This is a genomic window from Alteromonas lipotrueae (assembly GCF_019249255.1).
Taxonomy (GTDB): Bacteria; Pseudomonadota; Gammaproteobacteria; order Enterobacterales; family Alteromonadaceae; genus Alteromonas; species Alteromonas lipotrueae.
In genome coordinates, this window is record NZ_JAESDJ010000003.1 from 173015 (window position 1) to 230685 (window position 57671).

Below are 57671 nucleotides of genomic sequence, written 5' to 3' on the forward strand. Positions count from 1 at the left end.
GCGGTGCCTTTAACCCTGTGCTGATGCATCGCATAGCCAACTTACTGCCAAGCTATCAAGTGAGTGACAGCCACAGTATCAATATTCACCCCCAACACGTTGAAGGGGCCGCATTCGCGTGGCTCGCTTTTGCACATCGAAATAATATTCCAGGCAACGTCCCCGCTGTTACCGGTGCTTCGCGAGAGGCGGTATTGGGTGTTTTTTGCCCTTCACGCTAAGTCAACGTTTAACGAAACCTTTAGTCAACCACCCGTTTTCATTTCACACATAACGATTACTTTTTCTATAAAAAATGCCAGCAAAGGCTGACATTTTTTAAAATCATGATGAGCATCACTACAGCAAAGTAAGTATTACTTCGCCATGTTTGCCTTCAAATTATTGGTCTTCAAATCGTCAATGGATACTTTCTGAGGACTTTTAACTGCTTTAATGTCAAACAGTCCATAGCCAGCCACAAACATAAAGCATACTGCAGGAACAATATAAGAAATGACGATACCTGCTGAGTCGATAATTGCAGCTTGGAAGAGTGGCATAATTGCGCCACCTAAAATAGCCATTACCAAGCCGGCTGCGCCAAGTTTAGTATCTTTCCCTAGCCCTTCTAACGCGATGCCGTAGATAGTAGGAAACATTAGCGATAAACATGCAGATATTGAAACAAGTGCCACCACACCGATTATATTTGGCGCTTGTGTCATAACAATACATAAACCTACTGCCACCAGCGACATCACCATAAGCAGTCGTGCTGGGTAGAGGTACTGCATTACCCACGTCATCACAAAACGTGAAATAAGAAACACTATCATGCTGTATTGAAGTACATCGCCGCCTTGCACCTCATTACCCCCAATCGCTTTCATGACGTATTGGATAGTAAAAGTCCATACACAAGTTTGCGCGCCCACGTTGAAGAACTGAGCCATAACACCAAAACGATAATGCTTGTTCGCCACTAGGCGCTTCAATGATGCTGCAATGTCGATATCATCAGCTTTAGACTCAGTGGCTTCATCCACAGGGGTTTTAATCAAAGCTACAGCAACCCAAACCACAAGAAGTACACACGCCATAGCAACATAAGGGATCATCACCGCATCCAATTCAGCACCTATAACAGATTTTAGCTCAGTCATAGACATAGCACTTCGCTCTTCAGCTGAAGCCTGATTCAAATTAGGTAGTATGAGCGTAGCGGCTAAGAATACTCCAAAGTTTGTCCCTACAGGGTTGAATGCCTGTGCTAGGTTTAATCTTCTGGTGCCGCTTTGCTCGTTGCCCATCGCCATGACATAAGGGTTAGCGGACGTTTCCAGAATAGACAATCCACCGGCCATCACAAACAAGGCCAACAGGAAAAAGCCATAAGTCATTGTCTGACTTGCTGGGTAAAATAGAAAGGCACCGGCTGCAGCACATCCTAGCCCTACAAGCACACCCGTTTTATAAGAGTATCGTTTATTAATAAAGGCTGCGGGTATCGCTAAACAGAAATAAGCACCGTAGTAAGCGAACTGAACTAAGGCCGATTGTAGTGACGACATAGTAAATATTTTACTAAAGACTTTCACTAGCGGATCCGTCATGTTGGCGGCAACGCCCCATGCAGCAAAACACACCGTCAATAGAATAAACGGCAATAGCGTATCTCTGGAAACTATAGGCGCTTTAGTTTGCATCACCCCAACCTCATCTTGTAAACAATTTGTTGAGCAATTTAACCAACAAAAAATGTCCATGTCAATAAATCAACAAGACTTATTTAATTGGTGGCGCGACTAAAAATACCACACCACGTTAACATGAGCGCTATTGCTTCAACTATTCACTCCACTCCAAATTTCATGAATTCTTTATATTAAACAAGGCTTAAACCAGCTTGAACTTAAAAAAAAGCACTACAAAAGTCTAAAAAGAGGCCATCTCCCTCTAAAAAAATCCTATATCGCTCCACCCCATCTGTTAACACCTTTGTAAAATAAAAATAAATAAACAAGGTTGATTTATTAGTTTGACTGCATTAGATTGCATTTCCCATACGCAAGCTGTTAACACGATGTGACTTCAATTCACTTATCCCTAGGCATAAGAAACGAATGGAAGCATCGTGATGAGCACAAAAACAAGTGCAAATTATAAGCACGTTCAATTAACACTAAGGGTAAGATATGAAGCATACTTTTCGTTGGTTAAAGCAAAAAACTCTGACTTTAAAGTCACTTACACTTACTTTCTGCTATCTGTTAGTCAGTATTTCTTACCCTACCTTTTCTGCGCAAGATACATCGGAATATATAGAGTGGCAGGCAAGTTACACGGGGGAAGCCGCTGCTAACGTTGATGGCGGTAAGCGTGAAGGGAGTGCTTATGCTGGTCAATTATTTTTAGGCGCAGAAATAGACTTAGAAAAATTTGCAGGTTGGGAAAATACTAAAGTCCATGTGGCATTCACTAATCGTCACGGACAAAACTTAGCGGCTACGCATATTGGAAGTAGTACCTCTGTTCAGGAAATCTATGGCGGCCAAAATTCCCGTTTAGCTAGGTTTACCGTAGAGAAAAACTTTTTTGACGACCAGCTACAAATAGAAGTCGGCAGAACCGTGGCAAACATCAGCTTTCTTGGTTCAGAGCTATGTCAATATTTTCAAACGAATTCCGCTTGCGGAAACCCCACATTTGTTTTTAAAACCAGTAACTTTACATGGTGGCCTGTTTCAAGTTGGGGAGGTCACGCAAAATTCTGGCTATCGCCTGAAATCTATTTTCACACTGGTGTGTATGAAGAGAACACACCTCACCAAGACTTAAGTGATCATGGTTTTGATTGGTCAACGGATGAATCAACTGGCGTAGTCGTACCTGTGACATTGGGCTATCAAACTACCTGGGAAAATGACGACTACCCAAGACGCTATGAAATTGGCGGTTGGTATGATGGTGCGGACTACACAGACCCAGCTAAAGATGAGAATGGTGATTTTGCTGCTGTCACCGGTAACGACTATGCGACCCAAAATGGGCGCTCTGGTATTTTCGCCCGATTCGAGCAAACCATTTTACGTCCAGATCTACATTCTAAACGCAGCGTTACAATTTTTGGTGCGGTGTTAACAGGCACATCAGGTGAGCTTATAGAAGATGAGTATATTAAAGCGGGCTTTGTTAAACGCGGTACCTTCGTAGGAAGAGACGAAGACACCATAGGCTTTGTCGTCACTCAACAATTTTATAGTGAGGATGCCATTGAAGACCAACGCGTATTGCGCGAAGCAAATGGCGGTTCAGGCCGCCCTGCAAACAGCCAAACCATGATGGAGTTAAGCTACGGCGTCCATATTAACGACAATATTCGGATTCAGCCTAACGTGCATTATATTATTAATCCAGACCAGTTTAGCGAACGTGACCGGCTTCAATCGTTAGATGATGTATGGGTAGTGGGCGTACGGTTTGACGTTAACCTAGCAGGTCTGATACTGCACTAGTTAACATAAACTCCCCTTTCATTTTCACCGTCAGGGTCGTCATTATGACGGCCCTTTTTCTTTTTAGCTAAAGCACGTTTTCATTGGTTAAAATCTCAATTCTTATAGTGCTAGTAGCGTCAGCATTGCCAACTTCGCAGGATTTACCCTCGCCTCTTACACTCTTTTTGCTATTTATTAGTACCGAACGGCATATCCTTTCACCTTGAATCAATCCAAGTCGCGTCCATTTCTGTAATCACTTACACACCGTTTTAAAAGGAACAACAAATGTCAGAGTTATCTCTGTTTAAGCCTCTAGAATGGGCAGGCAATACGCTACAAAACCGCATGGTATTAGCACCTATGACACGTGGCCGTGCAGGTAGCGACCGCATACCTAACAAAATCATGGGTGATCAATACGCACAGCGCGCCGATGCAGGCCTTATTATCACCGAAGCGACGGCCATATCAGAAGAAGGTATTGGCTGGGTAGACACGCCCGGAATTTACACCGATGAAATGGTGGAAGGATGGCGCTCTATTAATGAAAGAGTGCATGAAGCTGGCGGCAAAATTATCCTCCAGTTATGGCATACCGGTCGTGCGTCTCATAGTGACTTCCATAACGGCGACTTGCCTTTTTCTGCGTCTGCTATTGCCATTGAAGGCGATGAAATTCACACGCCAAAAGGTAAAAAGCCTTACGAAGTGCCAAGAGCAATGACACAAGATGACATTCGTAGAACAGTTGCTGATTTTAAACATGCGGCTGTAAATGCGAAAGCTGCAGGTTTTGATGGTATAGAAGTGCATGCCGCTAACGGTTACCTGCTAAATCAGTTTTTAGACAGTCGCAGCAATCAACGTAGTGATGAATATGGCGGCAGCGTAGATAATCGATACCGCTTCCTTAGTGAGGTGATGGACGCCGTACTAGAGATTTGGCCTTCAGAGCAAGTTGGTGTGCGTTTATCGCCTAATGGCGTATTTAATGACATGGGTGCAGATGATTTTCGCGATACGTTTACTTATGTCGCCCAAGCACTTAATAAGCTTAACCTTGGCTATTTACATGTGATGGATGGCCTAGCGTTTGGTTTCCATGAACGCGGTGAGCCTATGACGCTTGCAGAGTTTCGCGCATTGTTTGACGGTATGTTAATGGGAAACTGTGGTTATACCCAGAAGGAGGCAGAGAAACGTATTAGCGACGGTGATGCCGACATGATTGCATTTGGGCGCCCTTGGATCACCAACCCAGATTTACCGACACGGTTCAAAAACAACTACCCGCTGGCAGCGTTTGACGACCCCTCAACGTGGTATGGCGGCGGCGAAGAAGGTTATACCGATTACAATACCTACCGTGAAGAAAGCGGAAAAGCAGCCATGGCGTCCTTAACCTAACAAATAAGGTTAACCTAGTAAGTAAGGTTGATTTAACTGCAGGTGCAAAAATGTTGCAGTAAGTTAATAAAAAAGCAGTCATTTTATGACTGCTTTTTTTATATCTTTAGCAACACTGCGCTATTAATATTTCGCTAGCATCGCAGCTTTAGTTAAACGCCACTTGTTTATCAGCTAATACCGCAAGCTTTTCTAGGCAAGACATCCACGCATATTGATGTTGATCGCATTCTTGTTGGTTGCTGAAACCACTATGAATTAGCGTTAACGCCACTTCCCCTTCGCTAGTTTCTTCAAAAGAAATATCCACTGAGCTCATGACGGTTTCTTCTACGCCATCTTCCCACGCCCAAGAGAACACAAGCTTCTCGTTTGCTAAGATAGTCACATATTCACCCGTTAGCGCTATTTCAACGCCGTTGGGTTCAATCATTTTTATACGGTATCTTCCGCCCTCTTTAAAGCTACTCATAATTTGCGATACCGTGCAATTACCCGGAGCAAACCATTCAGATAAATATTCAGGTTCATGAAACGCAGCAAACAAAAAGGAGATGGGCGCATGAAGGGATACATTCAGGGTAAATTGAAACATGTTAAGTCGCCTGTAAAAAAACTAGAGCCTTGGTAAGTTTAGGCGCTAGCAGAAAAGGATTCTAGGCTGTTATCGGCTATGTTCGACATTTTCTTTAGTTTGACCGATAGCGTTGCCTTATGTGAATGATTATCTTAGGGTATCCTAACTAGCAGTATCTATTCAGCGTAAACTATTTACGCTATGTATTCGGCTAATTGTAAAGGCCACCAATAAAATTTTACTAAGGCTCATTTATGTCAATTCAATCGCCTACACTCAACGTTTCTATACTCAGCAAAGATGCCAGCGCATTAGCAGAAGAAATAGCAAATGCATGGCCTGAGCCTCATGCTTTGAATATCTGCCAAGCCGTTACCACTTCTGAACAAATTAACCCAGACGAGGTTGAGGTATTACTTGCCGATCCTAATTTGGCGGCTAAGGTTATCGACCAGTGCACTGGCTTGAAGTGGTGCCAATCAACGTGGGCTGGCAATGCACCGCTTATTAACTTGGACAAAAGCGATTATATACTCACTGGCGTAAAAGGCGTGTTTGGAAACCTAATGCGCGAATATGTGTTTGCCTATCTCTTGCAATACGCACGCAATATTCCCGCATTCGCGCATAACCAGAATCATCAGCCCCCAATTTGGGAAGAAAGCCCCCGAGCGCCCCTTACGGGCAAAACCCTTGGTATTTTAGGCGCTGGCTCAATAGCTAAAGCACTTATTCCTGTGGCAAAAAGTTTTGAAATGAAGGTAATAGGCTTATCGAGAAGTGGTCAAGCGGTAGGCGGTTTCGATGACGTCTATTCAGCAACTGATCTACTCAAGTTTGCACAAGAGGCCGACCATGTGGTGAACTTGATGCCAGATACCCCCGCAACTACAGGTGTATTAAACCAGGCTTTCTTTGGCGCACTAAAGCCTCATAGCGTGTTTATCAACGCAGGACGTGGAAGTGCCGTTATAAATGACGCGCTTTTAAACGCGCTGAATAACGGCACACTACAAGCAGCAGTCCTTGACGTATTCACACAAGAACCACTACCAAAGGAACACCCATTTTGGACCCACCCCAAGGTGGTGGTTACTGCACATACTGCGGCTGTATCATCACCTGAGGATGTTGCGGGCGTATTTATAACGAATGCAATACGTTACATGGCTAACGAACCGCTTTATTATCAATTTAATTTCAATAAAGGCTACTGACGTGGGTCGGTAGCGGTTAGCTCTATACGGTCACGATGCTTTTCATGGAATTCCAGCAACAAAGGATAGTCTTTAAAGCTGTGCAATTCTCTGAATAGCACCCAATCTACCATTGAGTACAGACATATTTCAGGATACGTCCAGCCACTAAAACCACCCGCTTCCAGCTGCTTAGACAGTGTTGAAAAAACCGATTCGATACGCTCTTTTTGCAAACGAATGATGAGATTGTCTTGATTGATATCGATATCAGAGCGCTTTAATAGCATCAATTGCACGAATGAATCGTTAGCAGCATCTATCAGAGTAAGCAGATTTTCTTCCTCCCAAGATAAGGAGTCATGGTCGAGTTTACTCGCCAAATAGCTGTAAATTACTCTAGAATCGAAAATTAATTGCCCGTCGTCTTCTAGGCAAGGCACTTTTAAAGTGGGGTTTCGCGATGCAAGTAGCTCTCTGTCTTCCCCAGAGAATATTTGTAAATCGAGGAATTCATGGGGCGTGTTAGAAAGTACTACGCGAATTCTACGTACAAATGGAGATGTTACCGAACCATACAGTTTCATAGCTTCAACCTGAGTGAGTTTACTTACACACTCAGTTTAGCCATAAAATCAACGAGGAGAAAAGCACAAGACCGTAAAGGCGAGACAAGCATACACCAAGATGCGGTGTACGCCCGATAATCATTTAAACGCTGAAGCTAGCGCCGCATCCACAGGTAGTGGTTGCATTTGGGTTTTGCACTAAAAAGCGTGAGCCTTCTAAACCTTCAACATAGTCAACAATGCCGCCCACTAAATATTGTAAACTCATAGGGTCTACCACTAAGGTAACGTCATCTTTATCAATTGTCATATCGCCGTCGTTCACCTTCTCATCAAAAGTGAAACCATACTGAAAGCCAGAACAACCGCCTCCAGTAACATAAACCCGCAGTTTTAACGCAGGGTTTTCTTCTTCCGTGATGAGCGCTTTTACTTTTGTCGCCGCTGCATCAGAGAACTCAATTGGCAACGCCATTTCTACAGACATACTCACCTCTTCATTAACCATGTGCACTTGCACGCCTTCACGTACACGTATCGATAACCCAATTATCTAATACTTGAGTAACGCTATCAACTATTGGGGTGAAACTAACTGAAACAATAGCTAGCGACATTTCATTTAGCATGAAAATGATTGGCAAAATGGACACTCATGCCCGTAAGGCATACTCTAAAAAGAAACCGACGGGATTAACATGGCGCATTCAGTATCTTCTATTTCCCTTCAAAACCGTAGGCTTAGACTGCCAGAAGGCGCACAAGCTCCTGCTATTGATGGACGTGAACATTACAAACAAGCACTGAAAAGCTGGCAAAAAAAGTTACTACATGTTCAACAGGCATACTATCACCAAGGCAGGCGCGCAATCATTGTGTTTGAAGGATGGGATGCTTCAGGAAAAGGCGGCGCAATTAGAAGAGTGACCGAAAAACTCGATCCTCGCGGTTTTCGCGTTCACCCGTTCGCTAAACCTACGCCAGAAGAGCAAGGTCGCCACTACCTTTATCGGTTTCAAACACGACTGCCTACACCGGGTAGGCTTGCCATTTTTGATCGCTCTTACTACGGCCGTGTGATGGTAGAGCGCATTGAAGGTTTTACACCTAAGCCCGCATGGGAAAGAGCGTACCAAGAAATTAATGAGTTTGAGCGGCTATTAATTGATGATGGCGTGACGATGGTAAAACTCTTTATGCATATTTCAGCAGCAGAGCAGTTAGAACGCTTTGAAGAGCGCTTAAATAACCCTTACAAACGCTGGAAGCTAACCGAAGAAGATATACGAAATCGTGGCCGACGGGAGGGCTATATTAACGCCATAGAAGAGATGTTTGATAAAACCGATACTCAAATGGCACCCTGGCATGTGATACAGGCCGAGCATAAATGGTTTGCCCGTATTAGCGTACTAAAAACAATTGTTGAGGCACTGAGTGAAGGCGTAATTGTAGAACCACCGCCAATCGACTCTACCGTGGTGCATTTAGCGAAGCAGCAACTTGGTATTACTTTAGAGAAAAGTGAATAAAAGATAGCAGTTTACCCATGTCTTGTGACTAAGACATGGGTAGCACTATTTACGGCTAATTGTGGCCATAGGAGGCTTTGATTCGGTGTAATCCACCTATTCCTAGCCCTAACTCTAGCTTTCAGGCAAGGTAACGTTAAGCTCTAGCACGCTGCAATCGTCACTGCTTTCCAACTGTACCGATACTTGGTCATCTGCAATGCTCACATATTTGCGTATCACCTGAATGATTTCTTGCTGCATCATTGGCAGATAATCTGGCTCGGTACGTTTGCGTCTTTCATGCGCAACAATTATTTGTAGCCGCTCTTTGGCCATGGCCGCAGTGCGCGGCTTTTCCTTTTTCTTTAGGTAATCGAAAATACCCATTACTTGCCTCCTAGCAGGCGTTTAAAGAACCCTTTCTTCTCTGCTTCTAGAAATCTATGTTCAATGGTTTCGCCTAATAAACGGCGAACAGCGTCTGAATATGCCTGACCTGCGTTAGCTTCTAAGTCTAGAATAACTGGCTGACCTTGGTTAGAAGCCTTAAGTACGGCTTCCGATTCAGGAATAACACCCAATAATGGTATCGCTAATATTTCTTCAACATCAGCCACGCTAAGCATTTCTGCACTTTCTACTCGCAAAGGGTTATAGCGAGTTAGCAATAAATGTTCTTTTACTGGCTTACCTTGTTCAGCGCGCAAAGACTTACTTTGCAAAATACCTAAAATACGATCTGAGTCACGTACCGAAGAGACTTCTGGGTTAGTCACAACGATAGCTTCATCGGCAAAATACAATGCCATTTGAGCGCCTTGTTCAATACCGGCTGGTGAATCACAGATAATAAAATCGAAGTCTTCTTTTAACTCATTAAGTACGGCTTGAACCCCATCGATGGTAAGCGCGTCTTTATCACGTGTTTGTGATGCTGGCAGAATAAACAAGTTGTCGGTACGCTTATCTTTAATTAGCGCTTGTTTCAGCGTGGCTTCTTTATTTATTACGTTCACGAAGTCGTAAACCACGCGGCGTTCACAGCCCATGATCAAATCGAGGTTACGTAAGCCCACATCAAAATCGATGACTACGGTTTTATGACCCGCCAAGGCTAAACCTGTACTGATAGCGGCACTTGAAGTCGTTTTACCAACCCCACCTTTACCCGATGTTACTACAATAATCTTTGCCATTTTTAATTCCTTGTAGAATACGTTAACACTTAGGCGATAGGCTCAATGTGTAACGTGTCCTCTTCTAAATAGATTTGTGCGGGCTGTTTCCAGCATGATGCTTTTACGGTTTCATGCATAATGAATTGCCCAGCAATTGAAATAAGTTCTGCATCTAACGACTGACAAAAAACGCGGGCATGCACGTTACCTTTTACGCCCGCCAGAGCTCGGCCTCTAAGTGTGCCGTAAACATGAATATTTCCATCTGCTAATACTTCTGCCCCTTCGCTCACCGCAGCGGTAATCACCAAATCACCACCCTCAGCATAGACTTGCTGCCCTGAGCGTACTGGGCGGCTAATGACTTTTACTGGTTTAGTGGCAGCTGCTGGTGTCGGCACTGGTGAGGATGCTGCTGGCTCATTCGCGGCCTGCTCTTTTAACGCAGTGCTTTCTGGTTTTGTTGTTTTCAACGAGCTTTCTGTAAATTTACTTTGGCTAACATCTGCTAAGCCCAAATCGTTGATGACACTTCTAAGTGCCCCTACTTCACCGCGTACCGCCATAGGTTGAAGCTTAAAGCGTCGGCAAAGCGCAACGAGCAACTCGAACTCGGTAGCACTCAGTAATTTGACTAAATGCAATATTAGCGATGATCGAGTGAAAAACTGGGGTGCACTATTTATCTTTTCAGCAAGCTGAGATTCAAAGGTATCTGGATCAAAATCGATCACTTCTAACACGATACTGGTTAGTGTAGTGCCCTTCATGCGAAAGCATGTATCTGTCATTAATTATTCCTGAGTAATTTTTATTGCTCAACTGCCCAACCATGAGGGCTTAAAGCGAGTATGCACTCTATCAAATTCCGCTTCATCGGCAATAGGCAAGCGCTTAACAAGCGCACAACTGCTCACAAAACAACCACAATCTAACATTCCTTTGCACTAGGCATCTAGTATCGACCTAAAATTGCATTGAAAATCCGTAAAAAAAGCGTGGGGATCCACGCTTTGCATACCATTATTTTGTTCATAGCTCCTTTCAACCAGGAAATTAAAGCTCGGTTAACCGCCCTACTAAATGCCTTAGCGCTGAGTTTCAGTCAGTTTTTTAGGGTCTAATAACGATTCCAGCTCAGACCTTGGCAAGTCGGTCATCGCTTCTGCAACATCGATAACGGGCATTTTATCTTTGTAAGCTTTTTTCGCTATTTCTGCGGCTTTCGCATAACCAATGATAGGGTTAAGCGCAGTCACTAAAATAGGATTTTTCGCCAATGCTTTCTCAAGGTTCTCTTGGTTAACCGTAAACCCTTTAATGGCCTGCTCGCCCAAAAGCACACAGCTATTCGACATTAACTTGATGCTCGACAGCAAATTATCGGCAATCATAGGCAACATAACGTTAAGCTCGAAATTGCCCGACTGCCCGCCCACCGTTATGGCTGCATCGTTTCCCATCACCTGTGCAGATGCCATCGCTACCGCTTCGGGTATTACGGGGTTCACTTTGCCGGGCATAATAGATGATCCTGGTTGCAATGCCGGCAGCGATACTTCACCTAAACCAGCAAGGGGTCCTGAGTTCATCCAGCGTAAGTCATTTGAAATTTTCATTAAGGTAACGGCGAGGGATTTTATCGCGCCTGATAAAGTTACCGCCGTATCTTGCGAGCTAATTAATGCAAAGCAGTTGTCAGCAGGGGTAAATGCTATACCTGTAAGGTCAGATAGCTTACTGGCAAAGGTTTCAGCAAAGTCAGGATGTGCATTTACTCCTGTGCCTACTGCCGTTCCACCCTGCGCTAACGTTTGAATGGAGGGTTGAAGCGACTTTATTGTCTTACGTTGCTGACTAAGCTGCGCAGACCAAGCACGTAAACTTTGATCCATCCTAACTGGCATAGCATCCATTAAGTGTGTGCGGCCGGTTTTGCAATAATCAGACACTGAATTTGCTTTGGTATCGATGATATCGATTAGCTTCGTAATGGCCGGGATAAGCGATTCTGTCAGCTCAATGGCGGCACTTGCATGAATGGTAGTGGGAATAACATCGTTTGAGCTTTGTCCGTTGTTGACATGATCGTTAGGGTGGACCGCTTCCCCTTCATGTTTACCTTGTTGCTGATTCGCCAAGTTAGCGATGACCTCATTGGCATTCATATTGGTGCTAGTGCCTGAGCCTGTTTGAAATACATCTACCGGGAAGTGCTGCTGTAACTCGGGCTCATCAAGCAATGTGTCACAGGCCTGCTGTATAGCGTCGGCAGTTCCAGCATTAAGGGTTTCGAGTTTTTTGTTCGCAAGTGCAGCGGCTTTTTTAATTGTCACTAGGGTGCGAATAAAAGTAAGCGGCATTCGTTCGCCGCTTAATGGAAAATTATTAATTGCGCGTTGTGTCTGTGCGCCATATAACGCGTCGCTAGGAACTTCGAGCTCGCCCATGCTGTCACTTTCTGTTCGGGTATTTGTCATTACTGTCCCCTTAATCTGATGAAATAAACGTTACTCTACTCTTGCCTACTTCACCCTGCACGGTTTGGATCCTTATTTATCCCTTTCAACAACAGTGCATCCGTCAAGACATCGTTCAGTATCTATGATTTGTTACTACTAACGATGAGTATTGACAGGTTGCCATTAAATGATAATAATTACTATTATCATTTAATGTGATTATAGCATGATCTGATCACGTGAAAGTTCGTAGGAATTAGTACAGTGTATTAACAAAGCTCATTACGTGTGCCTTTGATAAAACCTGTTATTTTCACTGTACCGTGTGGCGCTGTACCTTATAGGACTGTACCTTTTAGTACTGAACCTTGAAGTACGACCACCTGTTGCTGCCGCCTGGAGTCGCGAGTGTCCTCCCTAACTTCAACTGAAAAAATCAGTAAATACAAAATTAGGCAAAAAACACTAATGTTAAACAAGCGCCTCTTCTTGCCGGCGTTTGTTGTCGTGCTTCTTGTTTACTCATTCACTCGGGAAGCAACCATCGCAGTTCTGTCCGATGCCTATTTCCAAGTATCAGCATTTGTTTATGCATCACTGTCTGTTTATTACATTGCCACGTTAAAGGTATCCGCTGAGGCCATCGGCGATTTTATGCGCAAGCATCCGTTTTATGAAGTAGGCTTGGCGTCCTTCCTTGGTGCCCTTCCCGGCTGTGGGGGCGCGATTATTGTGGTCACTCAATATACTCGAGGTGTCACAAGCTTCGGTGCTGTGGTTGCTGTGCTAACAAGTACCATGGGTGACGCCGCGTTCTTGCTACTGGCGCAAGCGCCGTTTGATGGCTTAACCGTAATGGGTGTTGGAATGGTGGTGGGTACCCTAACCGGCGTTGCTGTGAACCATTTCCACAATTACCAGCCACCGTCCTCAGCCAATACCCTTAATAGTACCGATCATAATGAGCAACCATCTACCACTGCCTCCTCTTTAATTGATAAACTTTCTACGTACTTTTGGCTGGTTGTGGCGTTACCGTCACTTGCCATTGCACTGGGCTTGTCGTTTCAATCGCCAGTGCATGAATATCTGGGTGTAACGGAACCTACGTTGCAACTTATTGGTGCCGTATTATGTCTGTCGGCAATTACACTATGGTCGTTAAACGGTGGAAGTACAGGTTATGCGTCGCTTACCAGAGAAGATGCTATTACGCCTCCCCCTCGCTGGCAGAGTAAAGCAGCGTTAGACACCCAATTTGTATTAGCTTGGGTTGTCGTTGCTTTTTTATTGTTTGAATTATCTATACTGTGGTTTGGACTCGATATAGGTGCCACACTAACCTCTATGGGCGCGAGCGTTGTAGGTTTAGCAATTGTGGTTGGTTTTTTGCCTGGGTGCGGCCCACAAATTTTAGTGACCAGTCTTTATTTAAACGGGGCAGTGCCATTTTCAGCTCAGCTTGGTAATGCAATTAGTAATGATGGCGATGCACTGTTTCCCGCCATAGCACTGTCACCAAAAGCTGCCATTCTAGCAACTGCCTATTCCGCTGCTCCTGCCGTAGCGGTAGGCTATGGGTATTATTTTTTATTTGAGAGATAGCGATGTCAGTGAGGCTGCTAGCAGCAAATCACTTTTGGCTAGACACTTTTGGGCAAGCACGTTCGCAAGCGCATCAAGTACAACGACAAGGCGCTATTGAGTATCGTCTAATATGCTGTCACTGTTCAATGCGTCTTCCCATGTGACCTTTTTAGCTAGATCTCCACGCCGAGAATTATACTGAAATACGGTAGTAGTAAGAGTAATTGATGTCGGTTGAAAACCATCGGGTAGCGTAAAGCTTGTATTAACGGCTTGAAAATACTTAAACCTGTACTCTATTTCTTGCGAAATAAACCCAGGGTCACCAATAGAAACCGTTAACTCCTTCCCTTCACGTTCACCTGATAAAGTGATAGCAAGTTTGCCCTTAACTAATGCTTTGTTTTGTCGCTGCTGCAGCACGACAAAACGCATTTGAAACTGATTAGGTTCTGCCAATGAGACAACTTCGACCCCTTCAATGACAAAACCATCCTGAGTGGTTTCAGGTGCCATAATTCGTTGATAAAAAGCGAGTTGCTCTTGAAGCTCAGTCTGTTCTTTTTGAAGGTTATTGAGTTGTTCCGAAATCGATTTTTTTTCTAATTCTGTTAAATGCAATGCGACTTCTAATTGATTAACCTGAGTCACATATTGATTGTTTTCACTTACCAGTAACGCAATGGTTTTATCTTGAGCGTCAACCTTCAAACTGTCGCCCTCCTCCGCTATCCGCGCTAGCTTGTAGCCAAACGCCATCATCAACAGAGATAAAGCAGCCACAAGCAATGACCACTTATAATTACCTAGGAGTTGTTTCAATTTATCGGTTGTCATGAATAGTTTTTGATTCTTAGTGAATGTGAGCCAGATACATTAAATTTCTTAACATTATGAATTTCAAGTGTTTGTGGTAAGCTGCTTATACCTACGATTTCTCTACTGTATCACAACATGCGTTTGCAGGCTTTACGACAAGAAGTGGCTCACCCGAGGACGTCTATACAACTTTGCCTCTTGGGTATTGTGGGCGGCGTAAGCGCAGCATCGTTGATCATCATGTTTCGACTTTGCGTGGAGTGGCTTCAAGCATCAGGTTTTGGCGCACTGCGGGAATGGTTCAATGATGAATGGCCCGTTTGGTTTCTCATGCCCTTGCTTAGCGTGCTGTGTATTTTGCTTATTGCCTATATCACGGGCTTTAAGCACTACCGAATGGGTATTCCCTTTGTCATACACCGCGTAAAATATTACTACGGCCATATTCCCTTTCGCACCACCATTAATCAGTTCTTCGGCGGCATGTTGGCACTAGCGGGTGGCTTCGTGGTAGGCCGCGAGGGTCCCTGCGTTCATTTAGGTGCATCGGCCAGCAGTTTCTTAGGTCAATGGCTAAGACTTCCCTATAACAGCATTCGTATTCTCGCCGGTTGTGGTATTGCGGCGGGTATATCCGCTTCATTTAATACTCCGTTTGCTGCGGTTATTTTTGTCATGGAAGTGGTATTACGAGAATATAAAATACATATATTTGTGCCCGTTATGCTTGCTGCTGCGTGTGGCTCGGTGTTAACCCGTATCGTATTTGGGCAAGTGAATGAGCTTTCATTTTTGTCTTTTACCGCATTTAGTCAGTGGATGTACTTATACCTTATTTTGCTGGGCGTTTTACTCGGTATGCTCGCTACATTATTTAATAACCAACTTATGCGGGTAATGACCTGGTTTAGACCTGTCCCCATGGTGTGGCGACTCATGCTGGCGGCGCTAATAACAGGCACAGTGGGTATGTTGTTGCCCGAGGCGTTAGGGGCGAACTTTATTGATGTTGAAACCTTATTTGCCAGTAACCCAGAAACGCTTTTACTGTGTGCCATTTTAGTGAGCAAAGTAGTACTGGCTGTTTTTGCTATTGGACTGGGTATTCCCGGCGGAATTATCGGTCCTGTGATGGTTATCGGTATGCTTGCAGGCGCGGTACTGCTAGTGCCATTGTCATACTTTATCGACGTGCCTGAGTTTACTAATAGCTTTGCCTTATTGGGCATTGCAGGCATGCTTACCGCTGTACTTCACGCGCCTCTCGCCGCCTTATCTGCGGTAATGGAGCTATCTTACAGCCCTGAAATCATCTTGCCCGCCATGTTGGTTATCGTGCCTGCTTATGTGACATCAACACAGTTTTTCGGCAATCGGTCGATTTTCATTCGCCAATTAGATTATCAAAACTTACCCTATGCCATCTCTTCTATTCGTGAAGCCCTTGAAAAGACTGGCGTGCTAGCTGCATTAAGCAAAGACTATAAGCTTTTTCATGATGCTCCAGATAAGGCACTTGAAGACTATTTATCGAAAAATCCAACGAAAATCGTAATTCAACAATCAAATTTTGAAATAGATGTGCAGTATCGTCTGGTCCAATATAATGTGAGCTTAGAGCACGATGCTAATGCGCTTAGTTATCACGAGATGGAAGGCTTAAATGCCCAAAGCACGCTCCATGAAGTATATGAGCATCTTAAAAATATGCGTTCTGGTGCGGTTTATATTTACGATCAGGAACTAAACGACATCATTGGCGTTATTACCTGGAATATTTTGCAAAGCTTTTTACAAAAGGCACAGTATTAACAATGTACATTTTATGGTTTAAAGCACTTCACATTTTTTTCATGTTGGCGTGGATGGCAGGAATTTTTTATCTTCCTCGGCTGTTTGTTTACCACGCTGAAGCCACGTCGCAAGAAGTGAAAGACCAGTTTAAAGTAATGGAAAGAAGGCTGTGGTTTTTTGTTACCCCGTTCGCTTTTTTAACCTTAGCGTTTGGCGTCGCACTTATTGTAAGCTATGGAAGTACGTGGTTTAAAATGTCGGGTTGGCTGCATATTAAATTTATGCTTTTACTTGCGCTTTACAGCTATCACTTCTATTTGTTTAAGCTAGTAAAGCAATTCTCCCGTGACGAAAACCGTCACAGCGCCAAATTTTACCGCATTATTAATGAAGCACCGGTACTGCTTATATTGGCTATTGTTTGTTTAGCAATACTAAAACCTTTATAAATTCGATAGGCCGTGTTACCACGTAATACAGTTATGGATTAACCATTAAATAACCTAAAGGAAACTACATGGATGATAGTAACCAACATTTAAAAGATTTGTTATCGCAAACTGATTTAGCGTTTAAAGCGTTGATGCGCCAGCCGGGCTCTAGTGAGTTAAGTAATGCTTACGACAACGCTAAAGCAGAGTTAGACGCCTATATGAAGTCATTGCGCAACACGCTTTCTCAGCGCAAACAGCTGCAACGCCAGAAAGCACGTTAAGGAAGTTTCATAAAGGTTTCAAACTGGTTGGGTAATGCTGCGCTCAGTTCACCAGCCAGAGCAATATAATCTTGAACCATCGCAGGGAGCTGCTTCCACAATAAAGGTAAGTTTTCTTTTAGCTGTTGTGCTTGGCTGGGATTACGATACTGCAATGCCAGTTTAACATTCGCCAGGGTAGTAAATAACTTTAAGCAACGAGACAGTCGTTTCTCTGGGGTATCTGAGCTACCACTGTCTTCACGATAGGCATCTTTCGCACTTAACTTTCCCCACGCCTGTTGCCAGACATCTTCCAGTTGCTGGTGCACGTAAAGCAATCCTTCAAGCCATTGAGCTAATTCAGCGGGTATTTCAGGAGCAGTATCAGCTTGCCCTTCTGAATACTCACAGCGCATTGGCATTAAGGGTTTCTCGTCCGTCATACACTGCAGGTGAGCCCTTAAGTTATCCATCAGCACATCCGCCAATGCATCTACATCTTCGTCTACCAGCGCACTTGACGAGCTTTGTATCATCCATGGCATCCACTGCTCTGGCATAGGGATTTCTGGTGACGCTGCAACTGCGAATATCATACCGTCGGCTTTATAAGCGCTAGGTAGCACATGCGTTAACTTGCCCTTTTCAAACACAGGCAAAAGAATATCGATGGGACGCGCCTTTTCTGACATTAAAAATTCCTACAAGCGGTTGAAATGACCTATTTATTACCTGTACCCTTCGCGCCCCTTTTTATGTTGTATTAAAAGCGCGATTAACGATTGCTTTCAATACACTGCAACATAGTAAGCCAGTAGCGATGGAGTTAGTCTGCGTGGTTGCGCAATGGCTAACCTATTGTCATGATAGCAAAACTAAACTAAGAGTGACTGCAATGGCAAAAGATAAATCAGGATATATTATCGCGGCCGCCTTCATTGGCCCAGGTACAGTAACAACGGCGAGTCTAGCAGGCGCTAACTTCGGTTTTCATTTGGTGTGGGCGTTATTGTTTTCAATTTTTGCCACCATTGTATTGCAAGATATGGCTGCTCGCTTGGGGGTGGCAACGGGCAAAGGCTTGGCATCAGCGATGAAAGACATGGTATCGACGCCGTGGCTAAAAATGCTATTCATCGCCTTAATTGTCAGCGCAATTGGTATTGGGAACGCCGCCTATGAATCAGGTAACCTTACCGGCGCCGCCATTGGTCTGGATGCTTTTTGGGAAATTGGCACGGGCACCTGGGCACTTATTCTTGGCGCACTTGCCATAGCTCTACTGTGGACAGGCAGCTACTCATGGATAGAAAACGTTCTGGTGTACCTCGTATTTATCATGGCTGGCGTATTTTTCGTTACCCTGATAGTCGCTAAACCCGATATACCTTTAATGTTTAGCCAGCTCCTTCAACCTCAGCTTAGCGCAGACTCTATTACTACCATTCTTGCGTTAATAGGCACCACCATTGTGCCTTACAATTTATTCCTCCATGCAAGTCTTGTGGCGAAGTCATCTAATAATGCAGACAAAGCTAATGCCATTAAGGGGTGCCGCAAGCAATCGGCAACCGCCATTAGCATGGGTGGCTTAATTACCCTTGTTGTAATGGCCACGGCCATGATGGCATTTTTTAACCAAGCGGCTACGATGGATGCGAGCAACATGGGTGAGCAATTAAAACCTGTGTTGGGCGATAAAGCCCAATGGTTCTTTGCACTAGGCTTATTTGCGGCAGGGCTAACCAGCGCGATAACTGCGCCACTTGCGGCTGCATATGCAGTTTGTGGAGCACTTGGGCTGTCTGATAACTTGAAAAGCAAAGGGTTTCGCACGGTGTGGCTGGCAATAATTGTGTGTGGCGTTGCCGTTGCTGCACTCGGTTTTAAACCCTTGCCTGCTATCTTATTTGCTCAAGCTACTAACGGATTATTGCTGCCTATTATTGCTATCTTTTTATTAGTGGTGATGAATAAAAGCAACGCACTTGGTGAATTCAAAAACACCCCATGGAGCAATTTTGCAGGCGTTCTAGTGGTATCTGTTGTGGTGGGATTGGGGCTTTACAAACTCACCAGCTTATTCATATAAGTTACACGGCATTCAGCCACAAAAAAGCCCGTTATGCGATAAGCAAACGGGCGTTTTTATATGCTATGTTTAGTGAGTGGCTAACTGGTCGGCTACATAGCTAGACGTTGTAGCACATCGTTGAGCATCAACTGGCTACAGCCGAAATTTATTCGAAAGTGATCGGCTTTGTGAAAATCTGCACCAGGAGAAGGGCCTACGCCTTTTTCTTCTGCCCACGTTTGTACATTTTCAACCCCTAAACCGCTTGCGTCTACCCATGCTAAAAACGTGGCTTCTTGCTTCAACATAGATAGCCCATCTATGCCGTTTATCGTTTCATACACGGCATCACGGTTAGCGCGCAAATACTCAAGCTGAGCACTATGCCAATCATCACACAGCGTGAAGGCTGCCTCGGTAGCCGCTAATCCCAACACATTGACCCAAGGTACAATACCCGCAGCAGCACCGGTAAATTGCTGCCGGAGTTTAGGGTCTGGAATAATCGCAAACGAGGTACCCAAACCAGCAATATTAAAGGTTTTGCTAGCGGCCATTAAGGTAACGCTGTTGTTGGCTAGGTTCGCTTCACGTCCAGCCGGAATATGCTTAATTCCAGGCTCTAAAATCAGGTCACAGTGGATTTCATCAGAACATAAACACACGTCATTGGCGTTACAAATATCAGCAACCCGATCTAGCTCTGCTTTGGTTAATACCGAGCCAACTGGGTTCATCGGATTACAAAGAATGAATAGCTTACATTTAGGGTCGGCAGCATGGGCTTCTAGCGCTTCAAAGTCTAATGTATAGCGGCTCTCTCCCGACTTAGTGTCAATCACTGTGCCTATATCGATGCGCTCTAGTTCATTTAATTTTGGTGCTGCTAGCAAAGGCGGGTAATTAGGTGTTTGAATAAGCACCTTATCGCCAGCTTCACAATAAGCTTTACAGGCAACGTTAAACGCAGGCACAACGCCTGGCGTCCACACAATCCACTCTGCTTTCACCTCCCAGTCGTGCTTGTCTTTCAACCAACGCTGGATTGCACTAATCGCACCTTGATGTTGACCAGGTAATACATAGCCCAAATTGCCATGCTCAACTTGTTCAGAAATTGCATCCAATATTGGCTGAGCGCATCGAAATTCAGTATCGGCAACCCAAGCAGGAATAATGTCCTTACCTATATACTTTTGCCACTTAAACGAATAGGTATCTTTACGAGGTGGGGTTTGGTCAAAATTAAACGTCACACTTACATCCTGTTGCCATTACATTATGAGCACCAGTGTAATAATTCGTAAGCATATAAACTAGCGCTGCTTAGACCATTTAGGACTTTTTTATTTGTTTGCTAACGCCCTTGAATGCTTTACTAAGGAGTAGCTAGTTATTCGCTTACGCGACTTTTAGCATTTGCTAGCGCTACGGACTTGGCTTTTGCGGCCAGGGAGTCCATTTGCAAGGGTTTTGCTAAAAAACCAGATACACCTAACTTGCGCGCTTCCATGACGAGTTCTTTATTGGGATCACCAGTGATCAGTAAAAACGGAACAGATAAGTTCGCCGACCGGCATGCCTTTAACAAACTTAATCCGTCATATTCTTTCATGACTTGGTCGCTAATAATCAATTGTAACGTGTCTGGCGTTTGTTGAAGCAAGAATTCACGGGCAATTTTACTTCGGCTAAACGGGTAAACCGTCGCCGATAAACGGGTTTCTAATGCATCGGTAATAAGATCGAGCGTAATAACATCGTCTTCAATAACTGCTACAGAGAACACGGGCTTTGCCTTTTTAATTTCATTAACTTGATGATAGAGGCCAAAGTCGATGTTGCCAACTCATCTTTCGTCGACATTTTGGCAAAAACGTGAGCATAAAAAAACGCCAGCTTGAAAGCTGGCGTTTTTGAATCATCTTAATGCATTTGAAAACTAATTAAGTCATCAAAGCGGAGGTGATTACTTTTTCTCGCGTGAAGAACGCTTACGTTCGTTTTCAGTAAGTAACTTCTTACGAATACGAATAGATACAGGCGTAACTTCAACTAATTCGTCTTCATCAATGAACTCAAGCGCTTGCTCAAGCGACATCTTGATAGGCGGAACCAAAGTTTGCGCTTCATCAGTACCAGAGGCACGAACGTTAGTTAACTGCTTACCTTTAAGGGCGTTAACAGTTAAATCGTTATCGCGGCTGTGAATACCGATAACCATACCTTCGTAAACTTCTACACCGTGACCGATAAACAAACGACCACGCTCTTGAAGGTTAAACAAGGCGTTAGTTAGGGCTTTACCGTTAGCGTTAGCAATAAGAACACCGTTCTTACGCTTACCAATGATACCGCCTTTGTATGGGCCATAGTGATCAAACGTATGATAAAGCAAACCTGAACCAGACGTCATCGTCATGAATTCTGTTTGGAAACCAATCAAACCACGGCTAGGAATAACGAAGTCGATACGTACACGGCCTTTACCATCTGGAGACATGTTGGTCATTTCAGCTTTACGCAGACCAAGTTGTTCCATGATAGAGCCCTGATGCGCTTCTTCACAGTCTACCGTTAGTGTTTCAAACGGTTCTTGTGTTTCGCCATTCTCTTCTTTAAGAATAACTTCTGGACGTGATACTGCTAGCTCGTAGCCTTCACGACGCATGTTTTCAATAAGGATACCCAAGTGAAGTTCACCACGGCCTGATACGCGGAATTTATCCGGATCTGGCGTTTCTTCAACACGAAGTGCAACGTTATGTACTAGTTCGTCGTTCAAACGCTCTAGAATGTTACGTGAAGTAACATACTTACCTTCTTTACCAGAAAACGGTGAAGTGTTTACCTGGAAGGTCATAGTAACTGTTGGTTCATCAACAGATAACGGCGTCATCGCTTCTACTTGGTTAACATCACAAATAGTGTCAGAGATTTTAAGCGAACCTAAACCTGTGATTGCGATAATATCGCCAGCGCTTGCACCTTCAACTTCATGACGTGCTAGACCAAGGTAACCATATACAAGGCCAACTTTACCGTTACGCTTCTCACCTTCAGCGGTAACAACAGTAACTTGTTGGTTTGGCTTAACAGTACCGCGTTTAATACGGCCAACACCAATTACACCTACATATGAGTTGTAATCAAGTTGAGAAATTTGCATTTGGAATGCACCAGTGGCATCTGCATCTGGAGGCGATACTTGGTCAACAATCGTTTGGAACAATGCGTTCATGTCTTCAGCTGGCTCGTCGGCGTCTAATGAAGCCCAACCATTTAGTGCTGATGCATATACAACTTGGAAATCTAACTGATCGTCAGTTGCGCCAAGGTTGTCGAACAAATCGAATACTTGATCCATAACCCAATCAGGACGTGCGCCAGGCTTGTCAATTTTGTTGATAACAACAATTGGCTTCAAGCCTTGAGCAAATGCTTTTTGTGTTACGAAACGCGTTTGAGGCATTGGACCTTCTTGCGCATCTACTAGAAGCAACACTGAATCGGCCATTGACATTACACGCTCTACTTCACCACCGAAATCGGCGTGTCCTGGAGTATCTACGATGTTGATACGGTAGTCATTCCAGTTAATAGCAGTGTTTTTCGCTAAGATTGTGATGCCGCGTTCTTTCTCGATGTCATTCGAGTCCATCACGCGCTCTTCTTGCTCACCGCGAGTTTCAAGAGTGCCTGACTGTTGTAACAGTTTATCAACCAAAGTTGTTTTACCGTGGTCAACGTGAGCAATAATAGCAATGTTACGTAATTTATTAATATCAGTGGTATTCATCTAGGGAGCCTGTGTAAATCATTACATGATGTTAAGCATGCATTAGATTTGTTGCAAAAAATGCAGATAGTAAATTTTGCGCGGATTGTACAGAAAAACCACGGCGTTTGCGCACCTTTTTTTTAAAGGGAGGCATGTTTTTCACTATTATAGTCTTTGATTAACGAATTTATTACTTTCGAGCCCTGTTTTCGGTGGTAAGTGAAGACAAGTTAATCTAGGCTAGCTTACGGCTACCTAAATTTAATTTGCACCAAAATATAGCGATTAAGCACCATTTGTGTGCAACACCATTAGTCATTCCGTTATCCTCTTGCTGCTAAGCCAGCAAAATTGGAATCACGATAGATGGCATGAAAATCGCTTTTAGTTTTTCCACTGTTGGGATGAAGCTGATCATTCCGCATTTTTACATTAAACCTGGAGGACACGATGTCAGTAGAAAAGGCATTAGAGCTGATTAAAGAAAGTGAAGCGAAATTTGTTGATTTGCGTTTTACTGATACTAAGGGCAAGGAACAACACGTATCGATTCCTGCCGCTACGGTAGACGAAGAGACATTTGAAGAAGGTAAAATGTTCGATGGTTCTTCAATTGCTGGCTGGAAAGGCATTAACGAATCAGACATGGTACTTATGCCTGATCCTACGAGTGCGGTAATCGACCCATTCGCAGAAGAGACTCAAGTAAATATTCGTTGTGACATCTTAGAGCCTTCTACTATGGAAGGTTACGAGCGTGATCCACGTTCAGTTGCGCGCCGTGCAGAAGAATACCTAAAATCTACCGGCATTGGCGACACTGTATTCTTCGGCCCAGAGCCAGAATTCTTCCTTTTTGACGATGTTAAATTCCACACAGACATGGCCGGCTCTTTCTACAAAATTGATGCTGCTGAAGCAAAATGGAACTCAGGCGCTGATTTTGAAGGCGGAAACATGGGTCACCGTCCTGGTGTTAAAGGCGGTTACTTCCCAGTTCCTCCAGTAGATTCAGCGCACGACATTCGTGCTGCAATGTGTTTAGTAATGGAAGAAATGGGCTTAGTTATTGAAGCACATCACCATGAAGTTGCTACTGCTGGTCAAAACGAAATTGCTTGCGAATTCAACACACTAGTAACGAAAGCAGATGAAATCCAAGTTTATAAGTATGTAGTACATAACGTAGCTCACGCTTATGGCCAAACTGCTACATTCATGCCTAAACCACTTGTAGGTGATAACGGTTCTGGTATGCACTGTCACCAATCAATCGCTAAAGATGGTGTAAACATCTTTGCGGGTGATAAGTATGCTGGTCTTTCTGAAGAAGCGCTTTTCTACATTGGCGGTATTATTAAACACGCTCGTGCAATCAACGCTTTTGCAAACGCATCAACAAACTCTTACAAGCGTTTGGTTCCAGGGTTTGAAGCACCGGTAATGCTTGCATACTCTGCGCGTAACCGTTCTGCATCTATCCGTATTCCATACGTAACGAGCGATAAAGCACGTCGTATCGAAGTACGCTTCCCTGACCCAACAGCTAACCCATACCTTGCTTTCTCAGCAATGCTTATGGCTGGCCTTGACGGTATTAAGAACAAGATCCACCCTGGCGATTCTATGGATAAAGACTTGTACGACTTACCACCAGAAGAAGCGGCAGAAATTCCAACCGTTGCTAGCTCGCTAGAAATGGCACTAGAAGCATTGGATAACGACCGTGAATTCCTTAAAGCTGGTGGCGTTATGACTGACGACATGATTGATGCGTACATCGATCTTAAGTCTGAAGAAGTAACTACGCTTGCCATGACAACTCACCCAGTTGAGTTCGATATGTACTACAGCGTTTAATTAACGCTTAAGTGCTTCAATATACAAAAGCCCGCTTATGCGGGCTTTTTTTTATGCTAAAGCTTTTCTACTATATAAGTAAGAAACTATGAGTGGGTCTCCCTATTGAATATTTATCCCTACATTGTGTTGCTTATGGTGATGGTGTTAACTCCCGGTAAAAGCCATGGGCAAAGCACATCAAATGATCCTGAGGTGTCTACCACCACAAGCTCTCCTGTGTACAAGGTTAAGCAGGCTGACGGCACTATCCTTTATACCGATAGCCCCTCACCGAAAAGCGACACCGTTGAGTTTGATGCTAAAACACAGAATGTAGTGTCCAGTCCCTCAACACCTAAACCCGTTCTGGCTCAAACAACTAAATCGAAGAAAGTAGCCTATAAAGTGGTTATAGCCTCTCCGGCCCCTAATGCCACCCTTCGAAACAATGCCGGAAACGTCACCATACGTGCGAACCAACCGACTTCAGTGAAAGCGCCTCGCTATCAATTAATCTTTGATGACGCCCTATTGCAGAGCAATACAACAGGCGTATTTACCTTAAATGGCATAAATCGGGGCGAACATCAGTATAAGGTTGAGCTCACAGACAATAAGGGCAAGACTCTTGCATCCTCCGCACTACAAACGCTGTTTCTGCATCAAGCTTCAGCGTTAATAAATAGCAACTAACGTTCGAAAGTAGCGCAAAGCCCGCACCATAGCGGGGAACAGAAAAAAAGTAACACCAATTCTGTGCCTACAATTTTTGCCGATACGTTACAATGCACCTATATAGTGCAAAGGAGATAAGCTCGGATGCAATCAACCGAGTTAGACACGCAACAATTTTTGAACAGCCTGAATACTGCGCTTGTAATGGTGGACGATAGATTAAATATTGTTTATGCCAACCACGCAGGGGAAGCGCTATTTGAAACAGGTAGAAAGCAACTATGCGGCCATCGTCTTGACGACTTTTTTCTGCCTGGAAATATCGATACCACTCGCTTACGCGCAGCGCTAAGACACGGAGAAGACTTTACCGAAAATGAAATTCGCCTGTGTTTTAGAGATAACCGCAACGTCATGGTTGATTTAACTGTCACGAACTTGCAATTAGAAGAAGGGGCTAGGCTGCTATTTGAAGTAAAAAAAATAGACCAGCAAAAAAGAATATCCCGTGAAAATTTACAAAACGCACAACATTATGCAGCTCGTGAACTTGTTCGTGGGTTAGCTCATGAAATTAAAAACCCATTAGGGGGCATTCGCGGGGCGGCGCAATTACTTGAGAAAGAATTGAGTGAAGGGCACAAAGAATTTACCCAAATGATCATTGAGCAATCTGATCGACTACGTAATTTGGTCGATCGCTTGCTGGGGCCAAATTCACTTCCCAGATTCAATTGGAGTAATGTACACCAAGCGTTAGAGCAAGTTAGAAGCCTAATGCGGGTTGACTCAGAAACCCCCATTACCATCATTCGTGATTACGACCCGAGTATTCCGCCGTTAATGATTGACGCTGATATGATTCAGCAAGCCGTATTGAATATTGTCAGAAACAGCATTCAGGCGCTAACCGAAAGTGAAACGCCCAATCCTCAGATTCGTTTAGTAACACGCATTGAAAGACAGATGACAATTCAGGGACACCGCCATGCGTTAATCGCTAAAATTAAGGTCATAGACAATGGCCCAGGCATTCCCTCAGAAATAAAGGACACGCTTTTTTACCCCATGGTGAGCAGTAAGCAAAATGGTTCCGGCTTAGGGTTATCGATATCGCAAACATTGATAAACCATCACGGCGGAAAAATAGATGTAGATAGCCACCCTGGGCACACCGAATTCGTAATTTATATTCCGATAGACCGCAAGGAGACAGGCAATGACGAATGAGTCAGTATGGATTGTCGATGACGACAGTTCTATTCGTTGGGTGCTTCAAAAGGCCTTACAAACAGCAAGCATCGGATGCTTGTGTTTTGAAAACCCACAAGATTTACTCCTTCAGTTACAAAGCGGTCAAGCGCCGGAAGTGATTATATCTGATATTAAAATGCCGCAGATGGACGGAATGACACTCCTAAACGAAGTGCATGCAACCCACCCTATGATGCCCGTAATTATTATGACGGCGCATTCAGATTTAGACAGTGCGGTAAATGCCTATCAAAAAGGGGCGTTTGAATATCTCCCCAAACCTTTTGATATTGATGAAGCGGTAACACTCACACAGCGTGCGTTAGCCCATGCAAGAGAGCAGTCGAAAACGCAGCAAGCCCCTCAGGACGATCCAGAAACAGAAATTATCGGTGAAGCACCCGCGATGCAGGAAGTTTTCCGTGCAATCGGCCGATTATCTCGTTCATCAATTAGTGTCTTAATTAACGGCCAGTCAGGTACCGGTAAAGAGCTTGTTGCCCACGCTTTGCATCGCCATAGCCCGCGCTCTAGCAAGCCTTTTATCGCACTTAACATGGCCGCTATTCCAGCTGATTTGGTAGAGTCGGAATTATTCGGTCATGAAAAAGGGGCGTTTACCGGTGCACAAAATGCTCGCCAAGGCCGCTTTGAGCAAGCTGATGGCGGTACCCTTTTTCTTGATGAAATAGGTGATATGCCGTTAGACGTACAAACTCGACTTCTTCGTGTTTTAGCCGACGGACAATTTTACCGAGTGGGCGGCCACCAATCTGTGGCAGTAGATGTGCGTATTATTGCTGCAACCCACCAAAACTTAGAAAAGCGTGTGGCTGACGGAAAATTTCGTGAGGATTTATTTCACCGTTTAAACGTTATTCGTGTGCACCTACCGTCTCTATCTGAGCGCCGTGAAGATATTCATTTATTAGCGCGTCACTTCTTACGCCGAGCAGCTAAAGAGCTAGATGTAGAAGCAAAAAGCTTAAGTAAAGATGCCGAAAAGCTGATGGCTCAGCTTCCTTGGCCAGGTAACGTGAGACAACTCGAAAACGTATGTCGATGGCTAACCGTAATGGCCAGTGGACAAGAAGTTCTGCCAAGTGACTTGCCGCCTGAAATCCACGGTGACAGCAGCATAGAAAAGCCCGCCGCCGAAGCGGGAGATTGGCCAGATTTACTCGCCCGCTGGACTGACAAGCAACTTCGCGATGGCAGATACAATATTCTGAATGACGCTATGCTTACGTTTGAAAAGATTATGTTAGAACGTGCCCTTCAGCATACTCACGGCCATAAGCAAGATGCCGCTAAGCGTTTAGGTTGGGGGCGTAATACCCTTACTCGCAAATTAAAAGAGCTAGGTATTACGTAATTCAAGGTAGGTTTTAAGCGCTACAAATACACAAAAGCCCGCTTTATTTATTGTTAAATTGCGGGCTTTTTTATGCTTGTTGAAAACAAAAAATATGTTCGTAGCTAATCGGAGGCTAGCCGCCCTTTTTCAACAGACTTGTCATAGCTTGGTTGAACAACCTAACCCACTTCATGCTAAATTGGCCTTTAGCGCTTCGGTTAATTTCAATAACCGCCTCTTTCTTGGATAGTTGCTTATCTTCATTATGAGCCCGGGAATGTGTCATTGCATCATAAGTATCAACAATAGCTAGTAACTTAGCGCCATCACAAATACCTTCCTCTTTCAGGCCTAATGGATAACCGGTTCCATCGGTACGCTCATGATGCTGCATCACTATTTTACGGGCCAAATCCCATTGATCTAAGTGCTCTAGCAAACGAGAGCTTTTATACACATGGGAGCGCATTAAGTTAAATTCTATATCAGTTAACGCTTCGCTTTTATGCAATAGCTTTAATGGCATGAAAGCCATACCAAAATCATGCACATAACTGGCTACGGCTAGCTGAGACTCATCAATAGGTTTACCCGCTGTGCTGTTAATGTATATCGCTAACTTAGCTACCCTATCCCCCCTACCAACCCAAAAATTCGAGCGTTTCTCAATGGTTTGCATGAGATCGCGAAAGAAAAGAACATCCAGTTTCTTTTCACTACTCATGTCTTTAGGTATACCCGACGTTGCCAAAGTAGGCGGTTTTATTTGAATATTTTCAGGGTTGTTGTCGTCGGTGATCACGTCTAGCGCTGGGTTGAGTAATAATACCGCTTCGGTGAGGCGTTTCTCATGTTCATCACCATTATCCGGCGTAATTCGACTTATCGCCATGACCAACTGTTGATGCAAGGTATCGTCATATTCGGCTTTTCCTTCAGCCATAACAGCTTCTACAAATGCCTTGACCCTATCCATGGTAAGTAATACCAAGTCACTCATGGTACTGGTATAAGATACTTGCCCTTTACGTAAATAGTCGAGTAAGTCTTCCACATGTTGAAGCAAGGGGATCATGGGTGAAAAATTCACTAACCCAAGGTCGCCTTTAATCGTATGGATTGAACGGAACAACGCACGTTGCAGTTCATTGTCCTCTGGACGAAGCTCTAATTCGATTAATGTCTGCTCACTCGATTCGTAAAGCTCATTAATTTCTTCCATTAAGTCACAAAGAATATCTTCTTCGAGGTCGTCAGGTACAAATGTCTGCATTATAGATACCGGGTTGGTGAGGATGAGGTTGCACTTTCTCTTATTGTAAGATGCTATCGACCAAGTTACCTCATACTAAAGTTAAGTATTTTATATTAACTTGCCCATTTTGAACGTATTTCTAGCTATTCCATGGCAACAGAACCGTTAAAGCATCTATAATAGCTCATCGGACAAGTGTACGCTGAAACTTACTTTATACTTCGCGCGTCATTTATATTCAGGAGCCACTTTGATAGCTTTACTACGCGTACCTACGCTTTTACTCACCTTCTTGCTAGTTAATATAGCCCTATTTGCAGTATGTATTTTTCGCCCGTTCCATAAAGATAATGTGCATACGGCGGGTAAACTTTATTCGTTAATGTCTTACGTAATGGGTTTAAAGGTGATTGTTCGAAAAGACCCGGCGGTAGACATAAAAGAACCCTACGTGTTTATTGCTAATCATCAAAATAGCTACGACGTGATGACGATTTGTAAAGCCGCATTACCCGGCGTTGTCACCATTGGCAAGAAAAGCCTTAAGTGGATCCCGATTTTCGGTCAAATTTATTGGCTATCAGGTAATATCCTCATCGACCGGAAAAATTCCGGCAAAGCCCGAAACACATTAGATATTGCAGCCAACCGTATAGCTAAAAAGCGTACCTCTGTATGGTTCTTCCCTGAAGGAACACGAAGCTACGGACGCGGTTTATTGCCTTTTAAACAAGGCGCATTCCGACTGGCGAAAACCACCAATGAACCCATCGTCATGGTTACTGCGAGTAACCTACACAACAAAGTAAAGTGGAATCGGTGGGACAATGGCGTAGTACTTATCGATATTAGTGCGCCTGAAGCCCTCACCGACGAAAAACCAATTAAAGCATGGATGCAGTATTTCAACGACCAGATGAAAAACAAGATGGCCCAGTTGGATGCTGAAGTCGCTGAAATGGAAAAAAGCAGGTAAACTTGCGAAAAATGATTGAGGTTTTGCTTTATGAGTCAGTTTGATGAAAGAGAAGAATGGTATTCCTTCAATGAGGAAACCATAGAAGCGCTACTAGAAGACGGTAGCCAAGCCGATGCTGAATACACCATTGAGCATCACTTTGCGAGTAACGACTTCGACAAGCTAGAAAAAGCGGCGGTTGATACGTTCAAAGCGGGTTTTGAAGTCACTGACGCAGAAGAGTTAATGCTTGATGATGGCGGCACAATTTTTTGTTTCGATGCTATCATTGAGCGAGCGTTAGACCTTGAAAAACTCAATGCTGATTCCGATACCTTACTTAAAATTGCTGACAAGCAAGACGTTCAATACGACGGCTGGGGTACGTATTTCATGCCCCGCGGCGATGATGAAGATGAGTACGAAGACGACTACCTAGAAGATTGATTCTGACAGACTCATCCCTTTACTCAACAGAACATTAAGGGTGGCTTCAGTTTTTGTTCATCTTATTTAATCAACAATGGCACCTGTCACTATTGATTAGAAAGGATGTAAACAATGAAATCACCCATTCAACCCTTTGCTAAGTTCTGCCTATTAGCGCTATTGCCTTGCTCGTTGATCACTACTTCATACGCGGATCCAGTGTCATCCAATGACCCTGTTTCTGTAGAATCAACAGAATATCGCTACGGCGCCGTTTACTCCCCAGCTGAAGCGTCCACTAAGGCTGCAATTAACGCGACCACCAAGAATGCCTCTACCAGTGCCATTAACGATACAAAAACTGGCGTATTGGAATCACCTTCGTTGGCTGAGAAAAAAGCGAAACGTGAAAGCCTTTTTAGCGGCACGAGTAAATCCTATGCCGAAGCACAATCTACCACACTATTGCCCGATTACTGGATTTATGACAGTTGGGTATCTTTAGATACTGATATCGATTATGACGGATATTATTCTGAATTTACCGTTGAGTTCGATGCAGATACCGCTTACGACAGTGCCCTTGTATATGGGGTTATTTACTTAGGCAGAAACGATCGCTATGAGGCCATTCATGTCACCTCTGAATTTGTGCTGTATGGTGAAGATTCCTCAGATGCATTTGTGGTAGAAAGCCGCCTGCTTTCAGGCTTTCCCGCTGCAGATTATGATGTGCTCATCGAACTATATGATGCCTATTCCGAGCAACTGGTCGCTTTTTCTGACGGCTATGATGATGCCGACCTTGCTTATCTAAGTTTAGAAAGTGATAACCATGAGTATATCTACGAAGATACGGTCATAGTGGTTGAGGAACACGGCGGCAGCACGACTATCTTCGGTTTACTATTCATCGCCTTTACTCTAGTGGCGCGCAGGTTGGCTCGGCACTAGCAATTTACTGTTTACCAAAAAGACTTTCATTGAAAGGCGGCGCTTTATCCTTTTATCACTATACTAAAGTAGTAGAACAAAAAATAAGCATTATGCAATATGATTTGGCCGCATAATGACTTACGAAAGTGGCTACCGGTTGGCAGCTACATCGATATGTTAAGTCTAGATGGTATACGTGCGATGAAAATTGAAAATGTAAACCTGATCAACCTTTTGGAACATGCGCATATTGGCGTAGTGATACATTCTTGGGATTCGCAGATTGTTTACGTGAACCCTGCAGCTATGAAGCTATTTAAAACGTCACTTGAACGTTTACAAAGCCGGCATCTGCTAGAAGATGGGTGGGAGTTGGTAGACAGGCAAAATCGCCGTCTTCACCCCGACGAATATCCGGTAAACAAAGTGACGTCGCTAAATGTCTCGATTACTGATGAAATTATTGGCTTAGTCAATGATAACAGCGGAGAGATCTGTTGGTTAAATGTCAGTGCTTATCCGGAAAAATCCGAGGGTGCAGGTTTTGTGGTGGTTTACTTTACCGAAATCACCGAAAAAATTGCAGCGTTTTCATTCCTCGATATTGTGCAAAGCGCACAAGATATGATTATTGTTACCGAGGCGAAATCAATCGAGGGACCTTTATCACCCAAAATCATTTACGTGAACGATGCCATTTGTAAGCTTACGGGATATTCTAGAGAAGAGCTAATGGGTGAAACGCCACGGATTTTTCAAGGTACACTGACAGACAAAGAAGCTACCTCTCGCATTCACTGTGCACTTGCAGAGAACAAGCCAATAACGGAAACACTACTTAATTATACTAAAACCGGCACCCCCTACTGGGTTGAAATGAGTATTTTTCCACTCAAAAATCAGCTGGGAGAAGTCACCCACTTCGCTTCGGTCGAGCGAGACGTAAGTGCCGTTAAGTTTCACGCCGAGCAACTGAATAACCGTAATTTTGAGCTAAAGAGTATTCGAGAAAATTTAGAAGACTTGGTAACTCAACGTACCAGAGAGCTTCGTAACGTTAACGTGAAACTTGAAAAACTCGCTTATTTTGACCCTCTCACCGACATTCCGAATAGGCGTGCCTTTGAAGAGGCACTAGATAAATCTACGCACTTTGCTCATCGCCACGGCCATTCTCTATTAATCGGCATTGCCGATGTTGACCACTTTAAGAAAATCAATGATACCTTCGGTCATGCGTTTGGTGATGATGTATTAGTGGCTGTTGCGAAGTCAATGAAACAATTTTTCCGCCAAGAAGATGGTGTAGGAAGAGTAGGCGGAGAAGAGTTTGCTTTTTGTATGATATTACCAGGCTCCCATGATCCTAAGAATATTCTTGATAGACTCAGAAAGCGGGTTGAATCAATTTCAAGCACGCTTCCTGCGCTAAAGGGTTATGAGGTAACTATCAGTATTGGTGCTTATTATGTCAGCGAGGTAAACCCCACTGAAACAAAAGAGATGATGAGCAAGGCTGATGAGGCGCTGTACCGCGCTAAACGGGAAGGGAGAAATCGGGTTAGCTTGGTAAGACAATATAAAACGGAATCCAATTCACTCAATTAGTGGCACAACCTAAACGAGTATGATGAATTCATTTTTATCGTTCTTTGGTCTAAAGCTTCGCTGGCTTTGGCAAATAACTTGGTAAATATCTAAAATCGATGCCAGAATAAAAATATTATAAAGAACAACTGGAACCGTTCTAATGCCACCCAGCCAACGTTTATCTTCTCGCCCTCGGCGTAGTTTTATCAAAGGAGCGGCTGCGCTGGGAGTATCTGCCGGAGTAGCGCCTTTTGCAATAGGAAAGCCAACACCAACGTTAAGAGTCATGGGTACCCATGTCACGCTGCAAGAAGAAATCCGTCAACACGCCATGGCTGATTTAGGCATTAATATTCAATTTCAGCCTGGTGGAAGCGCCACCGTACTTCAAAGAGCATCAATGGACCCTAGTGCCTTTGATTTATATGAACAGTGGTCAAACAGCATTAATGTTTTGTGGCGTTCAAAAGCTATTCAGCCGATCGAAAAGAAAAAACTTACTTATTGGGATGAAATAAACGATTTAACCAAAACAGGTAAAGTAACAGAAGCAGCACGACTAGGCGCTGGTGATGCTCCCCATAAAATTATTAACGTACAAGCTGATGGTAGTTTGGGTGTTGAACATACAGACACCATTAGCTTCCTTCCCTATGTGCACAACGTAGATTCTTTTGGCTACAATACGTCGCAATTTCCTGAGCAACTTAAAAACCAAGAGGAAAGTTGGGGGTGGCTGCTTGATAGCCGGTTGTCTGGCAAAGTGGGGATCGTGAATGACCCCACCATTGGACTTTTCGACTTAGCCTTAGCTGCACAAGCAAAAGGCTATATATCGTTTGAAAATATAGGGGCAATGACCACACAAGAGCTAGATAACTTATTCAGTATTCTTATTGAGTTATCCCAATTAAATCACTTCAGTGGCTTTTGGACGTCGGTGCCTGAATCAGTTCAATTTATGAAAAGCCAACGTGTCTCTATAGAAAGCATGTTCTCTCCTGCGGTATCAGCCTTAAACAGCCAAAATATTCCAGTTAAATTTGCCGCTCCCAAAGAAGGTTACCGAGGCTGGCATGGTGTAATGTGTTTATCCTCCGCCGCACAAAGCAGGAGCAAAGATGTTGCTTATGAATATATGAATTGGTGGTTGTCCGGCTGGCCAGGCGCATTTATTGCTCGCCAGGGCTATTACATCTCTAACCCAGAGCGCTCCGCAAAGTATTTGTCGCAAGCCGAGTGGAATTATTGGTACAAAGGCTTACCTGCAAGCGAAAGCCTAAAAGGTCCTGCAGGAAAGGTTAGTGTTCAAAAAGGTGAACAGCGCTCAGGTGGAAGCTATGAAGATAGGTTTAGTAATATTGCGGTATGGAATACGGTCATGCCTACCTACGAATATAGCCTCCAAAAATGGTATGAATTTATTACGTCTTAGCCAAATTGGCTAAGTCAAAGGCACAATAGTAGCTATGCTGACCTCGATTCGAACGCAACTTATTCTCGTATTAATTGCTTTAGTCGCCCTGCTCTTAGTACAAGGGTATATTGCTAGGGAGAACCAATCTGTTTTAAGCCGCGGTATGGCGGCCTCAAGTCGTGCTGTGGTTGATGTGGGCATAGTGAAAGAGCTCGAAAGAGACGTTATCGACCTACAGCGTAATGTACTTATCTACAAAGAAAATGCGAGTCAATCTGCGGTAACGCGATTCGAAAGGTTGATGCTCTCTATCAACAAAAGGTTAGAAGAGCTCGCCGATCCTGTTACTCAAAGCGGTGAAATTGACGATACCTATGTGCTGTCTCGAATGCATAAACATCTTAGTGCCTACCAAGAAAATTTCCGACAGGTTATTGATGCTCGTTCAAGAAAAGACGATTTAATCATTGATGGGTCATTGTCAGATTTGCTGGCAGTTAAGCGCTTATTTGATACTGCAAACGAGAACTTCACGCTTCCTCAAGGTACCATCGATAAACTTAACTTCCATATTGCTATGGCGGAAAACGCAATCCTTCGCTATCTGATGAAGCCTGATATGGCGTTAATTACTCAATTCAATGAAGCTATTACTGCAATCAAAGCTATCACAATAGACAACCAGACACTTCATAGCCAAGTTAATGATTTACTAGAAAAGGCAGAAGCAGACTTATTCAAGCTGACACAAATCACCCAAGGGAATTTGTTTTTGGTTAATGTCGTTATGGCAGGTTCAGCGAATGAATTTTTATATTTAAGTGGCGAACTTGCCAACCAAGTAACGTCGAAAACCGAATCTATTGCTCATAACACCTATTTGGTAGCGCAAGAAACACGACGTAATGGTGAGATATTTTCTCTGGTCTCCATTCTACTTACCCTCACCGCTGCCATATTTACGGCCTACCGTATCTTAGGCCCTATTCGCACCATTACCGAAGTTTTCAATCGGCTTTCTGAAGGCCAGAATATTTCGAGTATTCCAGGCAATAGCCGTAACGACGAAATTGGGAATCTTGCTCGCGCTGCCCATGTATTTAGTGACAAAAACAAGCAAACGGAAAGCTTACTATCGGAAGCCCGTGAACTAAATGGCAGGTTGGCATCTTTAAACTCAGAACTCACTGAAAGTAAGATAAAAGCAGAGCGAGCAACCGCCTCAAAGAGTATTTTCTTAGCCAATATGAGCCATGAAATTCGCACGCCCATGAATGGTATTATTGGTTTAATAGAACTTGCTCAGCAACATCCAGTGCCTGATATTGTAAGTGGTTATCTTGATAAAGCCGCCTATTCAAGCCAAATTTTAATGAGTGTTATAAATGATATTTTAGATTTCTCAAAAATTGAAGCCGGCAAACTTAAAATTGAAGAAGTCAGCTTTTCCCTTCATTCGCTATTCGATAACCTCATTGCTGTTATTGCCCTTAAAGCCAAAGAAAAGAACTTAGCCGTTCGCTTCATTGTGTCACCTTCCATTGTGCCGCAAGTTATTGGCGACCCGCTACGTATTGCTCAAATCATAATGAATATTGGAAGTAATGCGGTGAAATTTACCGAGCAAGGAGAAATCTGCATTCGGTTTAATGGCAGTATTAACGATAAAGGTAACTTACTCTCCCTAACAATGATCATTGAAGATTCAGGTATTGGTATGAGTGAGCGACAACTTGCTCGTATTTTTAACCCCTTTACTCAGGCGGATGACGCGACCAATCGCAAGTATGGGGGAACCGGCCTGGGTTTAACCATTGTAAAACAACTCACCGACTTGATGGGTGGCTCATTATCAGCCACTTCAGTGGAAGGAAAAGGCAGTACCTTTACTATATCGTTGCCTCTTCGTGTATTTAAGAATCAGCCTGGTATTTTTGACCTTACACCTCAGTTGCCCACGTCCAGTATGTACTTAACTTCTTCGCCTCTGCTACCAGATATCTATCAGTCGATAATACAAATTAGCCAATCCAATATCATGGACATTAGCGCCGCCCAATCGCTCGATGCTCTGCCTAAACACCTTATTGTTGATATTCCTAGCTTTAGTGTGTTTAAGGAAAATGTCCGCTGGTTACACGAGTTAGCAGCGCAAGGAACTCATGTTGGCTTGATCATGGATACCGTAGGGAGTGCGCTACAAGATAAGTACAATAGCCTGTGGAAAGGCCCGCTTATTATGCACCCCTTTACGCCTGCACAATTTGAACATTTCATGTCTATGGTAGTCAGTAATGAAACACGACAAGCCACAACCAACAGTGCGGATGTTATTGAAGATGTTAGTTTAGAAGGACATATCTTGTTGGTTGAAGATAACAATATAAATCAGATTGTTACCGGTGAAATGCTTAAAATGTTAGGGATTACGTTTGATATAGCGGAAGATGGCAATCAAGCGGTGCGTAAAATAGAAAACGCCCCCCATTATGATTTAGTATTGATGGATGTCCAAATGCCCGTAATGGATGGCTATGAGGCTACAAAAGCCCTAAGAAAAGCGGGCTTTACTACCCTTCCCATCATTGGGCTCTCGGCCAATGCCATGAAAGAAGATAAACAAAGCGCTATCGATGTGGGCATGAACGACTATCTCACGAAGCCAATTAAACGCAAAGCTTTGGTTGATATGTTAAAGCTGCACATGAAACATTAAAAACGCAGAGATTCTTACACTTTGCACCGTTTCCTGATTGACGGCCAAACAAAAAGGGTTGTCTTTCGACAACCCTTTATCAATTGGCTTGCTAGCCCTGGCTTATTAAGCCGCTCCTTAAATAGCGCACCTATAAAGCAGCAATAGTCTCGTATTGCGCTTTTAGCTTTTCGAGTTGCTTCTCACCTTCTTCCAGCTTACCGCGCTCTTTCTCAATCACGGCGTCTGGGGCGTTACTTACAAACTTCTCGTTACCCAGCTTTCCGCGTGTACGTGAAACGTCTTTATCCACTTTATCCATGGCTTTCGTGATACGCGCGAGCTCGGCATCTTTGTCGATAAGACCCGCCATTGGAATTAGTATTTCCATTTCACCCACTAGCGCCGTTGCGCTCGCTGGTGCTTCTTCACCGTCTTTTAGTATCGTAACAGTCTCGAGCTTAGACAACTTGTCTAGGAAGGCTTTAGCAGCCTCTAAACGGCGGCTATCTTCAGCACTTACGTTTTTAAGTAAGGCATTAAGCGGTTTGTTTGGAGATATATCCATTTCGCCGCGAATATTACGAATACCCACGATGAACTTCTTCACCCACTCAATATCAGCAAGTACTTGCTCATCTTGTTTAGCGGCATCTTGTACTGGGAATGCTTGCACCATAATGCTTGCATTCTCTTCAACCTGAAGCGCGCTTAATGGCACAACACGCTGCCAAATAGTATCGGTAATAAATGGCATTAACGGGTGCAACAAACGTAGCAAGTTTTCCAATACGTTAATTAACGTATGGCGTGTACCACGTTTTTCAGCTTCACTGCTGGCTTCGTTGCTAAGTACTGGCTTTGTAAGTTCTAAGTACCAATCGCAGAACTGGTTCCAAGTAAACTCATACACAATATGCGCAGCAATGTCGAAACGGTAGTCTTCTAATGCTTTTTCAAACTCGACGAGGGTTTGTTGGAACTTAGCCCAAATCCAGCGATCAGCAATGCTTAATACCATTTCGCCGCCATCACGGCCTGTGTCATGCTCTTCGGCATTCATCAGTACGAAGCGTGATGCATTCCAAATTTTGTTACAGAAGTTACGATAGCCTTCAACCCGCGCCATATCAAAGTTGATATCACGGCTGGTGGACGCCATTGCAGCAAAGGTAAAGCGAAGTGCATCTGTACCATAGGCATGAATACCATCAGGGAATTGCTTACGCGTACGCTTCTCAATCTTTTCAGCTAGTTTTGGCTGCATCATGCCTGAGGTGCGTTTCTTCACTAGCGTTTCTAGGTCAATACCGTCAATAAGGTCGATAGGGTCAAGTACGTTCCCTTTCGATTTTGACATTTTATCGCCGTTCTCATCGCGGATAAGACCGGTAATATAAATATCTTTAAACGGAATTTGGCCGGTGAACTTCTTCGTCATCATGATCATTCTAGCCACCCAGAAGAAAATAATATCGAAGCCAGTTACCAATACCGATGAAGGCAAGAAGGTTTCTAGTTCAGGCGTTTTTTCAGGCCAGCCCATGGTCGCGAACGGCCATAGTGCAGATGAGAACCAGGTATCGAGTACATCATCATCTTGGCGAAGCGCAATGTCGTCGCTCAAGCTGTTTTTAGCACGCACTTCTGCTTCAGTACGACCCACGTAAATGTTGCCGTTGTCGTCATACCATGCAGGAATGCGGTGTCCCCACCACAACTGCCGTGAAATACACCAATCTTGAATGTTGTGCATCCACTGGTAATAGGTTTTGTTCCAGTTTTCTGGTACAAAACGAATCTCGCCGCTTTCAACCGCTTCAATAGCAGGCTTGGCAAGTGATTCAACCGCAACATACCATTGGTCGGTAAGGTAAGGTTCAATAACCGCGCCGGTTCTGTCGCCGCGAGGCACTTTAAGCTTATGTGGTTCAATTTTAACGAGTGCGCCCTGGGCGTCCAAGTCGGCCACAATTTGCTTACGTGCGTCGAAACGGTCTAAGCCGCGATAAGCCTCTGGCGACTCATCATTAATTTTCGCATCATCAGTTAATATATTGATCATCGGTAGGCTATGACGCTTACCCATGTCGTAATCGTTAAAGTCGTGGGCTGGGGTTATTTTAACGCAGCCAGTACCGAACTCTTGATCCACATAATCATCGGCAATCACTGGAATTAAACGGCCAGTAATAGGCAGCTTAATATCTTTACCAATATAAGCTTGATATCGTTCGTCATCAGGGTGTACCGCAACAGCGGTATCACCTAACATGGTTTCTGGACGAGTAGTAGCAACCACTAACTCACCACTGCCATCAGCAAGTGGGTAGCGCATGTGCCACATGTGGCCATCTTCTTCTTCGTTTAGTACTTCTAAATCTGACACTGCGGTGTGCAGTACAGGATCCCAGTTAACCAAACGCTTACCGCGATAAATTAAGCCTTCTTCGTGAAGCTTCACGAAAGTTTCGGTTACCGCATCAGACAACTTGTCATCCATGGTGAACACTTCACGAGACCAATCAGGTGATGTGCCTAAACGGCGCATTTGCCCTGTAATAGTGCCGCCACTGTGCTCTTTCCATTCCCAGACTTTTTTGATGAAGTCTTCACGACCTAAGTCATGACGAGTCTTGCCTTCTGCATTTAATTGGCGTTCTACTACCATTTGGGTAGCAATACCCGCGTGGTCGGTGCCCACTTGCCATAGGGTGTTGTCACCCTTCATGCGGCGATAGCGGGTTAAGGCATCCATTATAGTTTGTTGAAAACCGTGCCCCATGTGAAGGCTACCGGTAACATTTGGCGGTGGAAGCAAAATACAATACGGATCGCCGCTGCCCGATGCTTTAAAAAGGCCCGAATTTTCCCATTTTTCATAGCATTGCTGCTCAATGGACTGTGGTTCGAAGGTTTTATCCATTACTTACTCTCGTTGTGAAGCCCGATTTTGATGTGATCACTACGCAGTTTTCTTAAACTGCATATTACATCCGGCTTGCTGGTAGTTCTTATATCGCACCCGCGCAGCCTGTTTGGCTTCGTCGTCTACGGGAACAAAATCGATAATTTGGCGATGTTGATTTGGCGAAGGCACCATGCCCGAACCAACATTAACCACCATTTGACGGCGGGCAACCTGCTCGGGTTGCCAACAAATTTCCACCGGTGTGCCGCTTTGTGGCCCTTCGCCATATAGGTTGTGGGGAACAAAGCGATTGGCTGGCAATTGCCATAAAAATTCATCAACTTCTTCGGCTTGCTTTTGCGTATCGCATAACACGCTTATCTTTTGCTTGTTGGCAAAAGCATCTGCAATAAGTTCGCTCGCGCGAGACGCCACACTGGTGTCGCCTGCGCTCAGTTGATAAAACACGACTTGAGGCATCGTGCGTTAGTCCTCTAACTTAGTGCCAGCGCGGTTCATTAAGAACTGCGATAACATAGGAACAGGTCGCCCTGTTGCACCTTTGTTCTTGCCACTGCGCCATGCAGTACCAGCAATATCTAAGTGCGCCCAATTATATTTCTTGGTGAAACGAGACAAGAAACACGCTGCCGTTATACTGCCTGCCGGACGACCACCTAAGTTAGTCATATCAGCAAACGGGCTTTCAAGCTGTTCTTGGTAATCATCCCACACTGGCAAACGCCATGCGCGATCTGAACTTTGCTCAGACGCATTTAGCAGTTCATGGGCAAGCGGGTTATGTGTGCTCATTACACCGGTAGCATGGTGGCCAAGCGCAATAATGACGGCACCGGTTAAGGTAGCCACGTCAATCACCAGCTCAGGCTCGTAGCGCTCAACGTAGGTTAACGCATCACACAGTACCAAGCGTCCTTCTGCATCCGTATTTAATACTTCAACCGTTTGCCCTGACATGGTGGTTAAGATATCGCCTGGGCGATAAGCCGTACCATCTGGCATGTTTTCACAGCCAGCTAGCACACCAATAATGTTTATAGGCAGGTTTAGCGCTGCAATGGTGTGCATGGTTCCTAGCACACCAGCTGCACCGCCCATGTCGTATTTCATCTCATCCATGGCTTCGCCAGGCTTAATTGAAATACCACCTGAGTCAAACGTAAGACCTTTACCCACCAGCACAATAGGTGCTTGATCGGCTGGACCACCACGATGGTGCATAATACTCATCATGCTTTCGTTCGCAGAACCACGACCCACGGCTAAATAGGCTTGCATACCCAGTTCAGCCATTTGTGTTTCATCTACTACTTCAGCGCTAACGCTGTCGTACTGGCTGGCTAAAGACTGGGCTTGTTCCCACAAATAGGCAGGGTTACAAATGTTTGGCGGCATGTTAGCCACATCTTTGGTTACTTTGGCACCGCGTGAAATGGCTAATCCGTGCTCTACTGCACGCTCACCCACGGTGAGTTCGCGACGTGTAGGTACGTTAAATACGATTTTACGCAACGGACGACGTGGCTCACCTTTCTTGGTTTTAAGTTGCAAAAAGGTATACAAAGAATCTTCGGTAGCTTCTACGGCTTGACGCACTTTCCAATAAGTGTCGCGACCTTTAACGTGTAATTCCGTTAAGAAACACACCGCTTCCATCGAGCCCGTTTCGTTTAGGGTAGTAATGGTTTTGGCAATAATTTGCTTGTATTGGCGCTCATCAAGTTCGCGCTCTTTTCCGCAACCAACTAGTAATACGCGCTCACTCAGTACATTCGGTACATGGTGCAGCAATAGCATTTGCCCGGCTTTACCTTCTAGGTCGCCGCGGCGTAATAAGTTGCTAATATAGCCTTCACTGATTTCGTCTAGTTGTTCAGCCACCGCGGTAAGGCGGCGCGGCTCGAAGACCCCGACAACAATACAGGCACTGCGTTGTTTTTCCGGACTGCCACTTTTTACACTAAACTCCACGATATCACCTCGTTTTTCGTCGTTTAAGATTTGCATGCTGACTAAATTCACATAACGTTTCGCGCTGCTTTATGTTTTAATACGCAGCCATACTTGCATGCTAGCTGCGAATGACGCAATGTTGACGTAAATTATGTCAATTTTGCTTCGCCACACCATGCAATTAATTTTATGATTGCAGGCAAAACTTGTAAAAACGGTAAGTTTACTCAAAATTGTGGTTTCTTTCACTAAAATTCCAAAGTTTCCGGTAGGACTGAGATGTTGATATTCCGCTATTTGCTTAAGGAAACCCTTAAGTCTCAGTTAGCCATATTTTTCATTCTAATGGCGATATTTGTCACCCTTAGATTTGTACGTGTACTCGGTGATGCCTCAGACGGCGATATACCAGCAGGACTAGTACTTGGCTTTCTTGGGCTATACGCCCCTATTCTCGCATCACTCGTGCTGCCCATAAGTGCTTATTTAGGCATTATGCTGGCCCATGGGCGACTGTATGTAGACAGCGAAATGACTGTCATGCGTGCATGCGGTATCAGTGAGTGGTACATCACCCGCGTGATGTTGTTCTTATCGGTACTCATTATGATAGTAACGGGGGCGATTACCCTCTATTTTGCCCCTATGGCGGCTGAAAACGAATACCAACTGAGGGAAAAAGCCCGAAACGAGGCAGGTCTTTCTGCCATTATTCCTGGTCGATTCCAACAAACCGGTAATGCCAAAGCAGTTATTTTTGTTCACGACATTGATACGGAAGACCAATTGCGCCGCGTGTTTTTATCGCAAAATAAAACTGAAAATGGTGAAAATCAGGTTCAAGTGGTTTACGCGCAAACAGGGCAAGTAGCCAGTAACCCTGATGGCACCCGAAACTTGGTGTTAAAACAAGGGGTGCAGTACGAAGGTCAGCAGTCGCAAAAAAGCTACCGCAAGGTAGAATTCGATGAATACCAAATTCAAATAGCCGATAAGCCTGCAGAGGAAGCAAGACGCAAGGTTAGCGTTTTACCTACTACCGAATTATGGGGTGACGAATCAATAGAAGCCCGCGCAGAGTTGCAATGGCGTATCGCTATTCCTCTTTCGTTGCCCTTCTTGATACTTATTGCGGTGCCCTTGAGCGCCGTTGACCCCCGCCAAGGCCGATTTGGAAAAATGTTCCCGGCTATACTGCTCTATCTTGGCTACTTCTTATTGTTATTAGCCAGCAGACGGGTACTAGAAGACGGCAAAATCCCCCCTCAACTTGGATTGTGGTGGGTGCATACCATCATGCTGATAATTGGTGTTGCCTTGATTGTGCGAGACAGAAAAACAGGCACCCAATTTAGGGCCTGGATATTGGGGAAAAAGTAGATGTTTAAAATCCTCGATTTATATATTGCTCGCACGCTGTTAGGCACGGTAACCGTTACCTTATCGGTCCTCATTGGGTTAAGCGCACTTATTAAATTCGTAGAGCAACTGCGTAAAGTGGGTGAAGGCGACTACGACATGATGGTGGCGTTCCTTTACGTAGTCCTAAGTTTACCAAGAGATTTAGAACAGTTTTTCCCCATGGCAACCCTGCTCGGAGGATTAATTGGTATGGGTGTACTTGCCAGCAACAGTGAGCTTGTTGTTATGCAAGCCGCGGGCATGAGTAGATGGAATATTATTGTCTCTACCATGAAGTCTGCCACCATCATGATTTTACTGGTGATGGCGGTGGGTGAATGGGTAACCCCGTTCAGTGAATCAAAAGCAAAAGAAATTCGCACCGAGGCCATTTCAGGCGGAAGTTTGTTCTCTTCAGAGCAATTGGTTTGGGCCAAAGACGGCGAGCACTTCGTGAGTATTGGTGAAGTATTAAGCCGCGATTCACTAAAAGATATCAACATTTTTGATTTTAACGACGACCTTTCACTTGAAAGTATTACCTATGCTAAATCGGGTAATTTCGATGGTAGTGAGTGGCGCTTAAGCGATGTGGACGTTACTCGTTTTAGTGAAACCGCGGTAACGTTAGATAACGAAAAAAGTATGCAATGGAACTCGACATTAACGCCAGATAAGTTGAGTATTGTTGCGGTAAAGCCTGAGGCCCTATCTATTTCTGGACTATTGGATTACGTGGGCTATTTAGCCAATAATGGGCAAGATCCATCACGTTATGAATTGGCATTGTGGCGCAAAATATTACAACCTGTTTCGGTAGGGGTAATGCTATTAATGGCCTTGTCGTTCATCTTTGGGCCACTGCGCAGTGTTACTATGGGTGCCAGGGTGATCATGGGCGTACTGACCGGCTTTGGCTTCTTTATTTTAAATGAAGTGTTTGGGCCGCTTAGTTTGGTATATCAAATTCCACCGTTCTTAGGCGCTTTGCTACCTAGCCTATTGTTTGCGGCCATCGCCGCCATCATGCTGAGAAAGTAGCGTATTTTGAGTCGTCTAATTTTAATCGCTTGAATTAAGCGTTTGGTTGAATCATCAGACGCAATAGGCTCCGCCGTTTCAACACTGGATACAAAAAAGGGAAGCCTAGCTTCCCTTTCTTATTTGTATTAGCGCTTTTGCTTACCAGCTTTTGTGATCGTTACTTTCTTTAGTCAATTTAAGCACTTGAGTTTGCGCCAATCTATCTTGCAAAGACTGCTTATGCTTAAAATCAAACAATACCAACAACGTGCCTAAGCCCCCTAATGAAGCCACTAAACGAATGAGCAAACGCGGCCATGTCATAGGCGCATCTACGGTGCTGAAGATACGAAGTCGCCATGCACGCATACCCAAGGTTTGCCCACCTCGCTTCCAAAACCATAAAAAGAAACCAACCACCCACAAGCCAACCCATATTTGAATCAGTAACTTGTACCCAGTAGATGCCTGAATTAATTCAGCGGGTTGCTCGTAGCCTTGCAAATCCAATATACCATTTGAAAGCAGTACAATAAGCGTCACTATTACCACCATCGCCGCACACATACCTACCGCAACGGCCACTAGCGTATCGTATATCATGGCAGCTAAACGACGAATAAATCCTGCGCGCTCCGAGGAAGGGGTTAATTCGACAGCTTCATTTTCGGTGAGTTTTTCACGCTTATTCGCTTTTTTTGCATTGCGTGCAGCACGTGACGCTTTGTTGTGACTTTTGTTCAAAATACTTCCGATACAGTTCTATACCGCGCTAGTGTGCCACAACCCAGACAATGCATAAATAACCGATAGTGAAACAGGGCTAGTTTTAATACTTAGTATTGTGAATCGCTAAGCCATTACCGGTTAGAAATAGCGTGTAGGGTGAAGAGCACAAAGAATATTTATACTTTTTGCATCTAATTAAAGACGGCAAACGTTTAATAACATGTAAACACAAACAATCGATCGAAAAATTCTTGTGTCTATGCCCTGATCAGAGTTCCGAAGCTTAAGGCCATTTAATTTCTAAATGCCATTTATGGCTCGGTAAAGAAGGATACTTTATGGAACATGAAACCTTGTTTCCCCTACTGTGTGAAACAGCGAATGGCAATAAAGCCGCTTTTGCTGAGCTATATAAATTAACTAGCCCTCAGCTATATGCTGTGGTGTTAAAGCTTTTGAAGCGGCCGGAACTAGCCGACGAAGCTACCCAAGATGCGTTTATCAAAATATGGCATAACGCTGGCAGTTACCAACGAGGTAAAGGTACTGTGTTGACGTGGATGGTCAGTATTGCTCGCTACCGTGCATTAGATTTAATACGCTATCACAATCTGAGAAATGAAGTATCACTAGATAACGAAGCGCCTCAATTGGATGAGTCTTCTAACACCGTTCGGATGAATACCGAGCAAAATAAATTAGCGGAATGTTTGGATGAATTGGATCAATCCCAACGCCAAGCAATCCAATTGGCTTATGTAAATGGACTATCCCATCAAGAAGTTGTGAACCATTTGTCGTCGCCTCTGGGCACTATAAAAAGCTGGATTAGACGTGGCCTTCAAAGCTTACAAAGGTGTTTGTCATTATGAATTATTTGAAAGAAGAACGGTTAAACGCACTCGCGGCCGAATATGTGGTGGGCACCTTACGTGGCAAAGCACGTCTGCGCTATCAAAAACTATTGATGCAGTACCAAATTGTAGGTGAAACCACCGCCAAATGGGAAGAATACTTGGTAGGCTTCTCAGACGGCATAACCCCTGTAGAGCCACCTCACGGTGTGTGGGAACAAATTCAGCACCGTCTTAATCACGGCAATTCAACAAAACCAGTGTCGAACGTTGTTGAATTTGAACAAGCAAAGCAGGCTAGATGGCGTTATCTCTCCTTTCTGTCTACCGCTGCTGCAATGATATTTGCGGTACTTCTTGTAGTGATGATACCGGTAGCCGATGAAGAGATTTCTCATGTTGCTGTTGTAAATAACGCAGACAATACGCCGCTGTGGGTAATAGAAATATCTGAATCTACCATGGATGTAAAAGTGACCAGCGCATTTGCTGCTATTACCGATAAAGATTATGAGTTATGGATGGTGCCTGAAAACGGCGAAGCCCCTATTTCCTTAGGCTTATTACCCGAATCTGGACTTGAGCATCTTGCAACCAATGCCATATTACTCAACGGTAGAATCGCGGCACTAGCCGTAAGCTTAGAAGCGCCAGGCGGCTCAAAAACCGGTGCACCTACTGAAGTGTTATACATAGCGCCGCTAGTTTCTGTGTAATAGAGAAGACATTTCTAAAAAAGTACTTTTGAAAGCCGGCATTCAAGCCGGCTTTTTTGTGTATGAAAAAAGTATTTTAAATAAAAGTAAAATAGTTGCATCCAACTGTGCATCCGAATCGTTTGGCTTTATGAACTCACTCACTAAGAGACATAATATGATTTCGATTAAACGTTCAGTAGTTGCAGTTTCTTGCGCACTTATTGCCGCAGGCGCAGTGGCTTCAAGCCACCGTGAAGCGCCTAATATTACTCGTCACCCTGCTTTAGATAGTACCGACTTTTATGCATTTAACAGCTACGAAGAAGGGCGTGAGGGCTACGTTACTTTCATCGCAAATTACATTCCACTGCAAGATGCCTACGGCGGCCCTAATTATTTCGCCATGGATCCTAACGCGCAATACACCATTCATATCGACAGCGATGGCGATGCAGTAGAAGACGTTAGTTTTGTTTTTGAGTTTCAGTCTATGCTTGCAGCCGAAAACGAAGGTATAGCGTTACCTATCGGCGCAGCAGGCGAAGAAAAAATGGTGAAGGTGCCATTAAAGAACATTGGCCCTGTTAGCGCAGACGACCAAAGCGCCGCTAACTTCTCAGAAATGTATAGCTTAACTATGGTTTCTGGCGATATGCAAAGTGGTGAGCGCACTACACTAACGCCAAGTGCTGGCGATACGTTTACCAAGCCTCTTGATTATATCGGGAATAAAACCTTCACGAGCGAAGCCGAATATGCTCGGTATGCAGAAAGCTTTATCTATTCATTCTCGATACCGGGCTGTAATGACATGGCAAGGGTATTTGTGGGCCAGCGCAAAGACCCTTTTGTGGTAAACCTAGGTAAAACCTTTGATTTGGTTAACTACGTACCGGTTGAAGGCGACAGCGCCCCGGGCGCAGGTGATGGCGGTGGCTTTCCAGGCGGGATTACCCAAAGCGATGATAACGATGACTTAGCCGATAAAAATGTGACCTCAATTTCTGTTGAAGTACCTTCAGCGTGTGTTACGGGCGACGGTAATGGCGTAGTTGGCACTTGGACAACAGCCAGTCTTCCACAAGCACGTATCCTAAACCCTGATGCTACCTTTGCATCGCCAGAAGTTAATGGCGGCGCGATGACACAAGTATCTCGCTTAGGTAGCCCATTAGTTAACGAGCTTGTTATTGGTATAGGCGATAAAGATACGTTCTCTAGTGCACACCCAAGTGATGATGGTCAGTTCGCTGATTATGTCACCCACCCTGCCCTACCAGAGTTGCTGAATATCTTATTCAAAGATGCGGTTAACACTACGTTAGGCACATCAATAGAAACGTTAGCGCCAACTAATTTCCCAAGAAATGATTTAGTTGCCGCCTTTTTAACTGGTTTTCCCGGAGTTAATCAACAGGCCTCAGTAACCGCGTCGGAAATGCTTCGCTTGAATACGGGTATTCCAGCAACCCCCGCGGCTGAACAGTCTGCCTTTGGTGTGGCAGGTGACGATTTAGCCGGCTTCCCTAACGGAAGGAGACCTGGCGATGATGTGGTAGATATTGCCCTTCGTGTTGTGATGGGTCGATTATGTTACCCCATCCCGGTGAACGGTGAAGACACTAACCTTGGCTTGTGCGCAGAAGAAGACGCCAGCGTAGGTAATGTTCCTTTTACTGATGGTGCTCCTGTGGATGCAAGCATGACTGATGCCTCATTCCCTTACCTTAAAACACCTATTGCGGGTTCTGAATAAGGAGTGAAGATTATGAACAACGCTCTATTGAAAGGTATCGCTTTAGTAGGTGCACTCAGTGCGCTTACTGGGTGCTTTGACAGTGACGACGGTGATAACACGCCAGAAGTAAACGAGGGGCCGGTAGCGGAAGATGCCATGTTTACCACGCAAGCAGATATCGCATTTACTGAGATGCTAAGCGCAAACGATGCTGACGGCGACATGTTAACCTATTCGCTAGCCGACGACAGCGCAAACGGAACCACAACGGTCACCGCAGATGGCGATTTTACCTATACACCTAATGCGCAATTTACGGGAACTGATTCCTTTGTTTTCAGTGTATCTGACGGTGTGAATGATGCTGACATGGGCGAAGTGACTATCACCATCGAAGCGCAACAAGTCTCGTTTTCAAGTTATACCAGAGATGCTTTTAACCAAGAAGCGACTGATACCCCCCTTCCCGTCAATGGAAGAGCGTTCACGCTGGATGCTGAGCAAAGCAGTTTTGATGATTTGCTGCCTCAGCAGTAAATAGCCGTAGCGCCAGGGAAGGCGCTGCTTTTTCTTAAGATTGTTGACTTTACGTTTATCTACCCTAGGAGTTTATACTATGAAGTTAATGACTCGGCTTATCGCACTTAGCGCTTTGTCTACATTATGCTCATCGGCGCTGGCATTTGATGATACAGCGTCTCTTAGCGGCACATCAGGCGACATTCCTAGCAATAAAGTTATTGCCACATGGAGTGCACAACCTCACGCAAAAATGACCATAGCACAAGCGCAAACAGCGCTTAATCAAAGCCGTTATCCCGATGCTACAGGCAATGAAAGACAACAGGTGATTCGCTTCATTCATTATCAAAAGCAGCAAAAAGCCCCCCTTTCTGCTAGCGCGCAAACACAGCTAATGGTATTAGAGGCCAAAGTGCTACAAGGCACACATCAATTTAGCGAAGCTGAGGCTATTTTAAACGAAATAAATACACCGCTTTATGCACCGGCTTTATTGCTATTAGCTGATATTAACATTCAACAAGGTAACCCCGCTGCGGCCAAGAACTTTTGCCAACAATTAATTGGAAAAACCAGTTATTTATTGGCCATCACATGTATTTTGAATGCCGAATTCACACTTAATACTAATAGTGCTAGCTACGAAAAACTATTAAATATTGAGACATTTGCTGAAAAAAACCATGCCGTGGAAAACCATGCTAATAACACTCGCGCCGAGCAAGCGAGTGCGAGCGAACGCCTTTGGTACTACGAAACTTTGGCTGCAATGGCCTATACCCTCGATAAACCCGAAGCTACGCTTTCACATCTGAACAAATTAGACGCACAAAAACTGCCATTAAGCGCATTGCTGCTATGGTCTGATGCTAAGCTCAAACTTTCAAAGCCCAAAGATGTCATTAATAGGCTTACAGCAATTCAGGCTACTAATCGCATTCCCAACAGCACGAACAACGACATAGACGATGGCTTATTGCTTCGCTGGGCGAAAGCTGAAAGGCAAATAAGTCTTCATGACACTGAAATTCAAAAGCAATTAGCTGATAGAATGGCCTTACGTACTTGGCGGGAAGATGTGTCTCATGCAGCGCAAGTGGCTAGTTATTTTTTAGATATTGATTATAAACCTGCTATAGCCCTGAAATTCGCCAGACTGAACTGGCAAGCGGCACAAACACGAAGTGACGCTAGGTTACTTGCACGGGCCGAAAGCGCTGTTGCCACATCATCTGCATTGAATTAAAGAACATATATGAAAACACTTGTAGTTAGTCTTTTATTGTCCCTTTTAGTTATCAACGTAAGCGTAGTAAACGCCCACGAACTTAGTAGCGGGTATTTAACGCTAAACGCAGGTAAAGAAAATACCTATAGCGGTGAATTGTTATTAAAGCCGGATGATATTGGGCAGGTAGCTGGACTAGATACTAATGGCAATGGCGCATTGACGTGGGGTGAGATTCACCAAAACCAGCCCTTATTAGAGAGTTATATAACGAAAGTGCTAAGTATTAGAGTAAACGACTCACCCTGTAAAATTAGCCTTAGCATGCCAAATATTAGAAGTGTTTCCGGTGACTCTTATCTAGTTTCACCTATTCAGATTGTGTGCGGATCAGCTGGCACATTGGGCATTCACTACGACGGCATTTTTGAACATAGCCCTACCCATAAGCTTCTTGTGAACGTAAACCTTGCTGGTCAATCAGGAAGTCGTTCACAAGGCAGTTCACAAGGCAGTTCACAAAGCATTTCAGAAAACACATCTGTTACCAGCGTACTTGATACAGATAACCGCAGCGTTACATTCGATGCTAGCACTACGTCACTAACCGCATTGTTCATTTCGCTAGTGTACGAAGGTGTATGGCATATCTTCATTGGTATCGATCATATCCTGTTTTTAGTGGCTACCTTGCTTACCGTTAACCTGGTAAGAGAGCAAAAACAGTGGCAAAAAGAGCCTTCAACCTCTCGAATACTAAAGCACACTGTAATATTAGTCAGTGCGTTCACGCTAGCGCACTCTATAACCCTGACCGCTACCGCCCTGAATTTTATTGCGTTGGATAGCCGTTTAGTCGAGCTTGGTATCGCTATTTCAGTGCTGCTGACTGCTCTTAATAATATCTATCCGCTAATTGTTCGTTTAGGCATTATTACGTTTGCCTTTGGCTTATTACACGGAATGGGGTTCGCCAGCGTGTTTGCCGATTTAAATGCGCAGTCAAATAACTTGGTACTTAGTGTGGCTGCTTTCAATATTGGTGTGGAAGTGGGTCAGTTAGCTATTGTGGCAGTATTACTACCCTTGCTTCTGTGGCTGCGTCATTTTGCATTTTATGCCAAAACCTTGATGCCACTCCTATCATCAGTCATTGCGATTATCGCTATTAACTGGACGATTCAGCGCTGGTAACGATCATAGCAGTAAACCTTGTTCAGACCGCTTAACACTGGTGTTAAGCGGGGCTTTTGAATGTCAACCGAATGTCACGCCAAATGTCACAAATGTAACCTTGATTGCACCTCACGTTTCTGCCGCATAACCTTTGCCCCTACACGCTGGTCATCAATGAGGTTTCTAGCACAGGGTTAATTATTTACAGACGAGCAAGCAATGAGTAGTCGCGAGCAAAATCGGGTTCTGGCAGGCCCCACCATTCCCACATTTTTCTATTACGTTATTCCCTCAATGATAGGCTTACTATCACTTACCACCGCTAGCCTTGTAGACGGCATTTTTGTGGGAAATATTGTCGGCTCAGATGCGCTAGCCGCCGTTAGTTTGCTATTACCGTATTTAACCTTTCTTATTGCTATATCACTGATGCTCGCCATTGGCGGCGCGGTAACTGCAGGCAAGTATTTAGGCGAAGGGAACACTACCGCCGCCTCTGACATTATGAGTAAAACTCTGATAACCACTGTGCTAGTTAACTTTTGTTTCGCACTGCTAAGTTTTGCTCTTGAGCCTACGTTATACGTAATTTTAAACATACCTGCACATATTCAACCGCTAGTAACCGAGTATTTTGCCATTATTCGTTGGGTGTTCATTCTGCAACTAAGCACCATGGTGCTTTATTATTTTGTGCGCACCGATGGTCATCCTGTGCTGGGAACAAAAGCCTTAGTCATAGGGGCGCTTACTAATGTTGTTCTTGATTGGGTATTCATATTGCACCTTGATATGGGAATAGCGGGCGCCGCCTATGCTACTGCCATCGCGCAGTTTATACAGTGCGTGGTGCTTATGACCTACTTTTTCAGCCAAAAACGTACCCTACGCTTTTCCTTTAAGCAGAAAAATTGGCGCGCTATTGTTTCCACTGCCTATAACGGCGTTTCAGAATTCGTCAATGAAGTATCAGTTGGCGCCCTTTTCTTACTCCTAAACTGGCTGCTGATTGCACAGTTAGGGGCAAATGGTGTTGCTGCGTTTAGCGTAGTGAACTATTTTATTTTTCTTAGCGTGATGGTGTCTTATGGGGTGGCGGATGCTCTTCATTTACTGGTTAGCCAGAATTACGGCGCAAAGAATACCCCTCGAGTTTACGCATTTCTAAAAATTTCACTTTCAAGTGTGTTACTCACTGGCTTGCTGCTGGCGGGTGCACTGATTTTTGCACAAGCACCTCTTACCACCTTATTTTTAAATGAACGGGACAGCGAGGTAACCGAGCTTGTTGGTCACGTTATAGGCCTGATGTGGCCGGTGTTCATTGTAAATGGCATTAATATTCTTCTAGGGTGCTACCTAACGGCCATTCATAAACCCGCGCCATCGGCATTGTTGGCGCTATGCCGTAGTATTTTATTTCCCGCAACTATGCTGGTGTTCCTCTACGTTATTTTTTATCACAGCACACTGTTGTCACTGTCACCTTCACCACTATTATTTCTTATCGCACTGCCCATTGCCGAATGGCTAACCTTTAGTTTTGCTCTCATATATAGCTATCGATTTCGCCCCACTACGCTTTTGGAATAAGTAACAAATGTAAACCAACTTGAGTATGATAATCATTCTCATTACGATGACGGGGAATTTTAATGTCTGAGTAAGGGGAGAAAAGCATGGCCACAATCGCCAAGCAAATCGCAGATAATGCATCCTACCACGCTTTTGTTAACGGCTATTTAAAAGAAATAGATGAAGGGGTTTGGCACTCGATAGCACAATGGAAGTCAGTAAGCGGCTTCAATACAGAAAACCGCGATAAATTCATGCTGGAATTACAACTTCAGCACAGTGAAATAAAGCTGATATTCGGTGTGGCGTTTCGGTCAATCGTGGGAAGACACAAACTCACTGGAATTTACCATCAACGTCCAAACAGCATGGAATGGCACCCACTAGACTCTATTTCAGCCATCATGCTATTGATTAAAGAAATCTACGCTCGGTCAAACACCCCCCACGTTTGTGAGCAGGAATTGGAACTCACATTACGCACTATTGAAAGCCATCAGGTAATGGCTGATTATGTCCAAGAAAGAAAAGATGATCCCGCACTAAAAAGCCCTCGTTTTATTGACTCAGAACAATCGGTGTTGTTTGGTCACTGGCTCCACCCTACTCCCAAATCTCGCCAAGGTATGCACCGTTGGCAACACGCGCATTATGCCCCTGAACTTAAAGGCAGCTTCAAACTACATTTTTTTGCCGTAGAGAGAAAATGGCTAAAACAAAGTTCGGCGATTGAACTTTGCGCAGAACACATCGTGCTTCGTATAGCAGAGCAAGACGCTGGCGATGAACAAGTTGCTTTGATTAAGCAGTTTAGTGAAGCGGGCAAGGCGTTAGTGGCGGTTCACCCACTTCAAGCAGAATGGTTACTAAAGCAAGATTACATTCAACAGTTAATTTCCACTGGGCAACTACACCCATTAGGCCCTCTGGGCGCAAAGTTCACACCAACGTCGTCGGTTCGAACCCTGTATTGTGAACAGCTCAACTTCATGGTGAAAGTCTCTATTCCAGTTAAAATCACCAACTCCATGCGTATAAATATGGGTCATGAGCTTGATGCTGGCGTGACCTTAGCGAAGCTACTTAGTACAACACGTTTTTCGTCTCTGCATTCACAGTTTCAAGTTATTGGCGACCCCGCTTACCTATCACTTTCTTTACCTGATATGGATGAAAGTGGCTTTGAAATGATATTGCGCGACAACCCATTTAAGCAAACCGAGAAAGAATTAGGCATTGGAGGAATACAATCAATCGCGGCGCTGGTGCAAGACGCTATTCTCCCTAACGACCATTCAAAGCTTGCCACTATTATTCATACGCTGTCTGTTCAAGAGGGACGTTCACTGCATCAAACAAGCATTTCATGGTTCGACCGTTACTGGCAATGCGCAATAGAGCCAGCCATTAGGTTGTTCGATCAATTTGGTATTGCACTAGAAGCCCACCAGCAAAACTCCCTATTAGACCTAACTGAAGGCTACCCGAAAACGTATTTTTATCGGGACAATCAAGGATTCTACCTTTCGAGTTCGGATAAAAGCACGCTACTGCAGCTAGAGCCCGATCTCATTAAATGCCCAGAGCTATTTTACGATAACGATATGATTTTCGACCGGTTTGGCTACTACTTGATAATTAACCAACTCTTCTCGGTCATTAATCGCTTCGGCTTAGACGGGTTAGTTGGCGAAGACACCCTGCTAAACCTGGCCCGCATAAAATTAGATAAGCTATTAACCCAAGTATCTTCACTAGGGCAGGGGTTGATACGCTCCATTACAGAGCGTAAGTCTATTCCTTGCAAAGGCAACTTGCTGACCCGGGTAGATGACGTTGATGAGTTACAAGCTGATATGGAACAAGCCGTTTATACTCAAATTAAAAACCCACTTTACTGCTTAACGCCGCCAGTTTCCCTCTCCCCCAATCTAGCTACCACATTCGAGGTTTGCCTTGAATCAGCTTAATATTGAGAAAAGACCTGCATTAGTGCATGTGAATAAGGGGCTAACCTCACGTTCAAAAGCCCGTGTAATCAAGCAGCTCGTTGAAGCATTACTATTTGAGCAACTTGTTCCTTACCACTATACCAATGGCAGCTTTTGGTTTTCAGTTGGCGCCACCCGTTACATCGCCCGCGGCCACATTTCAAGCTTCGGCCGAATTCGATTAGATGCTACCTATATAAAACAAATCGCGCCATTCAAGACAGCCACTATTGATTTACCTACCTTGGTAAACGACTTACCCGCAAGTGATAGCACAAAACGCCAATTGCTAAAGGAGTTAGATCAAACTATCGGGTTTTGTGAATGGAACGATGCGCATTTATCACAATTGCAGAGTCGACGACATCTAGACTACTCCGCCTTAGAGTCAGCCATTTTAGAGGGCCATCCCTACCACCCTTGTTTCAAAGCCCGCACAGGTTTTAGCACTAGTGATCATGCGTACTATAGCCCAGAAGCAAATAACCATTTCAAGCTTCACTGGTTGGCCATTAAACACGCCTTTTTAGCACTAAATTTACCAATGGAAACCATCCATTTTTGGCAGCAAGAACTGGGCAATGAAACCCTAAATACTTTGCAGCAGCGGTTAAATACTTCAAGCACACATGGCCAAGAATATGGTTTTCTACCTATCCACCCTTGGCAACGACAAGCATTAGCATCTGAGCTTACACAACCTATTAATAACAAGGATGTTATTGATTTAGGTGAATGTGGCGATAGTTATCAGGCCACTATTTCGGTGAGAACGTTACTGAATGTAACCTCACCAAACAAAGCGCATGTGAAGCTGCCTATGAACATGGTCAATACATCTTCTTTGCGCACCATTGAACCTCATTCAGTGACAACAGCACCGGTCATTTCGAACTGGTTAGATACAATTATCAAACAAGATAGCTGGTACCAAGAAAAGCAAAACCTTGCTATCCAAAATGAATATGCAGGCATCGTAGTTCGACACCCCGACACTACTGTGGGGGCCGGGCATTGGGCGAACAAATTATCCCCAAGTCTTAGCGTAATTTTTCGCAACAGCCAACCGCTAAAAGCAGGCATTACGCACGCCCTTCCCTTTGTTGCATTATCTCTGGTTGAACACGACGGCTTGCCCTTTATCGACCCATGGATAAAAAAATACGGCTGCGAAGCTTGGCTAACTCAACTACTTGAAGTAACGGTTGTGCCGGTGTGGCACTTGTTAGTTAAACACGGCATAGCGGTGGAAGCGCATGCACAAAATATGAATTTACGGCATGACAATGGCTGGCCAACGTCGGTGGTATTGCGGGATTTTCATGAAAGTTTAGAGTATGTCGACAGCTATCTTGCTCAGCCAGAGCTAACGCCACACTTCGCTAAATTACACCACGATTACATTCATGCACCAGACAATCAATTTTACTGGATGTCAGATGTAGATGCACTGCGTGAACTCTTTGTTGATACGTTGTTTGTATACAACCTTACCGATGTAGCCGAGTTGATGCATCGCTATTATCACTATGAAGAAAGCCAGTTTTGGCGACAGGTTAGTCATGTGTTATCAGCCTACGAAAAAACGACTAAGCCATGCCCTACTCGCATAAGAAAAATCAAATTACTTGCACCCACTATTCAAACTGAATCTCTACTCGCAAAAAAGCTGAGTGGCCAAGGGACGCAAGAATTTCACCACTCTATCCCTAACCCTTTACATCCACTTTAATGTGCAGGAGATTTTCATGTTAAGTGTTGATACCACATTTTATTCCACCCACGATTTCGAACGTTTTTACCAGCAATTTTCAGCAATTGCCGAACTGCATGCAAAGCACGCAAATATTGCCGTTTGTCTTAACGATACCGCTACATGGTTAGCCCTATGCCTCTACGCTAAAAACCATGATATTACAGTGATGCCAATTCACCCAGATACGCCGCTGACACAGGCCAAGCGTAGCGCCAGAAGAGCTAAATGTGGGGTATTGTTTTACGGCGACATGCACTCCCCAATTCCTATTGAATATAAAGGTGAGGCAGACCAGCGTGCCGGGCTTATTCAAATGAGCTCTGGCACAACGGGGGAACCTAAGTGCATAAAACGAAGTTGGGTAGCTATAGATGTAGAAATAGCCAGTTACATTTCTCACTTCCCTGATGCTGACGCTATGACCCCTTACGTAGCATGCCCAGTCACCCACTCATACGGACTAATATGTGGGGTGCTAGTGGCGCTTGGTAGAGGCAAAAGCCCGACAATTATTACTAATATCAACCCCAAATTTATAATGAAGTTATTG

The 57671-nt window shown here is 44.3% G+C and carries 50 protein-coding genes (2 of these 50 running past the window's edge); 32 read left to right on the forward strand and 18 right to left on the reverse strand.

Features of this window, described 5'->3' with window-relative positions:
• A protein-coding gene (locus tag KYS23_RS06075) for an anhydro-N-acetylmuramic acid kinase (protein WP_159532937.1) crosses the window boundary here: on the forward strand, positions 1-221 show its 3' portion. It extends 934 nt beyond the left edge of the window; 221 of the gene's 1155 nt are visible here — the last part of the coding sequence; its start codon lies off the left edge, out of view; it ends in the stop codon at positions 219-221.
• Between the two features lie 135 nt (positions 222-356).
• Here the strand turns inward: KYS23_RS06075 and fucP are convergent, their stop codons facing one another.
• Positions 357-1688, reverse strand: coding sequence for an L-fucose:H+ symporter permease (gene fucP / locus KYS23_RS06080; RefSeq protein ID WP_218418215.1), 1332 nt, complete (start codon positions 1686-1688; stop codon positions 357-359).
• Positions 1689-2177: 489 nt separating this feature from the next.
• Between fucP and KYS23_RS06085 the strand changes: the two genes are divergently transcribed.
• Both KYS23_RS06085 and KYS23_RS06090 read left to right on the forward strand, forming a co-directional pair.
• Positions 2178-3497, forward strand: a complete 1320-nt coding sequence (locus KYS23_RS06085; protein ID WP_159532941.1) for a carbohydrate porin — start codon at positions 2178-2180, stop codon at positions 3495-3497.
• Between the two features lie 270 nt (positions 3498-3767).
• Entirely contained in the window at positions 3768-4889 is a 1122-nt protein-coding gene (locus KYS23_RS06090) for an alkene reductase (RefSeq protein WP_218418216.1), read from the forward strand.
• 148 nt (positions 4890-5037) lie between these two features.
• On the opposite strand, the gene KYS23_RS06095 is transcribed toward KYS23_RS06090, so the two are convergent.
• On the reverse strand, positions 5038-5484 hold the full coding sequence (locus KYS23_RS06095; RefSeq protein ID WP_129739950.1) for an SRPBCC family protein: 447 nt from the start codon (positions 5482-5484) through the stop codon (positions 5038-5040).
• A 236-nt stretch (positions 5485-5720) separates the two neighbouring features.
• On the opposite strand from KYS23_RS06095, the gene KYS23_RS06100 reads away from it, so the two are divergent.
• Positions 5721-6683 (forward strand): D-2-hydroxyacid dehydrogenase, encoded by a 963-nt coding sequence (locus tag KYS23_RS06100; RefSeq protein ID WP_159532947.1) that lies wholly within the window; start codon positions 5721-5723, stop codon positions 6681-6683.
• Here the strand turns inward: KYS23_RS06100 and KYS23_RS06105 are convergent.
• Positions 6677-7249, reverse strand: a complete 573-nt coding sequence (locus tag KYS23_RS06105) for a glutathione S-transferase family protein (protein WP_218398246.1) — start codon at positions 7247-7249, stop codon at positions 6677-6679. The two genes, KYS23_RS06100 and KYS23_RS06105, sit on opposite strands and share 7 nt — an antisense overlap.
• Positions 7250-7373: 124 nt before the next feature.
• A complete protein-coding gene (erpA, locus tag KYS23_RS06110) occupies positions 7374-7718 on the reverse strand; it encodes an iron-sulfur cluster insertion protein ErpA (RefSeq protein WP_159534683.1) in 345 nt (114 codons plus the stop codon).
• Positions 7719-7929: 211 nt separating this feature from the next.
• Here erpA and KYS23_RS06115 point away from each other — a divergent pair, with 211 nt between their 5' ends.
• Positions 7930-8763, forward strand: coding sequence for a polyphosphate kinase 2 family protein (locus KYS23_RS06115; protein WP_159532951.1), 834 nt, complete (start codon positions 7930-7932; stop codon positions 8761-8763).
• A 114-nt stretch (positions 8764-8877) separates the two neighbouring features.
• Here KYS23_RS06115 and minE read toward each other — a convergent pair whose 3' ends face one another.
• From minE to KYS23_RS06135, 4 genes are all read right to left on the reverse strand, one after another.
• Positions 8878-9132: a cell division topological specificity factor MinE gene (minE, locus tag KYS23_RS06120; RefSeq protein WP_159532953.1), complete on the reverse strand. Its 255-nt coding sequence runs from the start codon at positions 9130-9132 to the stop codon at positions 8878-8880.
• Positions 9132-9941, reverse strand: a complete 810-nt coding sequence (minD, locus tag KYS23_RS06125) for a septum site-determining protein MinD (RefSeq protein ID WP_159532954.1) — start codon at positions 9939-9941, stop codon at positions 9132-9134. Before minD ends, minE begins: the two co-directional genes overlap by 1 nt.
• Positions 9942-9970: 29 nt before the next feature.
• On the reverse strand, positions 9971-10714 hold the full coding sequence (gene minC, locus KYS23_RS06130; protein ID WP_159532956.1) for a septum site-determining protein MinC: 744 nt from the start codon (positions 10712-10714) through the stop codon (positions 9971-9973).
• Positions 10715-11011: 297 nt separating this feature from the next.
• Positions 11012-12403, reverse strand: coding sequence for a class II fumarate hydratase (locus KYS23_RS06135; protein ID WP_218398249.1), 1392 nt, complete (start codon positions 12401-12403; stop codon positions 11012-11014).
• Between the two features lie 450 nt (positions 12404-12853).
• Here KYS23_RS06135 and KYS23_RS06140 point away from each other — a divergent pair, with 450 nt between their 5' ends.
• Positions 12854-13990 (forward strand): putative manganese transporter, encoded by a 1137-nt coding sequence (locus KYS23_RS06140; protein ID WP_220100008.1) that lies wholly within the window; start codon positions 12854-12856, stop codon positions 13988-13990.
• A gap of 93 nt (positions 13991-14083) precedes the next feature.
• On the opposite strand, the gene KYS23_RS06145 is transcribed toward KYS23_RS06140, so the two are convergent.
• Positions 14084-14809, reverse strand: a complete 726-nt coding sequence (locus KYS23_RS06145; protein WP_218418217.1) for a DUF6776 family protein — start codon at positions 14807-14809, stop codon at positions 14084-14086.
• A 117-nt stretch (positions 14810-14926) separates the two neighbouring features.
• On the opposite strand from KYS23_RS06145, the gene KYS23_RS06150 reads away from it, so the two are divergent.
• From KYS23_RS06150 to KYS23_RS06160, 3 genes are all read left to right on the forward strand, one after another.
• Positions 14927-16603 carry a chloride channel protein gene (locus tag KYS23_RS06150; RefSeq protein ID WP_218418218.1) on the forward strand — a complete coding sequence of 559 codons (1677 nt, stop codon included), beginning with the start codon at positions 14927-14929 and terminating at the stop codon, positions 16601-16603.
• A gap of 2 nt (positions 16604-16605) precedes the next feature.
• Positions 16606-17034: a protoporphyrinogen oxidase HemJ gene (hemJ, locus tag KYS23_RS06155; RefSeq protein WP_159532966.1), complete on the forward strand. Its 429-nt coding sequence runs from the start codon at positions 16606-16608 to the stop codon at positions 17032-17034.
• Between the two features lie 68 nt (positions 17035-17102).
• Positions 17103-17300, forward strand: coding sequence for a hypothetical protein (locus tag KYS23_RS06160; protein WP_159532968.1), 198 nt, complete (start codon positions 17103-17105; stop codon positions 17298-17300).
• Here KYS23_RS06160 and KYS23_RS06165 read toward each other — a convergent pair.
• Entirely contained in the window at positions 17297-17974 is a 678-nt protein-coding gene (locus tag KYS23_RS06165; RefSeq protein WP_218418219.1) for a UPF0149 family protein, read from the reverse strand. The two genes, KYS23_RS06160 and KYS23_RS06165, sit on opposite strands and share 4 nt — an antisense overlap.
• A 203-nt stretch (positions 17975-18177) precedes the next feature.
• On the opposite strand from KYS23_RS06165, the gene KYS23_RS06170 reads away from it, so the two are divergent.
• Complete coding sequence (locus KYS23_RS06170) at positions 18178-19374, forward strand: Nramp family divalent metal transporter (protein WP_159532972.1); 1197 nt, start codon at positions 18178-18180, stop codon at positions 19372-19374.
• Between the two features lie 92 nt (positions 19375-19466).
• Here KYS23_RS06170 and KYS23_RS06175 read toward each other — a convergent pair whose 3' ends face one another.
• From KYS23_RS06175 to typA, 3 genes are all read right to left on the reverse strand, one after another.
• Entirely contained in the window at positions 19467-20612 is a 1146-nt protein-coding gene (locus KYS23_RS06175) for a MalY/PatB family protein (RefSeq protein WP_218418220.1), read from the reverse strand.
• A gap of 137 nt (positions 20613-20749) precedes the next feature.
• A complete protein-coding gene (locus KYS23_RS06180) occupies positions 20750-21145 on the reverse strand; it encodes a response regulator (RefSeq protein ID WP_159532976.1) in 396 nt (131 codons plus the stop codon).
• A gap of 180 nt (positions 21146-21325) precedes the next feature.
• Positions 21326-23155 carry a translational GTPase TypA gene (gene typA, locus KYS23_RS06185; protein ID WP_159532978.1) on the reverse strand — a complete coding sequence of 610 codons (1830 nt, stop codon included), beginning with the start codon at positions 23153-23155 and terminating at the stop codon, positions 21326-21328.
• Positions 23156-23587: 432 nt separating this feature from the next.
• Here typA and glnA point away from each other — a divergent pair, with 432 nt between their 5' ends.
• From glnA to glnG, 4 genes are all read left to right on the forward strand, one after another.
• On the forward strand, positions 23588-24997 hold the full coding sequence (gene glnA / locus KYS23_RS06190) for a glutamate--ammonia ligase (RefSeq protein WP_057789700.1): 1410 nt from the start codon (positions 23588-23590) through the stop codon (positions 24995-24997).
• Positions 24998-25102: 105 nt separating this feature from the next.
• On the forward strand, positions 25103-25672 hold the full coding sequence (locus tag KYS23_RS06195; protein WP_159532980.1) for a DUF4124 domain-containing protein: 570 nt from the start codon (positions 25103-25105) through the stop codon (positions 25670-25672).
• Positions 25673-25798: 126 nt separating this feature from the next.
• Complete coding sequence (glnL, locus tag KYS23_RS06200) at positions 25799-26884, forward strand: nitrogen regulation protein NR(II) (protein WP_159532982.1); 1086 nt, start codon at positions 25799-25801, stop codon at positions 26882-26884.
• Complete coding sequence (gene glnG / locus KYS23_RS06205) at positions 26874-28283, forward strand: nitrogen regulation protein NR(I) (RefSeq protein WP_159532984.1); 1410 nt, start codon at positions 26874-26876, stop codon at positions 28281-28283. The genes glnL and glnG overlap by 11 nt, the downstream gene beginning before the upstream one ends.
• 115 nt (positions 28284-28398) lie before the next feature.
• On the opposite strand, the gene KYS23_RS06210 is transcribed toward glnG, so the two are convergent.
• Complete coding sequence (locus tag KYS23_RS06210; RefSeq protein ID WP_159532986.1) at positions 28399-29538, reverse strand: HD domain-containing phosphohydrolase; 1140 nt, start codon at positions 29536-29538, stop codon at positions 28399-28401.
• A 232-nt stretch (positions 29539-29770) separates the two neighbouring features.
• On the opposite strand from KYS23_RS06210, the gene KYS23_RS06215 reads away from it, so the two are divergent.
• From KYS23_RS06215 to KYS23_RS06240, 6 genes are all read left to right on the forward strand, one after another.
• Positions 29771-30496, forward strand: coding sequence for a 1-acylglycerol-3-phosphate O-acyltransferase (locus KYS23_RS06215; protein ID WP_159532988.1), 726 nt, complete (start codon positions 29771-29773; stop codon positions 30494-30496).
• 30 nt (positions 30497-30526) lie between these two features.
• Entirely contained in the window at positions 30527-30925 is a 399-nt protein-coding gene (rraB, locus tag KYS23_RS06220; protein WP_159532990.1) for a ribonuclease E inhibitor RraB, read from the forward strand.
• A 114-nt stretch (positions 30926-31039) separates the two neighbouring features.
• Complete coding sequence (locus KYS23_RS06225) at positions 31040-31861, forward strand: choice-of-anchor H family protein (protein ID WP_159532992.1); 822 nt, start codon at positions 31040-31042, stop codon at positions 31859-31861.
• Between the two features lie 99 nt (positions 31862-31960).
• Positions 31961-33451 (forward strand): sensor domain-containing diguanylate cyclase, encoded by a 1491-nt coding sequence (locus KYS23_RS06230; protein ID WP_246604311.1) that lies wholly within the window; start codon positions 31961-31963, stop codon positions 33449-33451.
• Positions 33452-33593: 142 nt separating this feature from the next.
• Complete coding sequence (locus tag KYS23_RS06235) at positions 33594-34868, forward strand: ABC transporter substrate-binding protein (protein WP_159532994.1); 1275 nt, start codon at positions 33594-33596, stop codon at positions 34866-34868.
• Between the two features lie 34 nt (positions 34869-34902).
• Positions 34903-37566: an ATP-binding protein gene (locus tag KYS23_RS06240; RefSeq protein WP_159532996.1), complete on the forward strand. Its 2664-nt coding sequence runs from the start codon at positions 34903-34905 to the stop codon at positions 37564-37566.
• A gap of 130 nt (positions 37567-37696) precedes the next feature.
• Here KYS23_RS06240 and KYS23_RS06245 read toward each other — a convergent pair whose 3' ends face one another.
• The 3 genes from KYS23_RS06245 to pepA are packed head-to-tail and all read right to left on the reverse strand — an operon-like array spanning position 37697 to position 42448.
• The gene (locus KYS23_RS06245) at positions 37697-40471 is read right to left on the reverse strand and encodes a valine--tRNA ligase (protein ID WP_159532998.1); all 2775 of its coding nucleotides are present in this window, start codon (positions 40469-40471) and stop codon (positions 37697-37699) included.
• A gap of 39 nt (positions 40472-40510) precedes the next feature.
• The gene (locus tag KYS23_RS06250; protein ID WP_013782780.1) at positions 40511-40936 is read right to left on the reverse strand and encodes a DNA polymerase III subunit chi; all 426 of its coding nucleotides are present in this window, start codon (positions 40934-40936) and stop codon (positions 40511-40513) included.
• A gap of 6 nt (positions 40937-40942) precedes the next feature.
• Positions 40943-42448 carry a leucyl aminopeptidase gene (pepA, locus tag KYS23_RS06255; RefSeq protein WP_013782779.1) on the reverse strand — a complete coding sequence of 502 codons (1506 nt, stop codon included), beginning with the start codon at positions 42446-42448 and terminating at the stop codon, positions 40943-40945.
• Between the two features lie 261 nt (positions 42449-42709).
• On the opposite strand from pepA, the gene lptF reads away from it, so the two are divergent.
• Both lptF and lptG read left to right on the forward strand, forming a co-directional pair.
• The gene (gene lptF / locus KYS23_RS06260; RefSeq protein ID WP_159533000.1) at positions 42710-43810 is read left to right on the forward strand and encodes an LPS export ABC transporter permease LptF; all 1101 of its coding nucleotides are present in this window, start codon (positions 42710-42712) and stop codon (positions 43808-43810) included.
• Complete coding sequence (gene lptG / locus KYS23_RS06265; RefSeq protein ID WP_218418221.1) at positions 43811-44872, forward strand: LPS export ABC transporter permease LptG; 1062 nt, start codon at positions 43811-43813, stop codon at positions 44870-44872.
• Between the two features lie 141 nt (positions 44873-45013).
• Here lptG and KYS23_RS06270 read toward each other — a convergent pair whose 3' ends face one another.
• A complete protein-coding gene (locus tag KYS23_RS06270; protein WP_232370733.1) occupies positions 45014-45457 on the reverse strand; it encodes an RDD family protein in 444 nt (147 codons plus the stop codon).
• A 464-nt stretch (positions 45458-45921) separates the two neighbouring features.
• On the opposite strand from KYS23_RS06270, the gene KYS23_RS06275 reads away from it, so the two are divergent.
• The 10 genes from KYS23_RS06275 to KYS23_RS06320 form a co-directional block, all read left to right on the forward strand.
• Positions 45922-46455: a sigma-70 family RNA polymerase sigma factor gene (locus KYS23_RS06275; RefSeq protein WP_218418223.1), complete on the forward strand. Its 534-nt coding sequence runs from the start codon at positions 45922-45924 to the stop codon at positions 46453-46455.
• Positions 46452-47153: an anti-sigma factor gene (locus KYS23_RS06280; RefSeq protein WP_159533008.1), complete on the forward strand. Its 702-nt coding sequence runs from the start codon at positions 46452-46454 to the stop codon at positions 47151-47153. The genes KYS23_RS06275 and KYS23_RS06280 overlap by 4 nt, the downstream gene beginning before the upstream one ends.
• 157 nt (positions 47154-47310) lie before the next feature.
• Positions 47311-48891: a DUF4331 domain-containing protein gene (locus KYS23_RS06285; protein ID WP_159533010.1), complete on the forward strand. Its 1581-nt coding sequence runs from the start codon at positions 47311-47313 to the stop codon at positions 48889-48891.
• 12 nt (positions 48892-48903) lie between these two features.
• Positions 48904-49410, forward strand: coding sequence for an Ig-like domain-containing protein (locus KYS23_RS06290; RefSeq protein WP_159533012.1), 507 nt, complete (start codon positions 48904-48906; stop codon positions 49408-49410).
• Between the two features lie 79 nt (positions 49411-49489).
• Positions 49490-50641: a hypothetical protein gene (locus KYS23_RS06295; protein ID WP_159533014.1), complete on the forward strand. Its 1152-nt coding sequence runs from the start codon at positions 49490-49492 to the stop codon at positions 50639-50641.
• A gap of 9 nt (positions 50642-50650) precedes the next feature.
• Positions 50651-51817 (forward strand): HupE/UreJ family protein, encoded by a 1167-nt coding sequence (locus KYS23_RS06300; protein WP_218418224.1) that lies wholly within the window; start codon positions 50651-50653, stop codon positions 51815-51817.
• 201 nt (positions 51818-52018) lie between these two features.
• Positions 52019-53392, forward strand: a complete 1374-nt coding sequence (locus KYS23_RS06305; protein ID WP_159533018.1) for an MATE family efflux transporter — start codon at positions 52019-52021, stop codon at positions 53390-53392.
• 86 nt (positions 53393-53478) lie between these two features.
• On the forward strand, positions 53479-55344 hold the full coding sequence (locus KYS23_RS06310) for an IucA/IucC family protein (RefSeq protein ID WP_218418225.1): 1866 nt from the start codon (positions 53479-53481) through the stop codon (positions 55342-55344).
• On the forward strand, positions 55331-57097 hold the full coding sequence (locus KYS23_RS06315; RefSeq protein ID WP_218418226.1) for an IucA/IucC family protein: 1767 nt from the start codon (positions 55331-55333) through the stop codon (positions 57095-57097). The genes KYS23_RS06310 and KYS23_RS06315 overlap by 14 nt, the downstream gene beginning before the upstream one ends.
• A gap of 16 nt (positions 57098-57113) precedes the next feature.
• Positions 57114-57671, forward strand: the beginning of a protein-coding gene (locus KYS23_RS06320; protein WP_218398267.1) for an AMP-binding protein. Its footprint extends 750 nt past the window's final position; the window shows 558 of its 1308 coding nt (coding positions 1-558); the start codon lies at positions 57114-57116; its stop codon lies beyond the right edge, outside the window.

What these genes read in the sequence shown, in the direction of transcription:
- fucP (WP_218418215.1), bottom strand. Translation starts at nt 1,688, where the DNA reads ATGCAAACTAAAGCGCCTATAGTTTCCAGAGATACGCTATTGCCGTTT.
- KYS23_RS06085 (WP_159532941.1), top strand. Translation starts at nt 2,178, where the DNA reads ATGAAGCATACTTTTCGTTGGTTAAAGCAAAAAACTCTGACTTTAAAG.
- KYS23_RS06090 (WP_218418216.1), top strand. Translation starts at nt 3,768, where the DNA reads ATGTCAGAGTTATCTCTGTTTAAGCCTCTAGAATGGGCAGGCAATACG.
- KYS23_RS06095 (WP_129739950.1), bottom strand. Translation starts at nt 5,484, where the DNA reads ATGTTTCAATTTACCCTGAATGTATCCCTTCATGCGCCCATCTCCTTT.
- KYS23_RS06100 (WP_159532947.1), top strand. Translation starts at nt 5,721, where the DNA reads ATGTCAATTCAATCGCCTACACTCAACGTTTCTATACTCAGCAAAGAT.
- KYS23_RS06105 (WP_218398246.1), bottom strand. Translation starts at nt 7,249, where the DNA reads ATGAAACTGTATGGTTCGGTAACATCTCCATTTGTACGTAGAATTCGC.
- erpA (WP_159534683.1), bottom strand. Translation starts at nt 7,718, where the DNA reads ATGTCTGTAGAAATGGCGTTGCCAATTGAGTTCTCTGATGCAGCGGCG.
- KYS23_RS06115 (WP_159532951.1), top strand. Translation starts at nt 7,930, where the DNA reads ATGGCGCATTCAGTATCTTCTATTTCCCTTCAAAACCGTAGGCTTAGA.
- minE (WP_159532953.1), bottom strand. Translation starts at nt 9,132, where the DNA reads ATGGGTATTTTCGATTACCTAAAGAAAAAGGAAAAGCCGCGCACTGCG.
- minD (WP_159532954.1), bottom strand. Translation starts at nt 9,941, where the DNA reads ATGGCAAAGATTATTGTAGTAACATCGGGTAAAGGTGGGGTTGGTAAA.
- minC (WP_159532956.1), bottom strand. Translation starts at nt 10,714, where the DNA reads ATGACAGATACATGCTTTCGCATGAAGGGCACTACACTAACCAGTATC.
- KYS23_RS06135 (WP_218398249.1), bottom strand. Translation starts at nt 12,403, where the DNA reads ATGACAAATACCCGAACAGAAAGTGACAGCATGGGCGAGCTCGAAGTT.
- KYS23_RS06140 (WP_220100008.1), top strand. Translation starts at nt 12,854, where the DNA reads ATGTTAAACAAGCGCCTCTTCTTGCCGGCGTTTGTTGTCGTGCTTCTT.
- KYS23_RS06145 (WP_218418217.1), bottom strand. Translation starts at nt 14,809, where the DNA reads ATGACAACCGATAAATTGAAACAACTCCTAGGTAATTATAAGTGGTCA.
- KYS23_RS06150 (WP_218418218.1), top strand. Translation starts at nt 14,927, where the DNA reads ATGCGTTTGCAGGCTTTACGACAAGAAGTGGCTCACCCGAGGACGTCT.
- hemJ (WP_159532966.1), top strand. Translation starts at nt 16,606, where the DNA reads ATGTACATTTTATGGTTTAAAGCACTTCACATTTTTTTCATGTTGGCG.
- KYS23_RS06160 (WP_159532968.1), top strand. Translation starts at nt 17,103, where the DNA reads ATGGATGATAGTAACCAACATTTAAAAGATTTGTTATCGCAAACTGAT.
- KYS23_RS06165 (WP_218418219.1), bottom strand. Translation starts at nt 17,974, where the DNA reads ATGTCAGAAAAGGCGCGTCCCATCGATATTCTTTTGCCTGTGTTTGAA.
- KYS23_RS06170 (WP_159532972.1), top strand. Translation starts at nt 18,178, where the DNA reads ATGGCAAAAGATAAATCAGGATATATTATCGCGGCCGCCTTCATTGGC.
- typA (WP_159532978.1), bottom strand. Translation starts at nt 23,155, where the DNA reads ATGAATACCACTGATATTAATAAATTACGTAACATTGCTATTATTGCT.
- glnA (WP_057789700.1), top strand. Translation starts at nt 23,588, where the DNA reads ATGTCAGTAGAAAAGGCATTAGAGCTGATTAAAGAAAGTGAAGCGAAA.
- glnL (WP_159532982.1), top strand. Translation starts at nt 25,799, where the DNA reads ATGCAATCAACCGAGTTAGACACGCAACAATTTTTGAACAGCCTGAAT.
- glnG (WP_159532984.1), top strand. Translation starts at nt 26,874, where the DNA reads ATGACGAATGAGTCAGTATGGATTGTCGATGACGACAGTTCTATTCGT.
- KYS23_RS06210 (WP_159532986.1), bottom strand. Translation starts at nt 29,538, where the DNA reads ATGCAGACATTTGTACCTGACGACCTCGAAGAAGATATTCTTTGTGAC.
- rraB (WP_159532990.1), top strand. Translation starts at nt 30,527, where the DNA reads ATGAGTCAGTTTGATGAAAGAGAAGAATGGTATTCCTTCAATGAGGAA.
- KYS23_RS06225 (WP_159532992.1), top strand. Translation starts at nt 31,040, where the DNA reads ATGAAATCACCCATTCAACCCTTTGCTAAGTTCTGCCTATTAGCGCTA.
- KYS23_RS06230 (WP_246604311.1), top strand. Translation starts at nt 31,961, where the DNA reads ATGATTTGGCCGCATAATGACTTACGAAAGTGGCTACCGGTTGGCAGC.
- KYS23_RS06235 (WP_159532994.1), top strand. Translation starts at nt 33,594, where the DNA reads ATGCCACCCAGCCAACGTTTATCTTCTCGCCCTCGGCGTAGTTTTATC.
- KYS23_RS06240 (WP_159532996.1), top strand. Translation starts at nt 34,903, where the DNA reads ATGCTGACCTCGATTCGAACGCAACTTATTCTCGTATTAATTGCTTTA.
- KYS23_RS06245 (WP_159532998.1), bottom strand. Translation starts at nt 40,471, where the DNA reads ATGGATAAAACCTTCGAACCACAGTCCATTGAGCAGCAATGCTATGAA.
- KYS23_RS06250 (WP_013782780.1), bottom strand. Translation starts at nt 40,936, where the DNA reads ATGCCTCAAGTCGTGTTTTATCAACTGAGCGCAGGCGACACCAGTGTG.
- lptF (WP_159533000.1), top strand. Translation starts at nt 42,710, where the DNA reads ATGTTGATATTCCGCTATTTGCTTAAGGAAACCCTTAAGTCTCAGTTA.
- lptG (WP_218418221.1), top strand. Translation starts at nt 43,811, where the DNA reads ATGTTTAAAATCCTCGATTTATATATTGCTCGCACGCTGTTAGGCACG.
- KYS23_RS06270 (WP_232370733.1), bottom strand. Translation starts at nt 45,457, where the DNA reads ATGATATACGATACGCTAGTGGCCGTTGCGGTAGGTATGTGTGCGGCG.
- KYS23_RS06275 (WP_218418223.1), top strand. Translation starts at nt 45,922, where the DNA reads ATGGAACATGAAACCTTGTTTCCCCTACTGTGTGAAACAGCGAATGGC.
- KYS23_RS06280 (WP_159533008.1), top strand. Translation starts at nt 46,452, where the DNA reads ATGAATTATTTGAAAGAAGAACGGTTAAACGCACTCGCGGCCGAATAT.
- KYS23_RS06285 (WP_159533010.1), top strand. Translation starts at nt 47,311, where the DNA reads ATGATTTCGATTAAACGTTCAGTAGTTGCAGTTTCTTGCGCACTTATT.
- KYS23_RS06290 (WP_159533012.1), top strand. Translation starts at nt 48,904, where the DNA reads ATGAACAACGCTCTATTGAAAGGTATCGCTTTAGTAGGTGCACTCAGT.
- KYS23_RS06295 (WP_159533014.1), top strand. Translation starts at nt 49,490, where the DNA reads ATGAAGTTAATGACTCGGCTTATCGCACTTAGCGCTTTGTCTACATTA.
- KYS23_RS06300 (WP_218418224.1), top strand. Translation starts at nt 50,651, where the DNA reads ATGAAAACACTTGTAGTTAGTCTTTTATTGTCCCTTTTAGTTATCAAC.
- KYS23_RS06305 (WP_159533018.1), top strand. Translation starts at nt 52,019, where the DNA reads ATGAGTAGTCGCGAGCAAAATCGGGTTCTGGCAGGCCCCACCATTCCC.
- KYS23_RS06310 (WP_218418225.1), top strand. Translation starts at nt 53,479, where the DNA reads ATGGCCACAATCGCCAAGCAAATCGCAGATAATGCATCCTACCACGCT.